The sequence below is a fragment of the uncultured Microbulbifer sp. genome, assembly GCF_947489355.1.
GTDB lineage: Bacteria > Pseudomonadota > Gammaproteobacteria > Pseudomonadales > Cellvibrionaceae > Microbulbifer.
The window spans coordinates 1-57,671 of the sequence record NZ_CANLDD010000019.1 but is presented as its reverse complement, the minus strand read 5'-3'; the positions used below and the strand labels follow the sequence as shown (position 1 = coordinate 57,671).

Here is a 57,671-nt window from a genome sequence, read left to right as displayed (position 1 = left end):
ATGAGTGTGGAGCTTTAATTTTATGCGTTCACTTATTACCGTACAGCGAGGCCTTTCGCTAATTGAATTGATGATTGGACTTTTACTGAGTTCCTTACTACTGCTCGGCGTATTACAAATTTTCCAAAGTAACAGCGATACCCTAAAAGCGCAAAACGAGTTTTCTCGAGTGCAGGAGAGTGGGCGCTTTGCCATAGATATGCTCAGCCGGGAGATTCGCCAGGCAGATTACTGGGGGTGTGCCACCGGTGCGTCGGAAAAATTTTTAGAAATTCTGTTGGATACCACAGACAGGTTCCTGAATAACATTGGTAGTAACGGTATATTGGGTAGTGATAACGTCGCCAGCGGTTTCAAGGTGGGCGATCGGGAGGTTGTAGCGGGGACAGATACACTGATCCTTAGTGGCGCCATGGATATCTGTGGTGGTGCTGGTAGAGCGTTTGATGGTCAAAATAGCGGTGATGTAGTGGTAAGTGGGAACTGCCCGGTTGCAGCCGGCGCTATTGTGCTGGCAACCAATTGCCTGTCGGGAAGTGTTTTTACTGTCACTGGCACAAATGAGCTAGCGACGGGCGGACGCAGGTTACAATATGAATCAGGGGAAAAGGGAGAAGGCTGGGTTCAAAATAAAAGCGACAGCCTCAAAGCGGAATATGGAGCAGATGCCAGTATTTTAAGTCCCTATCAAAAAACCTACTTTATTTCTGAGGGAGGGGTTCCGGGAAGTCACTCGCTGTTTGTAAAGGGGTGGAACAACCCGGTTCAAGAGCTTGTTCCCGGTATTGAAGATATGCAGTTGTCTTATGGTCTGGATACGACGGGTAACGGGGTAATTAACCAATGGCAGCCGGCAAGCGCGCAAGAGGCCACAATGGCGCAGGTGATCGCTGTTAAACTACGCCTGAGGGTAACCAGTGGCGATTTACGCAAGTTATATATTTCCACTGTCAAAGTGCGTAACAGGGGGAGTATGTAATGAGACCAATAAGTGGGCAGCGGGGCGCGGTGCTGATGGTCAGCTTGATTATTCTTTTGGTTTTGACCCTGATCGGCATTTCCGGAGCGCGTGGGGTGCTGATGAGCGAGCGGATGACCTCGGCCTCCCGCGATGCAAAGATTGCTTTGGAGGTGGCCGAATCCATGACCAGTCTGGCAGAGGAGGAAATAGAAAAACTCACCCAGATTACCCAGTTTGGTACTGTTTCCTGGCAGCATATGCAAGGCGAAGGGCCAGGCGATGTATTTTCTGATCAAATCTGGGAAAATAACAGTTCTATCTCTACAGCTAAAAAGGTACCCATGCTGGATGCCGATGGAAAAAAAATGTCCGGACGGATGTATATCGAGCGGTTTGGGCTGGCGGCGAATGATGATCCTGCGGACAATGTTGATCAGAGTGCCGGAAAACCTCAAGGTAAAACACCAAAAACGGTAGTCTTTAAAATTGTCAGCCACGGCGTGGGAACTGGCGGCACTGAACGCATTATTGTCACGCTGTATGGAAAAGAATTTTAAGGGGTGAGACGATGAAGTTATCAAGTTCAATCCAAAAGTATTTTGCATTGCGCCCTTTAGGTGCCGCTTTTTTTTTCACACTTGCAGCCAGCGTCTCTGCAGCTCCCGGTGAATTGTCTGATGTGCCCTTGTACTCCCGCGGTTCTGCACAGCCCAATATTATGTTTGTACTGGATTCATCCGGTTCCATGAATACACTGCTATTGCCAGCAGAGGGGTATAATAGTCGTGATCCGGTCAGTTTTGATTGTAGATATCCTGTAAACAAAACATATATTTGGTATAGGCAGGGAAGAAGGCAGAGGGGAAATTACGATGAGGTTGAATATCGGGTTAAAGTAAGCGATGGCAGTGTAGAGTTTAGGCAGGTGGATAATGATTGGCCGTACACTGAAGGCATCTGGCGTACCTGGAATAATAATGACAGTTGTTTTAATGATACAAAGAAATATACAGCTTGGCTGTTTGCCGGATCAGGGGGTGAGAGCGATACTTTTTATGACGTGGGGTCACGGTCTAATGACTTCAAGAAGACTGAGCAAACAGGGCACTTCCTAAACTGGTTCTTTTCACAGAAAAAGGAGCGTGGTGGGTACGAGGCGGCGAAATTCCTCGACAAGCAGGGCAAAGCACGCAGGTCCAAAGTGGACATTCGCCGTACAGATGCTATGAAAACGGCGGCAAAGGACCTTGTCTCACAGCTGGAAGGTGTGCGTATAGGATTAATGCAGTTTGAAGATGCTGATGCCCATGGTGGTAAGTTACTGTTGGGCCTGACAAGCCTCTCAAGTGACAATAAATCCCAGATTTTAAATAAAATTGATCAAATTGGTGCCTCAGGTAGTACTCCACTGGCGGAAACCTTTGCGGGGGTTGGGCGCTACTTTATAGCGGGGCATGAAACAAATTCTCTCACCTATAAGAACGAGAATGGTGAAGAGGCGCAGGCCGGCGGAAGCACTATTTTTACCGGTTCCTCATCTGACCATCCCGTGCTGGATTGGAATGGAGTAACCGCCCCGGACGCTTCTGTGAAACATGGTGCGATTCAATATTATTGCCAAAAGAGTTTTATGGTGGCTTTAACTGACGGTTCTCCACACAACGATAATGAAGTGAGCCCCATTTTGCGGGGTTTCGACAGCAGTGCAAAAGGGTGTAGATCAAATCCTGGCGGCTGTACGCCTGCCAAAATGGATGACGTGATAAGGGCTCTGTACGATATCGACCTGCGCCCAGATTTGATCAAGCCTAACGGAGAGGCGGAGATCAATAATATCACCAGCTATCTGATTGGTTTTGCCAACCGTGAACTGTCTAATACTGATGTGATGACCAACTCCGGAGCACTGGGCAAGGGCGGAACAGGCGAGGTCTACTCGGCAGATAATGCGGAAGAGCTGCAGCTCACCTTTAACCAGATTTTTAAGGATGTGCAATCCATTACCGGAAGCTCTGGGTCTATTGCGTTTAGCTCCACTGTTCTGGATACGGGCTCTGCACTTTTTGCTGCCCAGTTTCACAGTGGAAATTGGAGTGGAAAACTTTCAGCATTTTCTCTTGATGCTTCCGGCAATATCGCGACCGAGGCCTCATGGGAAGCGGGTTCTATTCTGGATGCTTCCACGAGCCCAGGCTCCAGGGTCATGCTCACTTATACGGGAGGAAAGGGCGTACCTTTCACGGCTGCGGGAGCGGGAGCCTCTGAAAATGGCCACACAAAGGATCTATCGCTGAACAGCTATATTGCCAGATCAGAAAATGATGGCAGGATTTCCGAACGGATTGCTTTTTTGCGTGGAGATCGCACCGGTGAAGGAAAAGGGGAGGGTGATTTCAGGGAGCGAGACAGCCGCCTTGGGGATATTGTAAACTCCACCCCGGTTTACGTGGGGGCGCCGAATGCGAGCTGGTCAAGTGCAATTTTTGATGAAGCAAAGCAGTACGCAAAGTTCAAAAAGGATTACAAGACGCGGACACCGGTTGTATATGTGGGGGCAAATGATGGCTTCCTGCACGGGTTTAATGCCAATTTAGATATTGCCAATTCCTCACATGCAGGGAAAGAGGTGATTGCCTATTCACCCTCAATGTTGTTGAGCACCATCAATGACGAGGGGCTGCATGTTTTGACCTCACAATATTACAACCATAAATTTTATGTGGATGGTACCCCAACAGTTTCCGATGTCTATATTAATAGCCAATGGCAAACAGTTTTGGTGGGGGGGTTGCGTTCCGGTGGTAAAGGATATTTTGCATTGAATGTTACCAATCCCTTGACCTTTACTCAGGAAAACGCCGAAAACATTGTTCTTTGGGAATTTTCAGATTCAGATAATGAAAATCTGGGTTATTCCTTCAGTCGGCCTCAGATAGGCCGAATGCCGAATGGTGAGTGGGCGGCAATTTTTGGTAACGGCTATAACAGCACAACCGGGGATGCCGGTATATTCATTGTCTATCTGGATGGATCTGACTCTCTGAATAATAAATATGTCTACCTTTCCACAGGAAGAGGGAGTGCTGATAATAAGAACGGCATGTCTACCCCGGCGATCATTGATGCTGATCTGGATGGTACTATTGACCGTATTTATGCCGGCGACCTGCAGGGCAATATGTGGGCGTTTGACGTCTCTGCTGAGAGTTCGGGTTCTTGGTCGGTGGTAGGGGGGAGAAAAAGCCCCAAACCTCTGTTTACTGTCACTGGAGAGGCCATCACAGCCGCGCCGCTGGTGGCACGAAACCAGAACAAAACGGCCTCCCCCGGGTTACTGGTCACTTTCGGCACTGGTCAGTATCTGGTGGCTGCCGATACCGCCGACACTGATGCGGGGGGCTTTTATGCAGTGGCAGATAACGGCGTCTATGGGTTGACCAGAAATAGTCTGGCTGAGCGGGCCCTTTCTCCGGAGACTCTGTCCACAGGTGAACGCCGTCGCAAGCTTGATGGTGAGGAGGTTGACTGGGAGGATCAGTCCGGCTGGTATATATCCCTTCAGGACGGTAATAATGACATTGGTGATGGTGGCGAGCGTGTAATTACCCGGCCGTCCTTGCTGGGGCATGTCCTGTTCTTCAACACCATGATTCCCAGTGGCCAGGTTTGCTCGGCTGGTGGCAGTGGCTGGTTGATGTCGGTCGATGTATGGGGTGGTCTGGCGCCCAAACGCCCTGTTTTTGACGGAGACAATGATGGCGAAATCAATAAGAGCGACACTGGATATGTGGGGGAATATATTGACACCGGCATCCCGAACGGCTCGGGGTTTATTGGCGATAAGCAGATCACTCCTTTAAGTACTGCAGATACCAATAATCGGGACGTAAAACCTTTTGGTGGGGGGCGTATAGGCAGGTTATCCTGGGAGGAAATTACCCCCTTTTGAGCGTTGTCGATACAAGTAGGGGCCCGATACTGCCGGGCTGGAATAACTGGATACAATCAATACCCAAAACGATGAAAAAACAACTTGGTTTTAGCCTAATAGAGTTGATGATTGTAATCGCAATTATCGGAATACTGGTGGGCATTGCCTGGCCCTCATACCAAGATCAGGTGCGTACGGCCAACAGGGCGGATGCTCAGGGAGCGTTGATGGGGCTGGCTCAGGCTATGGAGCGGCACTTTACCCAAAATGGAACCTATCAGGGCACTGCGGACAATAATGATGTACCGAAAATATTTCCATCTCAGGCCCCCTTGGATGCAGGTAGTAAAAAATATAATCTGCGTATTATCAATCTCACTCAAAGCAGCTACAGCCTCCGAGCCATCCCCATCAATAGCCAGGTTGGAGACGGTATACTGGAACTGCGATCCAATGGGGCAAAAGCCTGGGATAGGGATAATGACAAGAAGTTTGCCCCAGAGGATATGTGTTGGAGTAGCGCTTGTTGATCAGGTCTGCGGGCAAATCAGTTTTTTTCCACTGCCATTTTCAACAATACCATCCCCGTCCTTGTCTTTTGCGAAGTAAGGCCGGCCAATGGCATTGAGAATAATAATCCAGCCGTACTTTGCCTCGCCACTGGCGGGGCAATAAGAAAAGTTACCACTCTGGGATGGTGTGGTGCCACCGGGATTGAAGATCAGGTAGCCTTTATTGTTAAAGGCATTCCAGCTCAGTGTGGCACCATCTTCCAAAGGGGCGAATAGCCGTTCAACCTTTTCACCCGTATCTAGCGTTCCGTCTCTGTCATCATCGGTAAATAATAGCGCGCCACCAGACCAGTTATTGGCGCAACTGGTCTCTTGGCTCGGGCATAGGGAATAGCTGCGGTTTTCGCTGTAAGCCTTGGACCGCATTAATATCAGGATTTCAAACAGTTCGAATTGTTTTGCCTTATTTTTGTAACGTTTTACAAAATCCGTAAAGGAGGGTAAGGCCAGTATCGTGACGATTGTCAGTATTGTTAGGCCGAGCATTAGTTCTATAAGGGTAAATCCCGCAATTCTTTTCATGAGGTCAACGCCTCTTGCTGGGGTTGATCCCAGCATAACGCTGGAAAAGCAAATGCCAATCACAGACAATTACGCTACACGCGTTTCTATCATCTTTTGTATGCAATTTTTCACTGCGAGGGAGTGGTTTGGCGCCTTATCTTTTTAATTTGGCGCAACGGAACTCAAGAAAATGTCTTTAAGTCTTTTTTAATTATTGTGCTCAGCGCCATTCTGGCAGGTTGTGAATCCAATAATAATCAGACCTTCAGCCTGGTATCCATCCAAATAGTTCCCGCAGAAAACGCTGCGCGCAGTCTGTCTCTGGTGCCGGGTAATACACAGCAATATATTGCCCGAGGCAGTTTCAGCGATGGCACTACCACCAATATTACCAATAGTGTAAGTGAGGATGCCGCGGTTGTGGCCGTCAATGACAGCGGTGAGGTTACGGCCGTGGCCCCAGGTAGTACCCGTATCTTCGCCAGCTTGAATGGCTTTGTCAGCAATCGAGCGTCGATCACCGTGAGCGGTGTTGTCCTAACCAGTATTGAGTTGCCCCCATAGGTGGTAAGCCTGTCCAAGGGCAACAGCCAGCAGCTCACCGCCCTGGGTAATTTTAGCGATGGCAGCTACTGCCAGTGTGGCCTGGAGCAGCGACAACACCGTAATCGCCACGGTGGATAACCTGGGTGAGGTTGTGGCGGTGGAAGTGGACAGCACCAGCGTTTTTGCCAGCCAGGGTGGCATTGTCAGTAACACGGTGCCAGTTACAGTGACCAGTGCCGTTGTCCTGTGTAATATTGCCTCTTACCAGGGAACGCAAGAGGATGTGGAAGGCAATCTCGTGAAGAAGACTTTTTATTGTGCACCGACACGTGCCCAGGTCGAGGCTACGGGAACCTATGCCTCCCTGGAAACCTCTATTGAAGGCGGTGTCGAGTTTGTCAAACTCGATTTTGATGACATGCTGGACTATTGTTTCGCCGCCTTTGGTGGCCTTCCCCCTTCTTTGACTCGGCCTCTTTTGTCAATGCCAATTTGTTGGTGGGGTTCGGCGCGCCGCCCTTCTCCTGGTTTGTCTCGGAACCCTACTTTACCCTTAATGCTGCATTCGAGTATGTACCCATTACCTTGACTGGCGCTGGGGGGGCAATTGAAGGCTCGCCCGAACCGATAACACCGGCAATCCGGGCTGTGCCCATCTGCACCACCCCCCTTAGCCCGGATTGGCCTCAGCCGCCGATTTCTGTATGGGGCATGACGATAATACGGCGCCTGTTAAGGGCGCTTTTGTACTCTGCTGATAGTTGCCCGGTTGCCCGGTTGCCCGGTTGCCCGGCGCTTTCCCGCGTGCCGGGCCTACTGTACCGGGAACAACCTCTCTGCAAGCTGCAGTGTTACCAATGGGATGCGCGCGTGGGCCGGTTTGCCCGGTCTGGCTGCTGTTGGCAACAGGAAAACGCGCGCTGTAAAGCCATAGCCGGCAGGCCAGCGGCGTTCGACAGCTATTGAGTTCCAGCGGACAGACGTAGTATTTTCCTAGCGGCGGCCTGCATAATGGCCCCATTCAAGTTATCCCTATTGCTGCGGTTTGCTACCGGGCGCGCGTGCAATAACAATAAGGAAACGCCCGTGCTGATTATTCCCATTCAAAACAAACCGGACTGGCGCCGCCCTCCGCTGGTGTGTTTTGTGTTGATTCTCCTCAACCTGCTGGTGTTCGCCATCTATCAAAGCGGGGATGAGGCTCGCTGGCGTCAGGCCGAGGAATACTACTTCAGCAGTGACCTGCCCGGCCTGGAGGAGCAGCGTTTCCTGGTGTACGTGGATGAGGTGCACCCCGAGTGGCGCCTGCAGGTGGGTGCCGAGGGCGAGGAGTTCGTCTATCGCGAACTGTTGTGGAACCCGGAATTCCACCGGTGGTTGTTGCCCAGGCTGGAGGAGGCGGACCAGACCCTGTGGCTGCAGCAACGCCAGCATTTTGCCGGGCTGCGTGGCCGCATAAGCAGCCTGGCCCTTGGCCTGACACCGGCGGAGCCCAGCCCTGCCGGGCTATTTGGCCATATGTTCCTGCACGGCAGTTGGGATCACCTGATCGGCAATATGGTATTCTTGCTGTTGTTCGGCCTGGCGGTGGAACTGGCACTGGGAGGGGGCTGGTTTTTCGCCCTCTATCTGCTTGGTGGTCTGGCCGCGGCGGGTTTGCATATGCTGGTGGAATCGGGCAGCCATGTGCCGATGGTGGGCGCCTCCGGGGCCGTGTCGGCGATTATGGGGATGTTTGTAGCCATCTATGGCGTGCGGCGCCTGCGCTTTTTCTACACGCTCGGCTTTGTGTTCGGAGAGTTCAGTGCACCGGCGCTGCTGGTGCTGCCCCTGTGGCTGGGCAAGGAAATGTTCGGCTACTTCTACGGCGATGCCGGTATTGCCTACTGGGCCCATACCGGGGGCCTGCTGGCGGGGTTTGCCCTGGCCCTGCTGCTGCTCTACTGGCGTCCGCCGGTACAGGCCCTGCCGGAAGAGGGGACGGATGCACTGCCCTCGCCGCAGAGAAGCGCCCTGGCGCGGATTGACCGCTTCCAGGAGGAGGGCAAACTGGTTGAGGCAGCCGCGGCAGCCGCGGCTGCCGTGCGCCAGTACCCGCACAGCCTGGTGCTGATTGAGCGCACTATTGAATTGACCGCGATGACCCCGGACAGCGAGGCGTTCCACCGCGCCAACCTCGCCCTTTTCGCCCTGGCAGCCAATCCGGAAATTGAAGTATCTATGCTTGCCGCGGGTTACCGCCGCTACTTGCAGGCAACCGCAAATCCCCGCGCACTCACCGCCAAAGCCTGCCTGCTGCTGGCGCGCCGCGCCGCTGAAGCCGGGGACTGGCCCTGGCTGGAAGCGCTCCTGTGTCGCCTGGCCTCGCAGAATGTAAAGCATCCGCTGATACCCAAGCTGGGTATGCGCCTGGTGAATTATTACCGGCGCATGGGGGAGGAGGGGCGCGCCCGCGAGATAAAGAGATTAACCGACAATATGCAGGTGTCCGGAACGGCCTGATTGGGACTAGTAACTCTGCGGTGCGCAAGAGGTTGGATTGATGACACAGTCTCAATGCCGTGTGGCTTTGCCGGCATGGGTAAACAAGAGGAAAATATGCACAAGCCGATTTTGAAGAAGCAGGAAATCCTGGAAATGGCCGCGGAGCGCAAGGTGCATTTCCTCAACCCCAATGCGGTGCGCCGCAATCAGTCCCTTGGCGACCGCACCGGTATCACCGGTTTCGGTTTTCATAGGATTGAAATAGAGCCGGGGTGCGAATCCACCGAATTTCACCGCCACAAATTTGACGACGAATGTGTGTATATTTTGCAGGGGGTAGCCGAGGTTCAAATTGGCGAGGAAAAATATTCCGTTGCGGAAGGGGATTTTATCGGTTATCCGGCGGGTGGTCTGCCGCACACCATGAAAAACACCGGCGACGGAGTCCAGAGATGCATTGTTGCCGGTCAGCGCCTGGACCATGATGTTTGCGATTATCCCAATAAAGGGAAGCGGCTTTACCGTAACCGGGGTCTGCCCTGGGAACTGGTGAATCTGGGGGATATCGCCGATCCCCTTTAAATGACGGCATCGTTGCTGTGAATAACCACCCCCTGCTGTGAGCTGCTATGGCTGCCAAAATTCGTGTGCTCTACAACTCCGCTTGCCCGGTGTGCAACGCGGGCATCACTGCGCAAAAAAGGAAATCCACAGTGTGCGCCGTGGTTTGGGAGGATGTGCATCTGGATAACGACAGAGCAAAAGTGATGAATCTGGATCTGGAATTTGTGCGCGAGCGACTGCACCTGGTGGATGCCGATGGCAAGCTGCGGGTGGGTTATGAGGCATTTATTGCCATCTGGGAAAATTCGCCCGATGAGCAGTGGAAGGCACTGGTATCCAAGACACCCGGCCTGCGCTGGTGCCTCAACAAAGCCTACAACGGTTTTGCCCGCTGCCTGTATCTTTGCAACCGGGCTCTGAAGCATTGGTAATGGCGAACCCAAATCGCAGGCGTGCGGTGTAGCAGTCAGTCAGCCGCTGGCTCGGACGCTGTTCAACACCTTCCACAAGGTCTCTGCCTGTGCGCGCAGCGGGCTGTGGGGGAATTTCTCTCGCACAAACTGCAACAGCTTTCTGGCCAGGTCCTCGCGGTTGAGGCCGTCCATGTATATCTGCGCCAGCAGCAGATAGGCGGCGTCCAGATGCGCATAGTTTTCCCTGTGCAGATTATTCAGCAAGCGGGCTGCCAACGGATACTGGTGCCGCTGGTAAAGCTCCTGAGCCAGGGCATGACGCAGTGCCGGCTTTTGAATCGGGGGGGCGGGCTCGGTGGCCAGAAACAGCTCTGCGGCTTTATGGGCCCGGTTGAGGTGCACAAAGGTGTCCAGCAGGTGTGGGCCCAGTTCCCGCAGGGCTTTTTTGTCCCCGGCTGCCAACAGCAAACGATAGTAGCGTTCGTTGAGGGCCTCGTCATTGGGATAGCGGCGCAACCCCTCCACCAGGGCTTGGCGCGCGGATTTGAAATCGGATTCGCGCATCAGTATCTGCGCTTCCGCGAGGATGCGCGCGCGCTTGAATGCCGCCTCCTCTAAATAGGTGCTGTCCTCATCGGGGTCGGCGTGGATACCCAGCTGTTGCTGCCGAGACAGACAGATGTACCCCATCATGGCACTGGTCACGATGGTGAAGTAAGTGGTACTGGCAGCGATTACCGGCCCTATGGCCCAGGGGGGTAATTTGGCTGCGGTGGCTGCCACGAGAAAGCCGGGTGCTGCTGAAATGGCGGTGATAGTGAGCCACAGCAGCCAGTAGGGCCAGCCGATAATCAGGGTAAACTGCAGTAGTTTGAGCGGGTTGATGGCGGCGCGCAGGCTGTGTTCCAGGGCCAGTACAATCATCGCCGCCGGGGTCAGGAGAGAAAGCGCGAGCGCATAAATCTGCACTGCTGCGGAGCCTAAGGCCACCAGTTTATAGCCGACAAAACCGGCTATCAGGATCATGCCGATCACTTTTAAAAGCAGCGCAGCGCTGTTGCCGTCCAGGGTGTCCTCAAACGGGGGCGCCGCCAGTTGTCCGCCGGCCAGTCGCTCAATCACCAGCAGGCTATAGCGGGTTACCAGTGCGATCGTGGCCACCAGTACCACAATCGCCACCAGCCCCGGACCGGTGATCAACAGGCTGGCGCCGGCCGCCAGCGCCAGCACGGTCAAAGGGCCCGCTTTCAGCGCATAGATTAGATAAAAAAGTCCCATCTGCCAGAATGGCCTGGCGCTGTTGCTGGCTCCGATAAAGGTCAGGGGCTTGTGACACAGCGGACACTCCGGACCCTGTCCGCGATAATTGGCGCTGGAGCCTGGGATACACGCACTGCAATATTGTCGTTGACAGGGCTGGCACTGCCAGGATGCGTCGACACGGGTATGGTAGTGGCAGGTTTCATTCATACATTTTTCCTGCGGATTTTCTTTTCCTGACGGTGTCTGTTTTTTCGTACAACAGTTTATCTGTCGCCCCGGTGACGGCGCAATCGTCGAGTATTTTTGATGTGCTGTTAGAATACGGACTGGGTTCCCAAAAAAATTGGTACATGAGTTTCAAAAAAAGGGGTTGTATGTCAAAGGTAATGCGTGTTCAGTTGGTCGAAGGTACGGCGGCGGCGCCCTGGGGAGCCTCTGCACTGCTCAGTTTTGACGGCAGTGTGGCGCAAATCCATATCGGCGCGGCCAAGGGCGATGCGTTAATTGCAGCGCAGCGCGCGGCGCGACGCCTGGATGGCCTGGGGGTGAGCGCGGTTGTTCTGAGTGGTGAGGGCTGGGATATCGAGCGGCGCTGGGCGTTCTGGATGGGGTATTTCAGCCCGAAGGCCGCCAACAGGATTGACTGGGGCAGCGAAGATGCTGGAGAGCGGAAAGAACTGGCCGCCCGTGAAAGCGCCGCGCGCTGGGTGCGGGAAATCACCAATGGCACACCGGATGGGGTTTCCCCCAGGGTTCTGGCGGAGAGCGCCGCGGAGATGCTGCAGAAGCTGGCGCCCGATGCTGTGCGCTATCGCATGATCGCCGGTGAGGATCTGCTCCGCGAAGGTTTTGTGGGTATCCACAATGTGGGCCGTGGCAGTGTGCGCGAGCCGGTGATGTTGCAGCTGGATTACAACCCCAGCGGCGAGTCCGATGCGCCGGTGGATACCTGCCTGGTGGGCAAGGGGATTACCTTCGACTCCGGTGGTTACAGTCTCAAGCCCTCGGCCAATATGACCACCATGAAATCCGATATGGGCGGTGCGGCCATGGTTAGCGGTGGTCTGGCCCTGGCCATTGCCCGTGGCTTGAATAAGCGGGTGAAGCTGTATCTGTGCTGCGCCGAAAATCTGGTTTCCGGCCACGCCTTTAAACTGGGCGATATTATCCAGTATAAAAATGGGGTTGCTGTTGAGGTGCTCAATACCGATGCGGAAGGGCGTTTGGTGCTGGCCGACGGCCTGATTGCGGCCTCCGAGGCAGAGCCGCGCTGGCTGCTGGATGCCGCCACCCTGACCGGTGCTGCGAAGGTGGCGGTGGGGCGCGATTTCAACGCGGTATTCAGTTTCGAAGCGGGCATGGCGCAGCGGGTTCTGGATGCCGCCACGCAGGAAAACGAAAAAGCCTGGCGCCTGCCGCTGGAACGCGCTCACCTCGAGCAGATGCCCTCCGGCTTTGCCGATATTGCCAATATCGGCGCAGACGGCAGCCCCGGCGCTTCCACCGCGGCCGCTTTCCTCGCACGCTTTGTGCAGGGTGAGGGGCGCAATTGGGTGCATATGGATTTGTCCGGTTCCTACCAGCCCAGCGCCAATGACCTCTGGGCAACCGGTGCCAAGGGCCACGGCCTGCGCACCATTGCACGATTCCTGTTGGAGAGCTGACAGCGGGGAGTAACCCGGGAATAAACAGGCATTCCAAAAACCCCTTAACAGTCGCGCAGGCACTGTCTGCCTGCCTGTTTGCTCCAGGCATGCTGCCGCTTTTCAAGAACTGCCCCAGGGGTTGCTTTAAGACGGAAGCTCTTTTCTTGCCTGGGTAAATTCGGCAAACAGGCAGCGGGTTGCCATGGGCAACCCGCTAAATTGCCTTCGCCAGTGAACAGGGTTATCAAGCAGAAAATCCCATCCAATCTCTTGCTTTCAGTGACAGCAAAGACGGCGCAAAAATCTGAGGCAGCTTTTTAAAAGATCGGCTGTATCGACTCCAACTTATACGAGTGGAGGAGGATCAGTAGTTGTCCGTGCAGCTCAGTGGGTAGAACTATTACTTTACTATCTGTTCACTCTGCCAACAAATCACTAATCGATGACTGCAAACGGGTGTGGTAATAAAATAAGCCCACACCAGACACCACAACGATCGTCGCCAGTGTGACAGAGGCTATCCACACTGGATCTGGTCGATAAACTAAGGAAAATTGAGACTGGTAAATAAGCACACCTGCCGCCCAGCTGCCGCCAATGGCGCCGGCGGCGGCGATTGAGGCAGTGATAATCCATTCATATATATTAAGTTTCAGGCAATCGAATTTATCTAATCCCATACTCAATACCAGTCCATTCTTTTTGCGCTCCTCTTCTTCAAACCCTTTTACCGAGGCCGCCACTACAACGAGCGCCAAAGCTACGATCATAACGTTGAAACCCAACACCAGCTTTGTGAACATTGCCAGAGTTTGATCAAACCGCTCGGTAAGCGCCTTTAACGGTACCAATATCAGTGTTGGGTGATGCTGCCACAACGAAGATAGTTTCCCCCAGGCGTCTTCCGGTAATTCCATGCTGCCCATAAAAGCAACTTCAGGCTGGAGGTGGTCAACCGCTACTTGGGGAATCTGGAACCAAAACGTAACCGAACCTTTTCCCGGCTTAAATGCATGTGTCGCTACCAGGCTAAAGTCGAAAATCTTATCCCCCACCATGAAAGACAGCTTATCGCCCAGCTTTAACCCCAAATCGCTGGCGACTTCGGATTCCACTGAGATCTGCTTCCAGCTTTCACTCTCCGGAGGCCACCAGCGGCCGCTGACAACTCGGTTGTTGTCTGGCAGTTGGTCAGACCAGCTGAGTCGAATAGGTTTTCTCAAGTTCAGCATGCTTTCACTGGGTCCGGGGGAAAATTTCAGCAATGGATAACCATTGACCTTTAACAACTGGGCACTTGTATAGGGTCTAATTTGGCGAATTCGACTGCCGCTCACTTTGCTCCAGTGGTGGATAGCCGACAGTTGATCTGGCTCGGCCCTGGCAATGACCAAGTTGCCGTCGTTAACGCGCCTGTTGGCCTCAAGTGTTACACCAATATCCTTCATCAGCATCAGTGTGAAGAGCAGCAAGGTGCAACAGAAGCCGAACCCTATCACCTGAGTAGACTTGCTCAGCAGCCTTTTACGCATGATAAAGAAGGTGAACGGGAGTAATCCCGACCAGTAACGTGTCAGCTTTTCTCCGCAAATCAATAACAACCATGTGGTCAACATCATTATTATCAAAGCGCACAACATGGCACCCAGGGTCATCGCTGTCAGTGTGCCGTTATCCGAGTAAAAGACCGTCAACACCGCTAGACAGGCAAAATTCCAACTGGTGCGCGCTAATACATCCGCCGATTCGTTGTGGGCTTGCAGCAGTGACACAATGGAGGTTTTTTTCAGTTTGATCAATCCCGGCAATTGAAAGCCAAACAACAGAATAAAAACCAGCAGTATGACACGTGTTAACTCGGCCCAGTACCAGTCTGGCCTTATATCCGGGAATTGAGTTTGAAGTAACAGTAAACTTGAGTACGAAGCAGCGTAGGCAAACACAATTCCTGCTGCAAGTGACAGGAGAAACCCTAAAAACCACTGCCCTATTGCTATAGAGGCACCCTGTTTCATCTCCATCCCCATACTCATGTACAAGGCAAGTTTTCTCTGTTGACGACTCAATTGTCGGCGTCCAGCCAAATCGATGGCAATCGCTGCCATAAAAAACAGTATTATTGAAGAAAGACCGATAAAATTTTCAACTCTCTTCCAAAGATTTGATAACGGATGACGACTGTTTTCTTTGGTTATAATCTGCCCGTGCGGAATTTTATCGAGAAACCACGAGCTGATTTGTTGTTGTTGAGAAGGGTGGGCATCAACCAAATAGCGATAGCGTTTTTTGCCGGCATTGAGAGGCATACCTTGCAGTGATTCCCGGTTGACCATGGCTCGCAACGCAACAGCGGAGTGTCCTTCGAGGATTCGATCCGGTTCGTGAAATAGTATCCGGTTTACAGTAAACTCCCTTTTCCCCACTGTTACGGATTGCCCTAACTCAAGCCCGAGCTTGGTAAATAATCTGGGGCCTACCCAAAGTTCTCCGGCTTTTGGCCCATGCTCGACAGAGTGGTGCTGAGCTGTCGGAGTCAGGCCAATCTCTAACTGCCCTTGCACTGGGTAGCGATTATCCACTGCTTTCAACTGTACCCTTTCCCAGCGCTGGCCATGGGTGAGAGTAATATCGAACAACTGCGTTTCTGAGACTTTTCGGGCCTGATGTTCAAGCCAGTGTTTGTCTGTTTTCGAAAGAGGCTGATAGCGGCTGATTACCATATCCGACCCGAGTAGATTCTGAAGATTGTCGTGAAGATAATGCTGCACGGAAGCACTGGTCAGCGTCAGAGTCAGAAGGAAAAATATCAGCAAAAATTGGGTGGTTAGGATAAGACGGCTATCACTGTTGGAGTTTTCGCGCCAAAAGGAGTTCCAGGCGAGTTCGAAGCTGATCATTACAGTTGCTCCAAACCGCCGGCAGCCATCCGAAAACGATAGTCCGCTTTTGCCGCTAGCGCTCTGCTGTGAGTGACCAAAACCAGGGCTTTTTTGTCCATTCGGCCGAAATTGAACATTAACTCTGCAATGGATGCTGAAGTTTTCTCATCCAGATTGCCCGTGGGTTCATCGGCGAATATGAAAACCGGGTCGGAGATAAAGGCGCGAGCGATGGCAATACGCTGTTGTTCCCCTCCACTCAGTTGCGTTGGTTTATGCGCAGCCCTGTTTTCCATTCCTATCTTCTTCAGCCAAACATGGGCTTTGTCACAAGCCTCCCGGTCACCCTTTAAACGCAGAGGCAAAGCCAGATTGCTCAATGCATCGAGTTCGGGCAGTAGGTGGAATTGTTGGAAAATAAAACCGGAGTGCTTGCGTAAAGCGATTTGAGTTACCGTTCGGTTATCGAGGGTAAAATCAACCTGTCCTTCTTTCGGCGTCTCCAGTCCGGCGATGAGAGTCAGCAAGCTGGACTTGCCGGCTCCAGAAGGCCCTTCTATCGAGTAGCTTCTTCCCGCTTGAATATCGAGTGACAAGTTCCTAAATAATACGATTCGCTCTGTTGATGACTGGAAATAGTGACTAACTGACTTCAGATGAATAGCATGCATAATTACCCCTCCATTTTATTACCAACCAACGATAAAAGGGAGGAGGTGAAAATGGCGTGAAACGGAGATATTTAAGGGCCGTAGTTTGGGGTTTTGTCGGAACTTCTTAAGGATCTTGCATTGCCAGGCTGTTGAAAATCCTGCTCAAGGGTTTGGCGCTTATAGTTTGATCTATGGTGCTAAGTAAGGGACATGCGCACTCGCACAGGTTGATTTACCGGCGCTAATAAAGCTGGCACGCCAATGCCCTTAACGCTGAAATTTTTCCGTGCCGGGCATTCATGGCCCTGTCACCCGAAGCCATCGCAGGGCCGTATTGCTGAAGGAATTACGCTACCGAACAATCAGCGATTTCGTGGAAATTGTTGATAACAGGGCTTTACTGAACGCACACAATAGGCTAATAATAGAGCCAGCTGATCAGCTTTTTCCATTTTCGGTACTCTGGATACCGGTTTCGCACCCTAACAATAATAGGAGAGGTGTTATGGATAGAGCATACCCACCAATTGCCAGCACTGTATTTTTCCCCCCTCAGTTACTTGCCGGTTATGCGAAAGGATTTGCGTTTGCGGCCTTGATGACCCTTGGGCTGATTTTTCTGATGAGTCGCTTGATTGCCAGTGATTTCGAAGCGCCGGTGGTGGATGATTTACCGTCAATCCAGCCGGTACATATTGAAGACAAAAAAGTCGTCACGGAAAAAACGGAACCGCCGGTAAAACCGCAAACCCCACCGCTGCAATCAACCACAACCCCTGTAGAAATAACGCCTACAGAGGTGGGTACGGCGATTACGATAAGGGCTCCTGTCCCGAGCAGTGACACGACGCTGACCGTAACGCGGGATCCCGTGCCTGTGTACAAACCGTTACCGCGCTATCCCAATGCGGCAGCGCGCAGGGGCATCGAAGGTTACGTTGTGGTGGAATTCACCGTGACCAAAACAGGCGCGGTGCGCGATGCCCGGGTGGTGGGGGGGTTCGACAGTGCCGGCAACCCCACCAGGGTGTTTAACCGCTCGGCACTGGCCGCGGCGGAGCGTTTTAAATACCAGCCCCAGATGGCGGATGGCGAGCCAGTGGAGCGCTATGGTGTGCGCAATCGGATCACCTACAAAATGGCAGACTAAAAGGGAAAACCGGCCCCGCTGGCGGGGCCTTTTTCTGTATTTTGCCTTTCATTATTCAATTTCCCGCACAGCACCGCGATCGGCGCTGGTCGCCAGCATGGCGTAGGCACGTAGAGCCTTGCTGACTTTTCTCGGTCTTTCCTCCACGGGCTGCCAGGCCCGTTTGCCCAGGTGCGCCATTTCCTGCCGGCGCCTCGCCAGCTCCGTATCCGCAATACCGATTGTAATAGTCCGCGCGGGGATGTCGATGCGAATTGGATCGCCGTCGCGCACCAGGGCGATATTGCCCCCGGCGGCGGCCTCCGGCGATACGTGCCCGATAGAGAGACCGGAGGTACCGCCGGAAAACCGCCCGTCTGTAATCAGGGCACAGTGTTCTCCCAGCCCACGGGATTTCAGGTAGCTGGTGGGGTACAGCATTTCCTGCATACCCGGACCGCCTTTGGGGCCCTCATAGCGCAGGATAAGGGCCTCGCCCTTGCGCACCCGCCCGCCCAGAATCCGCGATACCGCCGCCTCCTGGCTTTCGACCACATGGGCAGGTCCCTCGAACCGCCAGAGGGATTCATCCACCCCGGACGTTTTTACCACACAGCCGTGGGGGGCCAGATTGCCGAATAGCACCGCCAGGCCGCCCTCGGCGGAATAGGCGTGCTCTGCGGAGCGAATACAGCCACCGACACGGTCGCTATCCAGAGTCTGCCAGCGGCAGTCCTGGCTGAAGGCGATTTGGGTGGCAATACCCGCGGGGCCTGCGCGGTAGAAGTCATGCACGGCCCTGTCGTTGGTGCGAGCGATGTCCCACTGCTCTAGGGCTTGTTGTAAAGAGCTGCCGTAGACGGTGGGTTGGGCGGTATCAATGAGTCCGGCCGAAGCCAGCTGGCCGAGAATGGCCATCACACCGCCGGCGCGGTGGACATCCTCAACATGGTATTTCGGCGTGTTGGGGGCCACCTTGCACAATTGTGGCACCTTGCGGGAAAGGCGGTCGACCTCTGCCAGGGTAAAGTCAATCTCGCCTTCTTGGGCGGCGGCGAGCAGGTGCAGGATGGTATTGGTGGAGCCTCCCATGGCGATGTCCAGTGCCATGGCATTGGCAAACGCACTGCGATTGGCAATCGCACGGGGCAGAGCGCGCTCGTCGTCCTGTTCATAGTAGCGCTGGGTCAGGGTAACAATTTCACGCCCCGCACGCAGAAACAGCTCCCTGCGATCCGCGTGGGTGGCCAGCAGGGTGCCGTTGCCGGGCAGGGACAGGCCCAAAGCTTCGGTGAGGCAGTTCATGGAGTTGGCGGTAAACATGCCGGAACAGGAGCCGCAGGTGGGGCAGGCGGAGCGCTCATAGGCCTCAACCTCGGCATCGGTGGCCGTCTCGGTCGCGGCAATCACCATGGCATCGACCAGGTCGAGCTTGTGCTCGGCCAGTTTGGTTTTGCCGGCTTCCATGGGGCCGCCGGAAACAAAAATCGCCGGGATATTCAGGCGCAGGGCGGCCATCAGCATGCCCGGTGTAATCTTGTCGCAGTTGGAGATGCACACCAGGGCATCGGCACAATGGGCATTGACCATGTATTCCACCGAGTCGGCGATGATCTCGCGGCTGGGTAGGCTGTACAGCATACCGTCGTGGCCCATGGCGATGCCGTCGTCCACGGCGATGGTGTTGAACTCCTTGGCCACGCCCCCGGCCCGCGCGATTTCCTCCGCCACCAGTTGCCCCATATCTTTCAGATGCACATGTCCAGGCACAAACTGGGTGAAGGAGTTGGCAATGGCGATGATGGGCTTGTGAAAGTCTTCGTCTTTCATCCCGGTGGCGCGCCACAGGGCACGGGCGCCGGCCATATTGCGGCCGGCGGTGGAAGTGCGGGATCGGTACTCGGGCATGATGCAGATTCCAGCTGGGCAAAACAGAGCGACAGTTTAGCAAAAACCGGCCTTTGTCGGGATGTTTTTGCAATATCTGGAGTTTATCCACTTTTTATAGGATGAATATTTCGTATTCTGTTGCTCAGCCGGGATCGCCCGCCGCCAGGTGCTTGCGCAAAATGCGCGAGTTGCGCTGGAGGTTGTACAGGGATTTGCGCGCAGCGGGCAGCGCGCCAACGTCGGCCTGGGCAAAGCCCTGCTCGATAAACCAGTGTTCGGTCTGGGTGGTGAGCACATAGAGTTCACGGATATTGACCGCGCGTGCCTGGCGCTCCAGATGGCGCATCAGCTTGGCGCCGCGTCCACCACCACGAAATGCCGGGTGTATGGCGACACAGGCAATTTCTGCGGCGCCCGTGTTATTGCCGTTGTCCCTGATGGGATAGAGCGCAGCGCAGGCCACCGGGGTGCCGTCCACCTCCACCAGGGTAAAGTGCACGATTTCGGCTTCGAGTTTCTCCCGCGAGCGGCGCACCAGAATGCCCTGTTTTTCCAGGGGGCGGATCAGACCGAGAATGCCACCCACATCGGTGATGCGCGCGCGGCGAACCACTTCGTAGCTGTCCCGGTAGATCATGGTGCCGGCGCCCTCGCGGCGGAACAGCTCCTGGATCAGGGCGCCGTTCTGGCAGTAGCTGAGCAGGTGGGTGCGGGCAGTGCCGGCATTACAGGCGCGAATGGCGCAGCGCAGGGTATCGCTGTGTACCCGCGCGGCCATCTGCTCCGCCTGCACAAGACTCAGTTCGTGCACCACTTCGCCCTCTACCGCAAGCTGGGTCGGGGCGCGAAACAGAACCAGTTTCTCGGCGCGCAGTACCCGTGCGGCCTCTGCGGCAAGGTCCAGGTAATTGAGATTAAATACTTCGCCGGTCAGGGAAGTACCCAGGGGGGAAAGCAGGACCAGGGCGCCCTGGTGCAGGGCCTGCTCCACAGTGTTGACCTCCATGCGCCGCACTGTACCGGTCCAGCGCAGGTCAACGCCATCCAGCACTCCCCTTGGGCGCGCGGTGACAAAATTGCCCGAGACCACTTTCAGGGCGGAACGGGCCATGGGCGAGTCGGGTAATCCCTGGGAAAATGCCGCCTCAATATCGAAGCGCAGCCGGCCTACCGCCGCTTTGATCACCTCCAGGCTGTCCCGGTCGGTGATGCGATTGCCACTGTGAAAGCGGCTCTCGATACCCTGTTCACTGAGGGCGCGATTGATCTGCGCACGGGCACCGTGGACCACGGTCAGACGCACCCCGAGGCTGGCGAGCAGTGCCAGGTCGTGTACCAGATTGCGAAAATTGGCGTGTTCAAGGGCATCGCCGGGTAACCCGATCACCAGGGTGCGCCCGCGCAGGTCGTTGATATAGGGTGCCGCGTGGCGGAACCAGTTGAGGGAACCGTTATTGTCACTCACCGGGTTACTCTACTGTCTGTTGGCGTGTTAAGCGATTTGCAGGCAGATCTGTTGGCGTTCTGCCGCCGCTGTCTTCATGGTATGCGATCAGAGACAGAAGCGGGCAATCAGGCCGCGCAGTATCTCCGTCATCGGCCCTATGCGTTCCAGCCCGAGGTATTCATCCGGCTGGTGTGCCTGATCGATATCACCGGGGCCCAGTACGATGGTGTCGATATTCAGGCGCTTGAGGTAGGGCGCTTCGGTGCCAAAGGCAACACTGTCGGCGCTGTGGCCGCAGAGTGTTTCCGCGGCCTTCACCAAGTCCGAGTAGGCATCCTGCTCAAAGGGCTCTGTGCCGGGAAACAGAGACGTCATCTCGATGTGGATGCCGCTATGCGCGCCGCAGGCCTGTATGCGCTTTCCCAGCTCTGCGCGCAATTCGGCCAGATGCATGCCCGGTAGCGGACGGACATCAAATTGCAGCTCGGTGGCCGCGCAAATCCGGTTTGGATTGTCGCCGCCGTGGATGCACCCCAGGTTCAAGGTGGGTACGGGCACGGCAAAGCCGGGATGATTGTATTTTTGCTGCCATTCCCTGCGCAGGGCCAGCAACGCGCCGATCACTGTGTGCATGGCCTCCAGCGCATTGGCGCCGAGGGCCGGATCGGACGAGTGACCGGAGCGGCCGGTAATGCGCACGGCCTCCATCATTACCCCCTTGTGCATGCGCACCGGGCGCAACCCGGTGGGTTCGCCGATTACGGCATAGCCCGCGCGCGGGCGGCCTGCGGCAACCAGCGCGCGGGCGCCGGCCATGGAGGTCTCTTCGTCGGCGGTGGCGAGTATGGTCAAGGGCTGGCGCAGGGGTTGATCTACAAAGGATTTGGCCGCCTCAATGGCCAGGGGGAAAAACCCTTTCATATCGCTGCTGCCGAGCCCATAGAAGCGGTTCTCGCGCTCCTGCAATGTGAACGGGTCCGAATGCCAGCGCCCCTGGTCAAAAGGCACTGTGTCGGTGTGCCCGGACAATACCAGGCCGCTGTGGCTGTCCGCGCAGCCACCCAGGGTGGCAATCATATTGACTTTGTGCGGGCTGTCCTCAAGGGGCATCAGCGCCACGTTGAAACCCAGGCTTTCCAGCCAGGCGCCCAGCAGCTCTACCAGGGGGCGGTTGCTCATATCCAGCGCCGGATCTGTGCAGCTGATGCTGGGGCAGGCAATCAGCTGGCGCAGTTGCTCTTTTAGCTCGGGTACCCTGACAGTCGCCATCACGATCATCCTCATCTTATCGCACCGGCCGCAGGCCGGTACGGGTCCGTGAAAACCCGGCAACCTCGTTTGGTTGCGCCAGGGCGGAATTATCGGGTGAATATCAAGGGGAGGGGAAGGGGAAAGTGCTGATGCGGTTTGCGGCGACAAAGGGGAGCCTGGGTGCTCCCCCCCGTGCGCCAGGGCAAAAGGCGGCAGGATCAGCCGAACAGGCCCTTGAAGAAATAGAAAAACAGAATGGCGATCCCGGCACCCGCCGGCAGGGTCACAACCCAGGAGGCGGCGATGGTGGTGATCATCCGCAGGTTGAGTGCGCCAATTCCCCGTGCCAGGCCCACTCCGAGCACCGCCCCCACCAGGGTGTGGGTGGTGGAAACGGGCAGGCCGGTGCCGGAGGCGAGCACCACGGTGGCGGCGGCACCCAGTTCGGCAGCAAAGCCGCGGCTGGGGGTCAGCTCGGTAATCTTTCTGCCGATGGTGGCCATCACCTTGAAACCGTAAGTGGCGAGGCCCACTACGATACCCAGGCCCCCCAGTAACAGAATCCACGAAGGCATAGTGGCTTTGGCGGTGACCGAGCCGGACTGGATAGTGTTGATCACCGCGGCCAGCGGTCCCACCGCGTTGGCGACATCGTTGGAACCGTGGGCGAAGGCCATGGCGCAGGCGGTGAATATCATCAGGATGGCGAAGACCCGCTCCACACTGGCAAAGCGGTTTCCCACCTCACTGGCGGGGTCGCGGTGGATGCGCTTGAGCATGGCGATGCCGATGCCCATCACCACCAGCCCCGCGAGGGCCGCGATACCCGCATCCTGGATGAAACTCAACTGGATGTTGGCGTCTTTCAACACATGTTTGAGGCCCTTGGTCAGGGTGACCATGGCGATCATCCAGCCCACGGCAAACATGTAGATGGGGATATAGCGCTTGGCATTGGCGAAGGGATCCTCGGTATCCAGGATCAGGCGCTGCACGCTGCGAAACAGCAGGAAGGCGATGGTGCCGGCCAGCAGTGGGGAGACCACCCAGCTCGCCACGATACTGCCCACCTTGCCCCAGGCAACCGCCTCTGAAGAGATGCCCACCGCGGAGAAGCCGACAATGGCGCCGACAATGGAGTGGGTGGTGGAGACCGGCCAGCCGAGGACACTGGCGATCAGCAGCCAGGTACCGGCGGAGAGCAGGGAGGCCAGCATACCGTACACCAGCAACTGGGGCTGCGCGGCAAAGACCTCCGAGTCGATAATCCCTTTGCGGATGGTGGCGGTAACCTCCCCGCCGGCCAGGTAGGCCCCGGCAAACTCGAACACCATGGCGATCAGGATCGCCTGTTTGATCGTCAGTGCGCGCGAGCCCACGGAGGTACCCATGGCGTTGGCAACATCGTTCGCGCCCACACCCCAGGCCATAAAGAAGCCCGACACACAGGCCAGAATCAGCAGAATATGACCGTATTGATTGAGAATTTCCACGCATAACCCCCTAACGTGCCAACAACAACTGCAAACGGTTGCCAACGCTGTGGGCGCGATCGGCCAGGTCGCCGGTCCATTCAATGATCCGATAGAGAAACATCACATCCACCGGCGGCAAGTCTTTTTCTATGGCAAACAGCGCTGCGCGAATTTCAACTTCGAGTTTGTCGGATTGGCGTTCCAGTTCGTCCAGCTCTTCGATCATGCGCCGGGCAATGGTGATCTCGCGCCCGGCAAAGCCGCTCTCCAGCAGCTCGTCCAGTTCGTTGATGGCGCGCAGTGCCTGGGCGGAAGCGGCCACGGCACTCTCGACGAAGGTCGTCATCAAAGGCTGCAGACTTGCCGGGATCTGCATCTTTCTGCCCACGGCGAGGCCGGCGATATCCTGGGCGGTATTCGCCACCTCGTCCTGGGCGTGCAGCAGTTCCAGCAGGTCGGATCGGGATACCGGCATAAACAGGCTGTCCGGCAGGTGCAGACGCAGGTCTCTCTTAATGTCATCGGCGCGGTTCTCTGTGGCGGAGATGCGCAATTGGATCTGTTCCGCCTCGGCCAGATCGCCACGAATCAGGGCCTCGAAGAAGGGAATCAGGTCGGCCGAAGCCTCGTGGGCCGCAGCCATATGCTGCTCGATCGGCTTGATCGGAGAGCGGCCAAACAGGTTGGCTATATTCGACAGGACCATGGTTAGCTCCATTGCGCAAGGTGCGAAACCGCGGCATGGTACCCCAATAGGGCCATTTTCGGTAACAGTGCGTTAATGGCGCACTGTTGCGGCGTGGCGATGGGGCTACAATGCGTCGTCATAGGAAAATACAGGAGGTTGACAATGACAGAGAGCAAAGCGGCGGACAGATTGCTGGATTTACGCGGGCTGCTGGAAGACCTTGTGACCCAGGGCTATGTGAGCCGGCAGGATGCCAACCGTATTGCGGGCACCCCGCGCACGGCGGAGCAGGCCCAGATGCATCCCCTCAGCTATATCGCCAGCTGTGACCTGGCCAACCGGAAGGCCCCGGGTACCCTGTTGAATCGCGATACACTCAGTGCCTGGCTGGCCGAGAGTTCCACCCACCCCCTCTACCATATCGATCCGCTCAAGGTGAACGTGAGTGCGGTGACCGAGGTGATGAGCTTCCAGTTTGCCAAGCGCCACCAGATCCTGTGCGTGGAGGCAGGCGCTGATGAGCTGTTGGTCGCAACGGCACAGCCCTTCAGTCACGGCTGGGAGGAGCAGCTGGCGCACACCAGTGGCCGCAGGGTGCAGCGCGTGGTGGCAGACCCGGCGGATATCAAGCGCTGCTGTATCGAGTTTTACTCTCTGGCCAATTCCATTTCCGGTGCCAGCGGCCTGCAAGGTACCTCGGCGGCGCAGAATTTCGAGCAGTTGCTCGAACTGGGTAACCTCAAGGACCCGGAAGCCAACGATCAGCATATCGTCAATATTGTCGATTGGCTGTTGCAGCACGCCTTCGACCAGCGTGCCAGTGATATCCATATCGAGCCCCGGCGGCAGGTTGGACGCATCCGTTTCCGCATCGATGGGGTACTGCACCCGATTCACGAGCTGCCGGACCAGGTGAATGCAGCGGTCACCAGCCGCCTGAAGATTCTCGGCCGCATGAATGTGGCGGAGAAGCGCAAGCCCCAGGACGGCCGCATCAAAACCAAGCGCCCCGATGGCAGTGAGGTGGAGTTGCGTCTCTCCACCCTGCCCACCGCGTTTGGGGAAAAACTGGTGATGCGGATTTTCGATCCCGAGGTGCTGGCACGTTCCTACAGTGATCTGGGCCTCGGCGGCGAGGACCTCGCCCGCTGGCAGACAATGCTGTCGAATTCCAGCGGCATTGTCCTGGTGACCGGCCCCACCGGCTCGGGCAAAACCACCACCCTGTACACCGGCCTCAAGCAGCTCGCCACCGCTGCGGTCAATGTCTCCACGGTGGAGGACCCGATCGAAATGGTGGAGGAGAGTTTTAACCAGACCCAGGTACACCATGCCATCGGCTTCGATTTTGCCGCCGGTATTCGCACGCTTATGCGCCAGGACCCGGACATTATTATGGTGGGTGAGATCCGCGACCTGGAAACCGCGCAGATGGCAGTACAGGCCGCCCTCACCGGCCATCTGGTGATCTCCACCCTGCACACCAACGATGCGCCCACCGCTGTCACACGCCTGCTGGACCTGGGTCTGCCCCACTACCTACTCAAGTCCACCGTGCTCGGGGTTATGGCACAGCGCCTGGTGCGCACGCTCTGTCCCTCGTGCAAGCGCGAGGACAGGATTGAAGAGGCCGACTGGCACGCCCTGGTGCGGCCCTGGAAGGCGCCGAGGCCCGAGCGTGTCTATCGCCCCGAGGGCTGCCTGGAGTGCCGCAACACCGGTTACCTGGGACGACAGGGCATATACGAGATACTGCCGTTTAGCGAATCGCTCCAGGCCCAGATCACCTCCGACTGCGACCTGCAACAGTTGCGCCGCCGGGCCATGCGCGAGGGCATGAACAGCCTGCGCCTTTCCGGCGCGATCAAGGTGGCGGCTGGTTTGACCACGGTCGCGGAAGTGCTGCGTGTGGCACCGCCGCCGGAGATTATCTCTTAATGGTCAATGGCCATTGAATTGCCCCGGGGTAATGAAAATGGCGTACTGGCTGACAATCCGGCCGCCGTTTTCCTTATCCAGGGGCGCTTGGTAAGGGAGAGAAAGCGCCTTCTACTCCTTTACCCGCACTATGGATCAATGCCGCCATGTTTGATTGCGCCAACTGCCCCGAAGCCCTGAAACCCCAGTTGGAGGCGCACTGGCGCGATTGGTGCGCACAGGCGGGTAAAGAGCGCGCCAGCCAGGCCGAGGACCTGTTGGGGGATCAGGCTCTGCAACTGGGTTTGGCGCGGAGCTGGATAGGTTCCGAATTCTTTTACCGGCAATGCTGCCGTCAGCCACAGCTGTTGTCGGCATTGTTGCAAAACCCTGATCTCGGGTTGACCCTCCCCGATTTTGATAGCGACGCTTCCCTTGACCGCACACTGCGACTGCTGCGCAACCGTGTCACAGCGGAGGTGATCTTTCGGGATTTTGCCGCTCAATGGGATATCCCCCGGATCTGCCTGCGTCTCAGTGCGCTGGCAGAGCTCTGCATCGCTGCGGCGCTGCAGTGGCACCACAGGCAATTGGTACAGCGCTATGGCACGCCCCGTGACAGCCGCGGGCGGGCGCAGTCCATGGTGGTGCTCGGTATGGGTAAGCTGGGCGCGCGGGAGCTGAATCTGTCTTCGGATATCGACCTGATCTTTGCCTACCCCGAGCCGGGCCACACCGACGGCCACCGGTGTGTGGAAAACCAGACGTTCTTCCAGCGCCTGGGCCAGCGCCTGATCAAATCCCTGCATACCGTCAATGCCGATGGCTTTGTGTTTCGTGTGGATATGCGTTTGCGCCCTTATGGGGACAGCGGACCCCTGGTGAGTCATTTCAGCGCGCTGGAGGATTATTATCAAACTCAGGGGCGCGAATGGGAGCGCTATGCCATGGTCAAGGCGCGCCCGGTGGCCGGTGACGAACGCTTTGCAACGGAGCTGATGGCACTGCTGCGCCCGTTCACCTACCGCCGCTATATCGATTTCAGTGCGATCGAAGCGCTGCGCGAGATGAAAGCGCTGATCCAGCGCCAGGTGCGCGCCCGGGGGCTCAGCGACAATATCAAGTTGGGCCGTGGGGGTATCCGCGAAGTGGAATTTATCGCCCAGGCTTTCCAGTTAATTCGCGGCGGCCGTGTTCCGGCCCTGCGCGAGCGCAACTTGCTGAAATTGTTACCCCTGCTGGAAAGTGACGGGCATGTGAAGGCGGGCGTGGCCAGGGAACTTGCGGACTGCTACCTGCTGTTGCGGCGGGTGGAACACGCGCTGCAGGCGCAGAGAGACCAGCAGACGCAGGCGCTGCCGCAGGACGACAGTGAGCGCGCGCGACTGGCCTACGCCCTTGGGCGCGATAGCCCGGCGCAGTTGTTCGTAGAACTGGCGGCGGTGCGCAACGTGGTCGAGCGCGAATTCGATACCGTTATCGCGCCGCCGGAGGACATTGCCGAGCCCCGCGTGGCCGAGGAGTGGCAGGGGCTATGGGGTAGTGTCAGCGAGGCTGACAGTGAAGAGATCAACCTGCAGGCTCTGGATAACGCCGGCTTTACACCGGCGCGGGAGGCGCTGAACCTGCTGCGGGACCTGAACGCCGCTCCTATGGTAGCCGCACTGCCGGCCTCAGCGCGCGCGCGCCTGGATCGGTTTATGCCATTGCTGTTGGCGGTTGCCGGTTTACAGGAACAGCCCCTGCTGGTACTCAACAGGGTGCTCCCCCTGGTGCGCTCGGTGCTGCGCCGCAGCGCCTATCTTGTCCTGGTCAATGAAAACCCACCGGTGCTCAGCCAGTTGGTGCGCCTGTGCAGTGCCAGCCCGAGAATCGCTGAGCAGTTGACGCGCCACCCGATCCTGTTGGATGAGTTGCTGGACGCTCGCCGGCTGCTGGCGCCGGCTGCGGCGGCGGATATCTCTGACGAGTTGCGCCGGGAGCTGCTGCGTGTCGATTCCGCTGATCTGGAATGGCAGATGGAGGCCCTGCGTTACTTCAAGCAGAGCCAGAGTTTGCGTATTGCCGCCCAGGAGGTGAGTGGCACCCTGCCGCTGATGAAAGTCAGTGATGCCCTCACCTGGCTGGCTGAGGCGATACTGCAGCATTCCCTGTATCTGGCCTGGACGCAAATGGTGGAAAAGTATGGGCTGCCCGCCGGGGCGTCGGAGACGGATATGCGCTTTACTATTATCGCCTACGGCAAGCTGGGTGGTCTGGAGCTGTCCCACGGCTCGGACCTGGACATTGTCTTTGTGCAGGATGCAGACCCCCAGGGCGACACCGACGGGAGCACCCGCATCGACAACTTGCGCTTCTATACCCGGCTGGCGCAACGATTGATCCATATCCTGCAAACCCGCACCTTGAGTGGCCCGCTCTATGCAGTGGATACCCGCCTGCGCCCCTCGGGCAACTCCGGATTGTTGGTCACTACCATGGCCGCTTTTGAAAAATACCAGCGCGAGAGTGCCTGGACCTGGGAGCACCAGGCGCTGGTGCGCGCCCGCCCGGTGGCAGGCAGTACCCGGCTGAGTGACGACTTTCAAAAGCTGCGCTTGAGATTGCTTTGCGAGGCGAGAAATGCGCAGAAATTACGCAATGATGTGCTTGCAATGCGCAATAAAATGCGTGCCCACCTGGATCAGAGCAATGATAAAGATTTCGACCTCAAGCACGGTGTTGGCGGTATTGTCGATATTGAATTTTTGGTTCAATATGCCGCTCTGGCCTGGGCGTCGACTGCGCCTTCGATCGTGCGTTACACGGATACGGTTCGCATTCTCGACAGTCTTGTTGACGCGGGCCTGATGCCGGCCAAACAGGCCGGGTATCTGATCGATGCCTACAAAGCCTACCGATCTGAAGGTCATCGCCTGGCACTACAACAATCGCCGGGACTTGTGCGCGATGACCACTTCACGGCGGAAAGAAAGACCGTTCAAGCAAGCTGGCAGCAATTGCTCGGTTAATTGCCTGGCGACATGCTGTTGCCCGATTACACTGTTTTTCAGGATTTGTAGGAGTTGTTCCCCATGTCTTTTGCCGATCGCGACGGCGTTATCTGGTTTGATGGTGCGCTGGTGCCCTGGCGCGATGCGCGCGTGCATGTGCTGACCCATACCCTCCACTACGGCATGGGGGTATTTGAAGGTGTGCGCGCCTACGGCACAGAGTCCGGTGCCAGCATTTTTCGCCTGCAGGAACACACCCGGCGGTTATTCCGCTCCGCCAAAATCATGAATATGCCCATGCCTTACAGTGCCGAAGTGCTGAATGCAGCCCAGTGCCTGGTGGTGAGGGAGAACAATCTGCAACAGGCCTATTTGCGCCCGATGGTGTTCTACGGATGCGAGGGGATGGGGTTGCGTGCGGAGGGATTGAGCACCCATGTGATAGTCGCTTCCTGGGAGTGGCCCAGCTATATGAGCCCGGAGGCACTCGAGCGGGGTATCAAGGTCAATACGTCTTCCTATACCCGCCATCACGTCAATATCAGCATGTGTAAGGCCAAGGCCAATGGCAACTACATCAACTCGATGCTGGCTTTGCAGGAGGCGGTGCGTAACGGTTGCGAAGAGGCGCTGCTGCTCGATCCCGAGGGCTATGTGGCCGAGGGCAGCGGAGAGAATGTGTTTATTGTCAGAGACGGTACCCTCTACACTCCGGAACTCACTTCCTGCCTGGAGGGTATAACCCGCGATACGGTGATTGAATTGGCCAGGGAATGTGGCTACCGCGTGGTGGAAAAGCGCATCACCAGGGATGAGGTCTATATTGCCGACGAGGCATTCTTTACCGGTACGGCCGCTGAAGTATTGCCCATCAGCACCCTCGACGGGCGCTCGATCGGCCGCGGTAGGCGCGGGCCAATCACGGGACGGCTGCAGAACCTCTACTTTGAGGTGGTGCATGGGCGCAGTGCGGCACACCGGGGCTGGTTGAGTGATGTCACCGATAGTGCTGAGACACAGTTTCGTATCGCCTGAGGAGATGTGCCTGAAAAGGTAAAAAAACCGGTGGATGCTGGCTTTTTTATAGGGGCAAAGTGTGCGCGCTGACTGGTTTATTGAGCCGTGGTGATATCCGGCCGACCCACGCAATAATACTCGAAGCCAGCTTCACGCATTTCATCGGGCTCATACTGGTTGCGCCCGTCGAAAATCACCGGTGCCTTGAGTGCCGCTTTGAGTTCGTCGGTATTCAGGGCCTTAAACTGTTGCCATTCGGTCGCGATGATCAGGGCATCCGCACCCTGAAGGGCGTCATTCTTTGAATCACACAGCTCGAGGTTATCCCGTGCTCCATAGATCCGCAGGCACTCATCCATGGCTTCCGGGTCGAAGGCGCGCACTGTAGCGCCCTGTGCCCACAGTCGATCCATGAGTACGCGACTGGGGGCTTCGCGCATATCATCGGTATTGGGTTTGAATGAGAGCCCCCAGAGCGCGAAGACCTTGCCATTCAGCCTGCCATTGAAATGCGCCAGGATTTTGTCGGCCAGGTAGTGTTTTTGTCGCTCGTTGCGAGATTCCACAGCAGTGAGAATATCTGCGCTAAGCCCCTGTTGTCGGGCGGAGGAGATCAGGGCTTTAACGTCTTTTGGAAAACAGGAGCCGCCGTAGCCGATGCCGGCATAAATAAACTGGTAGCCCACCCTGGGGTCCGAACCAATCCCTTTGCGCACCGCCTCAATATCTGCACCAACTGTATCGGCGATATTGGCGATCTCGTTCATAAAGCTGATTTTTGTTGCCAGCATGCAGTTTGCGGCATACTTGGTCAGCTCAGCGCTTTTCACATCCATCACCAAAATTTTTTCATGGTTGCGGTTGAAAGGCGCATACAGGTGGCGGAGTTTCTGTTCGGAGTCGGCTTCCGAGGTGCCGACCACGATGCGGTCCGGGCGCATGCAGTCGGCAACCGCAGAGCCCTCCTTGAGAAACTCGGGGTTGGAAATTACATCAAATGGCAGGCCGGATTCGCCACGCTCGGCCAGTTGTTCCCCGATCGCCGCACGCACCTTGTCCGCTGTCCCCACGGGCACCGTAGATTTGTTGATAATGTATTTCTTGCAACGCATGTGCGCGGCGATGGTCCTGGCTACGGTCAGTACATGGCGCAGGTCGGCAGAGCCGTCCTCGTCCGGCGGGGTTCCAACGGCAATAAAGATCAGCTCCCCGTGTTCGACGCCGTAGGCGGCATCTGTCGAGAACGCGAGATTACCTGTGGCGATACCGTTTTTTACCATTGGCCCAAGGCCGGGTTCAAAGATGGGGATCTCCCCCCGTTTTAGGCCAGCGATTTTATCGGTATCGATATCAATACAAACAACGCGGTTACTGGCTTCTGCCAGAACGGCTGCCTGCACCAGGCCCACATAGCCGGTGCCAAAAACAGTGACATTCATTATGGTGACTCAATGGTTGAATAATGGCGGTGTTGCAATGCCTGGAAGCTGGGCGTTTGTGCCGGTCCGGGTTGATTGCGTTCCCGGTAGCTGCGCGCCAATAGAATGGCAAGTGGCGCCCAATAGAAGAACCAGATATAGCTGGGTTTAACCAGGGGCTGTTGTGCATAAACCAGCATGGCCAGGACACCGAACAAAAACCAGGCTGCAACTAAACCCGGAATCCAGCTCAACAGCTTTTTCTTGTCCAATACCGTCGATAGGGCGCCAAGGCCCTGCCACGCGCAGGCAAGGAGGCCCAGCAGCCCGGAAAAACGCGCCACATCCAGTAGGTAGTTGTGGGGGTGTGGCAGTAACTGACCCACCTCGATAAATTGCTTGTGAACCAGGCCCGACCCCATGATGGGGGAGCGCAGAAATTCATCGTAGACCTTGCCCCAAAGCTCCAGGCGAACGGTGTAGGCCCTGCCCCGGTGCAGCAGGGGGAGATCGCCAAACAGAATCAGATAGGTCACAGGGATAACGACGAGTAGTATCAATAATACCCCTGCCTTTAACAGGCGTGATGGTGTAATCAGTGCCGCGAGCAGCACGGCCACCCCTGCCATTGCAATGGGGATTTTGGTTTGTGACAGGAGTATGTAGACGCAGGAAACCAACAGGCCGCTCCACGACAGTATGCGCCACAGTCGCGAGGACCGGGCAATGCCGTAACAACAAAACAGACAGTGGAATCCAAACAGCATCGCGGTCTTATCGATATTGCCCTGCAGGGAAATCCCACCGATACGATGAAAACGCTGGAAGCCATCGGCAAATCCATAGGCCGCCAATGACGCGAGGCCGGAGAGTAGTCCCACTGCAATCAGAGCCAGCAACAGCTGGTGCAATACCGCATCGCCATAGCGCTCCAGTAGACAATAAATGGCGGCGTAAAAAAGGGCCAGATAGAGCACCAGCTTCCAGTAGTAGAGGGCTTCCCGCTGCACATCGGCACTGTCCCCGCTGGCCCAGAGCGTCGATAGGGCAAGGATCACCGGCAGGCTTAGGAAGGCGCTGAATTGCCATGAGCACATAAAGCGGTAGTCCTTTCGCCAGAGCATCAGGAGCAGGGCGGCCGGCAGTAGGGTCAAATAGAAACTGGTTTGCACTCCCGAGACTTTCGGTGCCAGATAAAACCCACATAGCAGCAGGAGCAGTCCCAGGCGGGCCAGTTGCAGTAAGCCGGCAATCCACTTGGACCCCTGCTGCCGGTAGTGCGTTGGCAAAGGGAGGGGTGGTGTACTTCCAAGGTCAAGCATCATGGTAATTGCGGTCGATACGTTGAGCAGATCAGGAGTAGGGCATTCGCTATTGAAGCCACTCCGCTAGGATGGATTCCGTGAAAGTTTACGACAGACGGCGGTTTACGGTACAGGTAATAGGTCTAACATCTGATCATATCTGGCCCGCGCGGATATTTAGAATCGGGCGCGGCGCTTTGCGGGAGCCAACAGGGGCGCGAGACTATCTGGAATGGCACCGGGGTTCAATAGCCGGGAGGCTTGCGGTAGCATTGCGCTTTTTCGGTCCCTCAGGACGCGGCTGGTGTCCGGCTGCCCTCTTCTCTGTTTGTATTCTGGGATAGTCTCTTGCAGCTGACAGTTTGGCGTTTTCTCGACGGTAATCGCGCGCACGAAAAACAGAGTGCGGCGCTGGTCCGTGGTCTCGGCAGCAGTTATGACGGGCAGCTGAACTGCGTGGATATTCCCCTTTCGGTGACAGCCGGTGGTATTTTAATGGGACTCACCAAAGGGCTCCCCAATCTGCCCAGGCCGGATTTCCTTATCGGCACTGGCCGCCGAACCCGACTACCGATGCTGGCGGCACGCTACCGCTACGGCGGTCGCGCGGTTGCCATCAACCGGCCCCAGCTCCCCTTCCACTGGTTTGACTTTGCGATTGTCCCGGAACATGATCGTCCGCCGCCCCTGGAGAATATTATTCTCAGCCAGGGAGCCCTGACAGGCCCCTTGCCCGCTGAAGCCGTGCAGCCGGGGCGCGGTCTGATATTGCTCGGCGGCCCGAGCAGGCACTTTTGTTGGGAGGGCGGGTCTGTGCGCCGCCAGGTAGAGCAGTTGTTGTCACAGCCGCTCGACTGGCGCCTGTCGAACAGCCGGCGCACGCCTGCAGGGTTGCTGGAAAGCATTGCCGGGGGAGGGGTGCAAGTGGTTAACTGGCGGTCCTGTTCCCTGGATTGGGTGCATACGCAAATGGCTGCGGCGGAACAGATCTGGGTGAGTGAAGACAGCATTTCAATGCTGTTCGAGTCATTGCAGAGCCGTGCGCAGGTGGGGGTCATCCGCGTTCCCTGTCGGTCGCGGGCCAATAAGGTTCGGGCAGCGGTGCAGAGGCTGGTGGATCAGGGGGTGGTGGGCGAACGTTGGGAGGAGGTGATCGCACAATCGGGGCGAGCGCCTCTGGATCAGTATCTCGTCTGTGCGCGGGCGCTGCTTCGCCGTTGCGGGCTTTCAATCCGTTAGCGCTTTATGCCGTGCGACTCAAATTTTCTCCAGGGCACTTTCTTATCGGAGATCTCCCACTCCGCTCTCAGCCACATACGCTGGATACGCCGACGGATATAGCGTCGGGCAAAGAAGCCGGAGATTTTTGCAAGTGGCAATAAGGAGGCGCAGCCCAAGCCATCAATAACATAGACCTGCAGTTGCCCCCTATGCCGGCAAAGTACCAGATTGTGCGCAATCAGGTTTTTGGTCAATACACCGTATTCCAACAGCCAGTGGGCGAAGCGCTGTAGCGCTGCGCGTATCTCGCGGTCAAAACCCTGTTTATTCAGGTATTGACGCAGAGTGGGCGCGGGAGCGCCGCTCGCATCCAGAATCATATCGGTCACTGCGGCCGGGCCGAGACTGGTCTCCTGTATACCGTACCAGCGTGGCAGATGTTGCCAGAGGCCCTCTGGATTTCGTTGTATCGCCCTTTGCGCATAACCCTGCTGTTCACGCAGGTTGTCATCAAATCTGCCCTCACCACGCCAGCGTTTGTACCAGGGTGCGCGGCCCAGCAGCTCGGCCGCGCGTCCGGGGCGCATTACTTTTACACATAACTGCGGATCCTGGGGGTGGCGGTAGCACAGGCGGTTGCCGCCGCTGGCAAAAGGCTTGCTGTGGCTCAGGTCAATCACCGGAGTGGTCTCCGGGGGATGCTTTGAGCAGGGTTCGGTAGAGCGCGAGTGTGCGCTCGGCCTGTCTATCAAGTGTGAATTCGGCCGCAAGACGGGCCCTTTGTCGGGGACCGTCGAGTAACTCCTGAGTGCGCGCAAAAAGAACTTCTGTATCATTCGGATCTACCAGCCCCTGAGGGAAACAAGCCCTAAGTGACTCAGCGGGGCCACCGATATTGTAGCCAATAATGGGCGTTCCTATAGCGGCGGACTCAATCACAGTACGGCCGAAGGGTTCCGGCTGTTTGGACAGGTTATACACCAAAGTGGATTCGCTGTACCAGTAGCGGATATCGCTGCGGTGTCCGACGAACGTGAGATGTTGGCCCAAGTGCAGCTTATTGACCGCCTGCTTGAGCTCTTTTGCGTAATGCTGTTTATTGGGCTCGGCGCCACCGAGAATAATGCCATGGATATCGTTGCGGGTGCGGCTTAAGCGCAGGATCAGTTGGATAAAGTCTTCCTGACCTTTCCATCTGCTCAGTCGGCCAGGTAATAACAGCCAGCGCTTGCCGCGTAAGTTCGGAAACGTTTTTTCAATGTTGTTGCGCCAACCTGTGGGGGCCTGTACACCGGGATTGAACTCATCGGTGTCCACCCCGCGGTAGATAATTTCCGGGCGGTGCTGCAGATACTCTGCATAGTTGTTCAGTAAATAGGCGCTCACACATTCGGAGATGGCGATGACCCGCTCTGTTCTGGCCATAATGGCACTGTAGCGATTGATAGAGTACAGGCCGTGGGCGGTACTGATCAGGCGCGGACGGCCTTTTGCATCGAGTTTGCGCCAGGCTAAGTACGTAAGCCAGGCGGGAACCCGCGAGCGGACATGGAGAATATCCGGCTGCTCTTTCGCGATGAGTTGTCTAAGCGGACGAACCTGTAATAAGCTGCTAAAGGATTTTTTATGGATGGGGCGTGTAAAGTGCTGCGACCCTTCGGACTCCAGTTGTGTCACCATGGTGCCGCCACTGGATACGACTGTCGATTGGTGTCCTGCCCGAACCAGTGCGCGAGCCAGATCGAGCGTACCGCGCTCGACGCCGCCGGAATTGAGTGCGGGCAGCAATTGCATAATTTTCATGGATGGATTGACCGGGAATAGGGTGCGGGGGCTACCAGTACTTGAGCCTCTCTTGGCCAAGTCCGCCTGGGCGCTTGGCAATCTCGCAAGCACGGTATTATAGACAGGCAATCCCGACGGGTATAGGCTGCCCGCCTATTGCCGAACCCACAGTCAATTCTCCGTTGTCTTATGGAGTTTACATTGCCATCACTGTTGGATATCTGTATTTGCACCTGCAAACGACCGAACCAGCTGCGCGGTGCGTTGCAGAGTCTCGCCGTACTCCAGCTGCCACCAGATGCCGCGGTGACTGTGACGGTAGTGGACAATGATCCCGATGGCAGGGAAGGGGCGCAGCTGGTTGAATCCCTTGCGGATGGGTTTCCACTGCCGATCCTCTGTGTTCTGGAAGAGCGCAGGGGCATTCCCTATGCGCGCAACCGCTGCATCCGCGAGGCACAGCGCAAAGGTGCGGATTACCTGGTCTTTATTGATGATGACGAATGGGTGGCGCGGGACTGGTTAATTCGATTGTTTGGCTATGCACAGGCCATTGGCGGGCACTCGGTGGTCAGCGGCAGCGTGGTGAGGCAGTTGCCAGACTCGGTGCCCGAGTTCTATTCCGGATTTTTTTCCCGCAAGCGGCGCGAAACCGGCGACCGGCTTAACTATTGTGCCACCAACAATGTCCTTGTCCCTATGCAGGCGATCCGTGCCCTTGGCCTGCGCTTTGATGAACGGGATCCATTCGGGGGTGGGGAGGATGTGTTGTTCTTTACCGAATACAGTGCCAGAGGGGGAGAGATTGTCCACTGTGTGGAGGCCAGGGTGTATGAGGCTGTGCCTGAGTGCCGCGCCAATATGCGCTGGCTGTCCCGACGCAAATATTCAGCGGGGATCACCCTGGCCAAGCAGAAGCGCGCCTCCGGTCGCAGTCACTTCAGCATTTTGATGTCGGCGGTTTTTCAGTTCCTGATGGCCGGTGTGAGCTGCATACTGGGACTGGTCCTGGGGGGGCGGCGCCTGGGCTCGCGGCCCTGGTTGCGCTTGTGCCGCTCTGTCGGTATGGCGTGCGGTGTGTTTGGGGCGCGTTCGGATTTTTACCGTATCGTCGATTGCTGAGCACGCATGACCTAAGAATCCCTGGTGATTTCTGCGTGTAAAATGGGGGCCTGGATGCCTGCACCGGGCTGCGGATACTGATTGTTTGATAACACCTGTTCATGTTGACGCTCTACTCCTGGTTTTTCCGCATCGCGCTACCGTTTGTTTTTTTTCGTCTCTGGTGGCGGGGCCGCCGTCAGCCGGCGTACCGCCAGCGGTTGCGGGAGCGTTTGGGGCAGGTGCCCAGGCGCCTCAGCCACGCGCCCCTGATATGGGTGCATGCCGTTTCCGTGGGGGAAACCCTCGCGGCAATGCCGGTGATAGACAGGCTCGCCGCGCGCCACCCCGAATGGCAGTGGCTGGTGACGACGAGTACACCCACGGGTTCTGAGCGGGTGCGCGAGGCACTGCGCCCTGTGCTGGGCGGACGCCTGCTGCACTATTATCTCCCCTACGACCTGCCCGAATACCTTTCCCGGTTTTTGAAAGCCCTGCGCCCCAGTCTGTTGGTGATTGTTGAAACCGAGCTGTGGCCCAACCTGTTGCACCTTTGCCGGAAACAGAAGATTCCCACCCTGCTCGCCAATGCCCGCTTGAGTGAAAAATCTGCACGCGGTTATGGGAGACTTCCCGGATTTGCCCGCGCCATGCTTTGTGATATTGAACGGGTAGTGGCTCAGTACCCTGCGGATGCGGAGCGCTTTCTCTCATTGGGTTTGCCTGCAGAACGGATTGTAGCCGGCGGAAATATTAAGTTTGACCTGGATATTGATCTGGGCCTGATGAGTGAGGCCCAGGTGTTATCGCACCAGTGGCGCGGCTTTTCCAATCGCAAGGTGTGGCTCGCGGCCAGCACCCACGACGGCGAGGATGGCATTATCCTGGATGCCTTCTCAATACTGAAACGGGCATTTGCGGATTTGCTGCTGGTCCTGGTGCCCCGCCACCCGCAGCGTTTTAGCAGCGTCGCACAGCTGTGCCGGGCGCGCGGTTTGCGCGTTGTCAGGCGCAGTGAAGGCAGTGCACCGGTGGCGCGGGATCAGGTTTTGCTGGGCGATACGATGGGGGAGTTGCTGCGTTTTTATGGCGCCTGTGACGTGGCCTTTGTCGGCGGGAGTCTGGTGCCTGTGGGCGGGCACAATATGATCGAACCCGCGGCCTGGGGTGTGCCTGTGGTCTGTGGTCCGTTTTTGCACAATTTTACCACGGTCGCCCAACTGCTGGTGGACGCCGGCGGCATGGCGATCGCCGGGGATGCGGAATCCCTGGCGCGGCAGTTGCGCGCCTGGCTGGAAAGCGATACCCGCCGCAAAGGGGCCGGTCAACGGGCCAGGGGGGTGGCGGAGGCCAACAAAGGCGCTTTACAGCGCTTGTTGGATGAGATCGAGGGCTTGGCCGCTGGTGTGGAAGACCGGTGAGCGGGTTTGGGTCCGCTCACCGGTGGGGGATTATCTGGTGGAGGCCGGCGGTCGGGTGGGGTTGGGTTCGGCAACCCGAGGCACAGTGCGCGCGGGGTTCAGCATGGCGTCCAGATCCTGCAGGTCCTTGGGGGACAGCAGTCCGGCAACCTGCTTGAGGTTCAGGGTGTTGAGAATATAATCGTAAAGTGCATTGGCATAGTCGGTCTGGGACTGGAACAGGGTGCGCTGGGCCAGCAGGACATCGACGATATTGCGGGTGCCCACCTCGTAGCCGGCCTGGGTGGCGTCCAGGGCGCTCTTGGCGGACACCACCGCCTGCTCGCGGGCCGAAACCCGGGAAACGTCGGTGACTACCGCGCGGTGCAGGGTGCGGGTGGTCTGGATGGTATTGCGCTCGGTCAGGTTGCGCAGATCCTGGGCCTGGAAGGACAGGTTGCGGGCCTGGCGGCGATTGGCGCTGAGTCGCCCGCCGGTATAGATCGGGATATCCAGGGTGATCGCTGCAGTGGAGTCACGATTGTCCAAATCCCGAGGGAAGTTTATGACCGCCTCTCCTCTGATCTCTCGATATAATTCACGCCTCTCGCCATTTGAGGTGAACTTGTTATAGGCCAGCGATCCGGTGAGTGTGGGTAGGTGTTCACTGGCTGCGGAGCGGGCATTGTAGCGGGCCGCCTCGGCATTGAGTCGCGCCGCCTTGAGATCGAAGTTGTTGGCCAGGGCAAAGTCCACCCAGTCGGCGCGCGCCGCCGGTACCGGCGGTGCCACCTGGAATCCGGCACTCAGTGGCGCCACCGCGTCGTGGTAGCCGCCGGTCAGCACCGACAGGGCATCAAAATCACTGAGCAGGTCGTCCTGGGCGGTGAGACGGCGTGCGACCGAGCTGTCATAGGCGGCCTGGGAGTCGTAGACATCCGTAATCGCGGTCAGGCCCACCTCAAAGCGCTGCTGGGTCTGCTCCAGCTGCTTGGCCAGGGCCTGCTCCTCGGCGATGGCCGCTTCCAGCACATCGTAGGCGCGCAGCACATCGAAATAGGCCGTGGCCACGCGGATCATCATGCCCTGCTGGTTGGCGCTGAACTCTGCGGTGGCTTGCTCAGTCTGCTTTTTGCCCTGTTGGTAATCGAACCAGGCGGGGGCATTGAAGATTGCCTGAGTCAATGTCGCATTATAGGTTCTGTCTTGAGTGGTTCCGGTTGCCCTTAGAAAGAAGTCCAAGAGTTGTGGAGGGGAAGCAAGACGATCTCCCACAACGGTTGAAGCATTCTGGGAGTTATCCGAGTGAACCCGTGACGCCTGAACACGGGCATTGACCTGTGGCAACAATGCCGCACGGGTTTGGTTCTTGGCCTCAATCCCCGCATGGTAGCCGGCGCGGTCCGCGGCGAGCTGCTGGTCATTGTCCAGGGCCTGGGTATAGATATCCCACAGAGTATCGGCCTGGGCCTGGAGGGCGCCGAGGCCCAGCAGGGCGGCGGCGAGCAGTGTTTTTAGCGGTCGCAATGGACGCCCCTGTGGGGTTGGGCGGTGACTTCTTTTCATGTGTTTCAACTTCCTGTGGCGGGTGCGGTCTTCAAGCGTCTACAGGGTCTTCCAGGTCTTCTGGGCGGCAGCCGAGTTTTGGGTCCCCGGTAGGTCCCTTTGGCTCGGCGGTGCTGCCAGTCCCCCATCTACTGTCGCGAGAGTTTACCCGCGGCCAGCCCGACCGTCGAGGCGGTGCTTTCGGCTTTTGTCAATATCCTCGTTAAACCGACAAGACTGTGCGTTTACCGGTCAGGGCGTAGCAATAGCGCGGCAGTATGGAACGGGTCCGAGGGCCTATATTTCAATAGACGTGCCATCCAAGTTTTTGGATGCGGCGAAGATGTACTGAATTAGGCAGAGGTCCTCGCACATGGAACCGGTGCGCAGCGTAGAGCCGATATTCTGGCAGCGTGCCTGCCACGAATGTGATCTGTTGTTGAGCGGGCATCTGGCACCGCCCGGCCGGGCGCTGATTTGCCCGCGCTGCCACTGCACCTTGCAACGGGGTACCATTCGGGGGATTTACCCCACCATCGCGCTCAGCCTGACCGGGCTGCTGCTGTTTGTACCCTCTGCCAGTTTGCCGCTGCTGACATTCTCTTTATTCTCCCTTGGGGCCGAAAACACATTGCTGAACGGGGTTCAGGCCCTGTACCAGGGCGGGTTTATATGGCTCGCGGCACTGGTGCTGTTTTGCAGTGTACTGGCGCCGGTGGGGAAATTTTTGCTGCTGTTGTTTCTCTGTTGCGGCAGTGCCTGGGGGCTTTTGGACCGCCCGGTTGCCCATACGGTGCGCTGGTATCAGCTGATCAAAGACTGGGGCATGCTCGACGTCTATATGCTGGGCCTGTTGGTGGCGCTGGTGAAACTGCAGGATCTGGGCAAGCTGGAGGTGGAGCCGGGACTCTATTGCTTTGGTGCCATGATGCTGGTGGCCAATCTGGCTTCCCTCAGTTTTGACCAGAACGCCATCTGGCAGCGCCTGGCACAGCGCCGCGCGGCCCGGAGTGCAAGAAGATGAGCGCGCCGTACAAGGCGTTCAAGCAGGGGCTGACCAGTTGCCTGTGCTGTCACCAACTGATTATTTTACCGACCACCGGCCGCTGTCGCTGCCCCCGCTGCGGCGCGCGGGTCTATGCCCGCATTGACGGCAGCCGGATGCTCACCTGGGCATTGACGATCACCGGGGCACTGCTGTTGCTGCCGGCAAATATACTGCCGGTGATGACCGTGACCTATCTCGGTGCCGGCGAGCCCAACACCATTATCAGCGGCGTCACGCAGCTGTATAACACGGGCATGTGGGGTATTGCGCTGGTTGTATTTGCCGCCAGTATCGCGGTGCCGGTGATGAAATTACTGGGTCTGGCCCTGCTCCTGGTGCAAATACAGTTGCGTATCCCCTTTGACCCGCTGCAGGCCATGAAAATCTACCGGGTGGTATCGGGCATAGGGCGCTGGTCTCTGCTGGACCTGTTTATCCTCTCGATATTGGTGGCCCTGGTGGATATGGGGTTTGTTGCCCAGGTAGACGCCGGTCCTGGCAGTACCGCGTTTGCCGCAGTGGTGGTCATCACCATGACCGCGGCGCGGACTTTTGACCCCCGCCTGATCTGGGATGCCTGCGATGGGGACCAGGGTCACACGACGGTAGTGCCCGAAACGGCGCACAGGAGTGGCGCTGAAAATGGCTGATAAGCTGCCCCCGCCCAATAGTGCTGCAGGCGCGCGCCAAAATGGCGGCGCCCAGCAGGGACTTGTGCGCAGCGACAGGGGGTTGCCTCTGGTCTGGATCTTACCGCTGATAGCCGGGCTGATTGCGGTCTGGCTGCTCTACCAGGATGTGGCCGAGGGGGATGTGCGGGCCACTATTCTTTTTCTCTCCGGCGATGGCCTGGTGAAAGGTAAAACGGTGGTGAAATACTCCGGCGTGGATATTGGTATTGTGCAGGAGGTACGCCTGGTGCCGAATGCCGAGGCGCTCAATGGGGCCGACGGTGTTATGGCGGAAGTCAGTCTCAACCGCAGTGCGGAATATCTGCTCGTGGAAGGGACGGAATTCTGGGTGGTCAAGCCGGAGCTGTCTATTACCGGCATCAGCGGCCTGGAGACCCTGCTCTCGGGTAACTACATTGCGGTCGAATCCGGAAGTGGCAAGCGCAAGCGCAGCTTTGTGGCACTGGATCGACCGCCGGCCTTTATCCGTGGCAATGGCCTGCGCGTAGTGCTCAAATCCCGTCGCCTGGGGTCGCTCAGCCGAGGCTCGCCGGTGTATTTTCGCCAGTTGCGGGTTGGACAGGTGGCGGATTACCGCCTGGACCGGGACGGCTCGGAAGTCAGTATAGAATTGTTTATCCGGCGCGAATACGCCGATCTGGTACACCGGGGCAGCCGGTTCTGGAACAGCTCCGGTATTTCCATCGAGGGGGGCATCAGCGGTATCAATGTCACCCTCGAATCCCTCGCCGCCCTGTTTGCCGGAGGGGTCAGTTTTTATACCCCGGAGTCCCAGCGCCAGTCTCCCCTGGCGGTGAACGGTACAGAATTCAAGCTGTATAAAAATTTTACCGCGGCGGATGCGGGGATTGCGGTCACTCTGAACTTTAATCGCGGTGTCGGTGTGACGCCCGGCAATACCAAAGTCTATTACCAGGGCATCCGAGTTGGTGAGGTCAGCAATGCAAAAGCCAATAAGCGCATGAACGGGATGGAGGTCAAGGTGCTGATGGACCCGGCGACGGATGATTTGCTGAGCGAAAATACCCGCTTCTGGCTGGCACCGCCCACATTCGACCTCAGCGGCGGCTTGAATAGCCTGATCAAGGGCAATCGCATCGAGGTGGACTTGCGCCGTGGGCAGCGTTCCCAGCGTATTTTTTCCGCCCGGGCCTCGGCACCACCCAGGGATCTCCGCACTCCCGGGCTGCATTTGCGCCTCACTGCGCGAAATCCCGGCTCTCTACAACGCGGTGCCCCGGTCTATTTTCGCCGCATTGAAGTCGGCAAGGTCCAGGGCATGGAGTTGCGCGGGAATGGGGAGGGGGTCGAGGTTTATGTGGTGATTGCGCCGCGCTACGCGCACCTGGTGAAACAGGGGACGCGCTTTTGGAATATCAGTGGCCTGCGCGCCAGTGCCAGCTTGAGTAAAGGGGTTGAACTGGAGGCGGACTCTCTGATGTCGATGTTGCGCGGCGGTGTGGCCTTCGGCATCCGGCGCGAGGATCATAAAAAGGGCGTGCCGGCGCAAAATGGCGATCAGTTTCCCCTGTACCGCAGTCGTGAGGCGGCACTGGAAGAGGGGATTGAAATTGATATCACGCTGCCCAGCGCGGAGGGGTTAAAGACGGGGGCGCCACTGCGTTATAAAGGGGTTCAGGTGGGAGAAATCACCCGCTTGTATCTGGGGGGAAACCTGGAAGAAGTGCGCGTGCGTGCCAAACTGTACCACCGTGGTGAACATCTTGCCCGTGCCGGTACGCGCTTCTGGGTGGTGTCGCCGCAGATTGAACTCGGCAAAGTCGCGCATCTGGAAACGCTGGTTACCGGTCGCTACCTGGCCCTGGAGCCGGGTACGGGGCCGCCACAGACACAATTTTACGCGCAACTGGAAGCACCGCGCGCCGATCTCGCCGATACTATGCGCCGACCGGGGCTCACCGTCATACTGGATGCCGCCAGGCGCGGTTCCCTTGTGGCAGGCAGCCCCGTGTATTACCGTCAGGTCCCGGTGGGGGAGGTCACGGGTTTTGCCCTGGGCGAGCAGGCGGATCGGGTTTATATCTATGTGTATATTGAATCGCACTACCGTCCCCTGGTGCGCGAGCACACAGTATTTTGGAACGCCAGTGGCGTTGAAGTAAATTTTGGCCTCAGAAGTGGCCTCAATGTTGACACCGAATCCGCCCAGGCCCTATGGCAGGGTGGGATTGCCTTCGCCACACCGGAGCCGCCCTTTATGGGGTTTGAGGTGGAGTCCGGCAGCCATTACCCACTGTACCCGCGGGCCGAGCCAGAGTGGCACCTCTGGAGCCCCAAGATAACCTTGTACGATACCGCCGAGCCGGAAAAATAACTAGGAACGCTAAGGAGTATTTATGCGCCATATAATCACAGGTTTATTTTCGCTGTTCTTACTGCTCGGGTGCCAGGAAATGCAGGTGGAGCACGCCAATACAGGAGCGCAGCCAGTGGCTTTCTCCACGTATAAATGGGGCGTGTCACCACTGAGTGAGGTGCCTGACGTCTCGGCGCAGTTGGTGGAGCTGGACGAGGAGATGCGCGATACGGTGGCGGCGCAAATGGAGCAGCGCGGTTACCGCCGGGTGGATGGGGAGCAGGATGCGGATATGGTGGTGGATTATCAGGTTGCCCTGGTGGACGAGTTTTTTTCCGGGGATACCAGAGATCCCAGTTGGGACAAGCAATTCGACAGCAATGCACCCCAGGACGTTGTGGAGTTGCCGCCGCTCACGGATGCACCGCTGGTGGTGATGAGCGTGGGCATTGGCCCCCCGGGCGGCGTCGTGATCTGGGGGGGGCGTGCCAGCGAAATATTGACGCGCCCGGATAGCGTTGAGCAACGCCAGCGTTTGATCAGCAAGGGGGTGAGCGAGCTGCTGCGGGACCTGCCGCCAGCTTATCAGTAACCCACGGCCCTGCCTCTCTTGCAAAAAGTTGATGCGCGTCGCGAATGCTTCTAAAACAGGCGTGTGAACTCAACGCCGTGGATGGGCCGATTGTGATGACGGAAAACAAGCGCCGCCGTACCCAGCGGTAACTTTTTAGCGTTGCCCATGCCCCCGCCGCATCAGTTTGTCGTAGAGTTCGATATAGGCTGCCACGATAGACTGCTTGGAATAGCCCTTTGCATACACTGCCGAGGCGTTCTCAATCAGGCTTTGACGCAGATCCGGGTTATCCAGTATGGATTTGATCGCCCTGGCGAGGGCATCGGCATTGTCGATGGGGGTGAGCAGTCCGCTTTTGCCATCGGTGATGACTTCGCCGGGCCCCTGGGACCGGGTGGCCACGATCGGGCAGCGGTGTGCCCAGGACTCCATAACGATAGAGCCTAAGCCTTCATGTCGCGACGGACACACAAACAGATCGGCGGTGCGCATTAAACGGGTGACATCCGTGCGCCAGCCCAGGAAGCGTACCCGCGCTTCCAGGCCGAGCTTGTGGCACAGGGCTTTGAGTTTTTTTTCCTCGGGACCGATGCCGGCGAGCCACAGGGTGGCAGTGGGGGTTTGTGTGAGCGCATGCAGCAGGACATCAAAGCCCTTGTTGATATGCAGGCGCCCTGCGGCGAGGATCAGGGGTTTGTCTACCGGTGTGTTGAAACTGTTGCGGGGCAGCGGTTTGACCGGGGTTTCATCGGCGAAATTGGGGATATGAAAAATACGATCTTCGGGAATGCCGCCGTTGATCATATGCTGGCAGATGCCCTTGCTGATCCCGATCCAGTAATCCGCATGGCGATAGTACTTCAGGTTGTAGTAGTGGCCGAGCCGGCTGACCAACAGGTAGCTTTTTGCGGGGGGTGTAATGATGGTGGCCCGCCCCATCCAGGTCATAACAATATCCGGCTGCCAGTGCGCAAGTGCCTCGCGATAAATCCGCCTGCCGAGAAAATCCAGCTTGCCGCCAAATTTAAACCCCTCGGTTTTAACGCCGTTATTGCGCAGTGCCTGTACGCGGTGGTCATGGTTGCGAATAAAGGCCTTTTGCGTAATTTCATCGCGCAGATTGAGCCCGCTTGCCAGGCGTACAAAAAAATTTTCTGCACCACCGTGCTCGGCACCGGCGAGGACCTGTGCCACTCGAATTGGCTTTTTACTCATAATTCCAACGTAATCTGTGTGTTTGGTCTAACGGCCCGCTATTTCAGCGCGCCGTCGAGGGTGATATCGCGGGCCCAGACATAATTATGGCTAAAGGGCTGCAGGCTTGTGGCTTCGACGATATATTGCGCGTAGAGCCTGGAGTTCATCTCGCTGTGGAAAAAGGCTCTGGCGCGCGCCGCCCAGGCCCGGCGCCTGGCGTCGTCATTGTGGAACCTGCGAATCTTCTCCAGCAGGTCCTGTTCCGCGGAGAAATAGACCACGCTCTCCGGCGGCAACAGTTCGTCAAAGTGCAATTTGTCACTGGTGAATGGCAGTATGCCGTTGCCCGCCAACTGTGCCATGCGCGCGGACGAATACCAGTAGTGGGTATCCTGGCGGTTAAGGTTCAGCCCCATTTTTGTTTGCGACAGTGCGCGATCATACGCCCGGCCCCAAACCGGCGGCTCGCCAAAGCTGCCGTAGGTTTTAAAATTCAGGGAATCCCCCAGGGCATCCCTGAGCTTTTTTACCAACTGCAGGCGCTGGGTGAACTGGTTGCTGTTACTGCAAAACAGCAGGTCGATGGGCAGGTCTGTGCGCTCGGCATTATTCAGGGTTTCGATCGAAGCCTCGACCGGGTTGGGCATATGATAGATACGCGCGCCAATACCCTCGAATATGTTCAGTGCCCGGCGCCCGGTGGAGACAAAAACCGCATCGGCCACCTCGGCGCGATACTTGATGCGCTCCACATTGCTGGGCACAAATAACGGATCGTTGTTACAGTGCGCAATCAGGCACCCGGGCTGTTGTTTCTTGATGGCCTTCAGGGTGTCGTTGTCAATCATATCGCAATGGCCGGCGATCACCAGGTCGGGCTCAAATGCCTCAACGGTTTCCAACAGGCGTCGCCTGGCTCTGCGCACACCCAGGTCGCGGATGCCGAGGGGCGCTTCGAACGCGGCCACATCCCGGTCGCTGAATACCTGCGTATTGTGGTCGTTTTTGATCAGGCCTAAAGTCAGCTTCTGTGCCCAGCTGACCCGGGTCCTGCCGTAGCGTCGCAGCTGCTGGTAGGCAATATTGAGCACTCTCATGGCGGTGCACTCTCTAACAACTCGGGGAGACAGTGAATAAGGCCGCTACATTTAGGGGTTTCGCGGTGGGCGCAGAGTATAGCAGCTCGTTCGGGACTATATAGCCCAGCGCCGCTGCGGCGTATAGCATCGGGATCGCATAAAAGGAAGGCCGGTAATGCAAAGAAAAATCAGTCAAGACCCGTTGGCTCCGGAATTTTCTTCGGAGTCCGTGCAAGTGGTTTCCAGGAAAACCGTTTTCAAAGGCTTTTTTACCATGTTGCGCCTGCGACTGCGCCACCGCCTGTTCCGCGGTGGCTGGAGCCACATCTTTGAGCGGGAGCTGTTTGTTCGCGGCCCCGCTGTGGGTGTGTTGCTCTATGACCCCGAGCGGGACCAGGTGGCACTGACCGAGCAATTTCGCATTGGTGCACTAGTGCGCGCGGCGGGGCCCTGGTGCCTGGAAGTGGTGGCCGGCATGGTGGAGGAGGGTGAGGATCTTCAGGAAGTGGCACGGCGCGAGGTACAGGAAGAGGCGGGATTGCAGGTACAGGAGTTGCACTTTATCCACAGTTATATGCCCAGCCCAGGCGGCAGCTCGGAACGCTTGCATCTTTATTGCGCCCTGGTGGGTTTGAGCGGGGCAGAGGGGTACTTTGGCCTGGAGCAAGAAAATGAGGATATCCGTTTGCGGGTGTTTCAGGCGGATCGCTTATACAAGGCCATGGCGGGAGACTTCGGTCCCGGGGAGAATCCCGTGGACAATGCGGCCACAATCATTTGCCTGCAGTGGCTGGCATTACATCGGGACCAACTGACGGGGCGATGACGTCTGCCTGATCGGTCATGCCGGATTGCGCCCCTTTTACCAGTGCAAAGGGTAAACTGAGATCTGAATCACGGCGGCGATAGAATCGGAGTGTTGATAATGACTCTATTGGGCAAGGCAGAGGCGCGGCAGCGCAAACAGGCAGGATTGTCATCAAAAGGCAACGGAAGGGCAGTGTATAAGGTTGACCTGCCGTCTTATCATGCGGATTGTGATGCTAACTACCTGCGCCTGATCAGGTTGCTGCCTGGGCTACCAGAGCGGGTGCTTTGGCGCTATCAGTTGCCCGCCGGCACCCTGATATTGAGCATCGCGGCGCACTCCAGGTACACAACGGAAGTGTCTCTTGGCGCGGAGGTAAGCCCCGGAGCGTGCCGCTGGCTGGAATCGCCGGATTTAACCGTGCGTCTCTACCACGATGCGCGCATGGCGGAGGTGATAACAGCCAATGGCTGCGGGCCGCTGGGTGGTAAAGGCACTGATGCCATTTATCCAAATCCCCGTATGCAGCGGGCAGATGAGAGGCCGCAAACCAACCGTTTTCTCGCTGAGTGGTTGGACTACTGTCTCGCAAATGCCAGCGCAGAATTTGACTTGGTGCTGGATGGCCGAAGATTTTGATTCTGCAGTAGAACACACGGATGTGTATACAAGGTGAGTAAGTGATTCGCGAGCATAATAAGCCGCCCCCCCAGGGGGTGGCATCACACCGTCTGATCCAGATTACAGATCCACATATCGGCAGCAGGCCGGATTACCAGTTGCTGGGTCTGGATACCAGCCATTCACTCAATGAGGTATTGTCCGCCGTGATGGCCACACAGTCATGCGCGGAGGCCCTGGTTGTCACTGGAGATATCAGCGCCAACGGTTCCGAGGCGTCCTACTGTCGGTTTTTGCAAAAAATCCGTGCTGTTCCCATGCCCTGGTACTGGCTTCCCGGCAACCACGACGCTGGCAAACGCATGAAGCGGTTGGCGCCAAGCCGCAGCACTGAGCAGATCGTGTTGGGCAACTGGCGGCTGTTGTTTCTGGATACCAGTGTGGAGGGCCAGATTTGCGGTGGCCTGAGCGAAGTGCAATTGGAGCGCCTGCAATTTTTATTGTGGAAGAATCGCGGTTATCCGGTTGTGATCTTGATGCATCACCAACCGGTCCCCGTGGGCAGTAACTGGATCGATGGCCATATGCTGAGGGAGGGATGTGAACAATTTTGGCGCGTGGTGGATGAGGCTGCCCAGGTAAAAGCCATCGCCTGGGGCCATGTACATCAGCAGTTCGACGGTAGCCGCGGACAGATCGGCCTGCACGCAACGCCTTCCACTTCGGTGCAGTTCACACCCGGTAGTGGACCCTTCGCAGTGGATGACCAATTGCCGGGCTATCGCTGGTTTGAGCTGCGCGACGATGGCACTTACACCACGGGGGTGGAGCGCGTGGCCATCTCCAAATATTTTGTGGATCTCGCTTCTTCTGGTTATTGATTGGAATCAACCTGGCGGGACAAACCAGTGGCCTGGTTTTTACCTTCCCCCTTGCCAGGGCTGAAAGAAAAAACCCTTCTTAACTTGCTTGCCTCTATCTTTCCACGCCGGCCATCGTACAATGGAATTGCCCTGTTGAAAGCTTGGCTCTGTGAGAAATGGTACAGGGAGTGATCGTGAAAGCCTGTACCTGTATGTGCCGGCAGAGCGGGTTAAAAACCGGTACTGGCGTTTTTCTTTCAGTGACTGCAGGTTTTGTGCAAGGGCGCTCATCTCCGGATAGATTCCATCGTAAAGATAGGAGTGTAAGCATGTACAGAGTATTTTTATGGTTACTGCTGAGCACCGCATGGCTGCTCTCGGCCTGCACCCAGCAATCCACTCCGCAAAGTGACACCGTCGCATCGGCAGGTGAATCGGCTCAGGCGGGTAGCGACGGCCTGGAACCGCGCACCAGCCACTTAGATGCCGTGTCAGCAGCTTTTGCCCTGGATCTCAGTGGTGCCAGGGTTTATGTCGCGCCAGTACAAATTGACTACACGAAACGGTTTTCCACACTGCCGCGCCGCCCATACCGCGAAAAGGACTACGAACTTGATACAAGCGACCTACAGCGCTTGAACGAGCTGCTGGCGCAGACCTTTGCCGACAAATTCCTCAGTGCGCGCAATGGCGAACTGGTATCGGACCCGACCGGGGCCGACTATACCCTGGCCTTGTCAATGGAAAGGTTTTCCCTGGCTGCACCGCTGGAGCCGTCTCCCTGGACGTGGCGGGTCTATACGGAACAGAGCGCCTACGGGGTATTGGTGGGCACCTTGTTTGACCGCGAGGGCAATGTGGTGATGCGCTTTCGCGACCGCCGGGATATCGGTGAAAACTTCGGCTCCCTGAGGCCCGGCGGGCGCCTGGAGCGCTTTACCAGTATCACCTTCTGGTCCGATATGCGTGTGGATATGCGCCGTGCCTTCGCCAGCCTGGATAAATCCCTGCTGTAGCCGGCTCAGTATTGACACGGGGTGGAGAGGTGCGCGGGCTTTGCCTCCACCGATCCCCTGGGACGCTATAATCGCCGTCTATGCAAACACAAGATTCCCGCGCAAGGCCCCTGCTTATTTATCTGCACGGCTTTCTGTCGTCACCCCAGTCTTTCAAGTGTCAATTGATGCGCGAATGGCTCACAGCGAATAATCCGCGCATCGTCTTCTGTGCGCCGCAAGTCCTCCCCTATCCGGCGATCGCCCAGCAGTCACTGGTCGGTTTGCTGGAGGGCTTTTTGCAGTCTGCCAACTGTGGCCCCGTTGGGCTGCTGGGCAGTTCCATGGGGGGGTTCTGGTGCACCTACCTTGGTGAGCGCTTACACTTGCCTGCAGTGCTTATCAATCCGGCGGTGCGGCCCTCCCGCCTTATGCCAGCCTATGTGGGGCGGGTATTGCGCCCGTACAGCGGCGGGCCGCAGGAGTATCGCCTGACCGAGGCAGATGTTGATACTATGGGCCGATTGGAAGCTGAGCTTGCCCAGCCACTGCACAGCCGCTATTGGCTGTTGTCCCAGCGTGGCGATGAGACACTGGATTACCGCGATGCCGAGAATTTTTATCGGAACCAGCGCCAGACGGTCGAGGAGGGTGGTGACCACGATTTTCAGGGCTTCGCACGTTATTGCGCTCCCATCGTCGAATTTCTATTTAACCAGCAGTAAAAAATCAAACAGTTATGGCCAATTATTCCGCCGAAGATATCGAGGTACTCACGGGGCTGGACCCGGTGCGCAAACGACCGGGCATGTACACCGACACGGCACGCCCCAACCACCTGGCCCAGGAAGTCATCGACAACAGTGTCGATGAGGCCCTCGCCGGGCACGCAAAAAAAATCGAAGTGGTATTGCACAAGGACCAGTCGCTGACAGTGAGTGATAACGGTCGTGGCATGCCTGTGGATATCCACCCGGAACAGGGCCGCCCTGGTGTGGAGGTAATCCTTTCCACGCTGCACGCCGGGGGCAAGTTTTCCAATAAAAACTACCAGTTCTCCGGTGGCCTGCACGGCGTCGGCGTGTCGGTGGTCAACGCGCTGTCGAAAGTACTGGAAGTCACCATTCAGCGCGGTGGCAAGGTACACCGTATTGGCTTTAAAGACGGGGAAAAGGCCTCCGATCTGGAAGTGATAGGCAGCTGCCCCAAACGTACCACGGGCACCAGCGTACGCTTTTTGCCAGACCCAAAATACTTTGATTCCGCCAAATTCTCGGTACCGCGCCTGCGCCACCTGTTGCGCGCCAAAGCGGTACTCTGCCCCGGCCTTACAGTAACGTTTAACAACGAACAGCACGGTGAGTCTGACGAATGGTGCTATGAGGATGGCCTTAAGGATTATCTCGCCGCAGCCAACCAGGGTTGGGAATTGTTGCCGGCAGAGCCCTTTGTGGGCAGCTTTGTTGCCACCGCGGAGGCTGTGGACTGGGCGGTGCAATGGTTGCCGGAAGGTGGCGAGATCACTGCCGAATCCTATGTCAACCTGATTCCCACCGCCCAGGGCGGAACGCATGTCAATGGCCTGCGCGCGGGGTTGCTGGATGCCATGCGTGAATACTGTGAAATCCGCAACCTGTTGCCCCGTGGTATTAAACTGGGGCCGGAGGATATCTGGGGCCAGTGTTCCTACGTACTCTCCGCCAAACTCGCCGACCCGCAGTTTACCGGTCAGACCAAGGAGCGCCTGTCCTCCCGCGAGGCCACGGCCTTTATTTCCGGTGTGGCCAAGGATGCCTTTAGCCTGTGGCTGAACCAGCACACGGAAGAGGGGGACAAACTCGCCGAACTGTGTATCGGCAATGCGCAAAAACGCATGCGTTCGGCAAAAAAGGTTGCGCGCAAAAAAGTGACCCAGGGCCCTGCGCTACCTGGCAAACTGGCAGACTGCGCCAGCGCGGATACCTCCCGCTCCGAACTCTTTCTGGTGGAGGGGGACTCCGCTGGCGGCTCCGCCAAGCAGGCGCGGGATCGGGAATTCCAGGCCATCATGCCTTTGCGCGGCAAAATTCTCAATACCTGGGAAGTGGATTCCAGCGAGATCCTCGCCAGCCAGGAAGTGCACGATATTGCCGTGGCCCTGGGTGTTGATCCCGGCAGCGGTAACATGGAAGGTTTGCGTTACAATAAAATCTGCATCCTCGCCGACGCCGATTCAGACGGGCTGCATATTGCCACTTTGCTGTGCGCACTGTTCCTGCGGCACTTTCGACCACTGGTAGCCAATGGCCACGTCTATGTGGCCATGCCGCCCCTGTTTCGTATCGATATTGGCAAAGATGTCTACTATGCCCTGGATGAATCGGAAAAGCAGGGCATCCTCGATCGTATCAGCGCGGAAAAGAAAAAAGGCAAGATCCAGGTTACCCGCTTTAAAGGCCTGGGGGAAATGAACCCCCTGCAACTGCGTGAGACCACCATGGACCCCAATACCCGCCGCCTGGTGCAGCTGTATATCGATGCCGGTGATGACAGTAATCAACTGCTGGATATGCTCCTGGCCAAAAAACGGGCGGGAGATCGCAAGCAGTGGTTGGAGAGTAAAGGGAATCTTGCAGAGGTTGGTTGATTTTGTAAATTGCATAAAGTTGACCCATTTGCATTGCAAACGCTGCGTTTATAAATCCGCGACGCTTACCGCATAACAGGGACGGTGTATAACCCTGTTGCAAACGCTATTCCCGGCATGGCGGTATCGTCACGGATTCTACCGGGTCGGAAGGAAAGCATACCCCTCTCCCAGGACACGCTGTGAATACCTCCTTGTACGCTCGTAATCGGCATTCCTAGCTTATATGATCCTGGGAGACGGGTATTCTCCCCTCCTGCCGTACGGGTACCGATTAAGTGAAACGAGATCTAAAACATGCACATAGAAGTTCGGCATAGTAACAAAGAAGACATTGCAAAAATTAGGGATATTTACGCACAGTCTTCATGCTATGCAGGAATGCTACAGCTTCCCTATCCATCCATTGATAAATGGGAAAAGTTTCTTGGAGATCTTCCGCAAAACTTCTATAGCTTGGTAGCTGTCAATGATGGAGAGGTCATAGGGCAGATTGGCATGGAAGTGTTTTCAAATCCAAGGCGAAAACATGTTTCAAATATGGGCATGGCTGTGAGTGAGAAGTATCAAAAATGTGGTGTGGGCTCAAAATTGTTGGAGGCTATGCTCAACCTTGCTATCAACTGGTTGGCAGTTCGTCGTGTAGAGCTGGAGGTTTATACCGACAATCAGCAAGCTATAGAACTATACAAAAAAAAGGGTTTCAAAATTGAAGGAACCGCACACCAATACGCGTTTAGAAATGGGGAGTACGCGGATGTGCATCTCATGGCCAAGGTGGTCTAAGGTAATCTGTCTTAACAATCGCAGGCAGAATACTTCAGCCCTTCGGGCCTGCGTGGGGCGTCTTGCTTTGTGCGCAGTTGGCGTCATTTACTAACAAGGCGGAAGGGAAGAATACCCTTATCTCGGGACCGTAGAGGCATGGACGCCGATTGCGAGCGTACAGGGAGGTATTCACAGCGTGCCCCGAGAGGAGGGCTTCTTTACTTCCGACCCGGTAGTATACCCAAGGTAAGCCACCCTGCTGTGGGAGTTAGTGCATTTGCTATCACGGCAGCTTTAATAAAGGAAGGCGTATAAATTGGAACGTAGAAAAATAAATTTCAAGGAAAAGTTTTGTAAGTTCCATGAGCTTTGGTCTCCAAAAATTATTGCTGAAATGAATGATTATCAATTCAAGCTGGTCAAAGTTCTGGGTGAATTTGTATGGCATGATCATCCTGAAACAGATGAAGTTTTTATCGTCATTGACGGTTCATTGAAAATCCTGTTTTCTGATGATTCTGTGCAACTCAATGCTGGTGAAATGTACGTAATACCAAAAGGGGTTCGGCACAAACCCGTTGCTGATACTGAATGCAAAATCATGATTGTTGAGCCGAGAGGGGTTGTAAATACGGGAGATTCTTCTGGTGATCTTACAGCGGAAAATGATATCTGGATTTAATAAATTTATTTGTACCTAAAGAAACGACGCAGCCAATCGGGTAAAGGCGGCATTCCAGCTTGCCCGCTCACCACCGCACAGGTTGGTGGTTTATTAAGCACGCCGTTCGGAGGGTGAAATTTTACCCAGGTATCCCTTGCCGAACAAAGCCTGAATTCCAGGAAACGGATTGTCGATGCCTTGATGCACTGCAAATATCATCGCCAGCTGGTGAAGAACACAACTTGGTGTCGCATAAAGCTTCAGCTTGATTGTATTCCTTTCAAAAAGGGATTACGGTAGGTCTGCTCCTCTGGCACTCAGCCGCTTCACCGGCGCAGTCAAAGAATAATAAATAGTTAACCAATACAGCAACGATCATGATTGAACCCGCGAGGCGCCCGATAACGGCAGTGCTCGCGGGTAATCCCTAAACAAACAAGCCAACAATGAAGGACCGCATCATGACCGCGTAAATGAGAGAAAAACGCCACCTCCCAGTGCTGGAACACCGAGAGATGGCTAACCCCAATAGATAATTGATCTATCTAGCGAGGCTGTCTTGAATGATACGCCATACACTCGTTCGTCTTCAATCAACGTCTCCCTGAAGGCGAGCTTTTCGAGTCACTTCCGCCCCCGGCGACGGAGTGTGCTGTGGCGTTGCGCGAGGATTGGTGTGGTGCTTTACTTCAGCCGCGCACCGCCTCCTTGGCTGCACACTCCTTTTGCATGTTTCCCCTTTTTTCACAAGGATCACGCCTGCGGCGAGAGAAACCGCGCAAAGCGATGCGCTTTTTTTGCACCTTTCCGCCATAGGTGAGTCAAGGAGCCTTTAAAGATGCCTATATTACCCTGTCGATTGTTTCAGCCGATGAACCTGGGTGGGTATTTTATTATCACGCTGGTCGCTATCAGAGAGAACGCTGTGGATCTGCACATTGCGCCCGGCAAGGGTAACCGCGTGATGCGGGCCGTGCGTTTACTGCAACTGTTGGAAGAGGCCTGGGCGCTGGAGGAGGGCTCAACCAATCAGCCCCCAGCCATCCTCAGGCCACCCAAGCCCCCCAATAAAAAGACGTAGCGCTGAGCAGCATCGCAAACGCTTGCCTTCTTGTATGGTCATGATGGGGAGGTGAGCGTAGTCAAGATGGCAAGCCAGTGCTCTTCTGCTCTGCACGGGTGCCGCTGTAGGTGCGCAAGGCTCGATTACTGCAGACGGTGCTGCCATGGCTGTACCGAAAAGGTGGGTTAACGGGTGAGAGGGAGAACGCTCTGGCGATACGCCTATCTGGAGTGTGGCACCGTTTTGCAGGCAATATGACCAGATGCGAGCTGGTATGTCGATCACCGTGACTTTTATTTTGACAGGGTGGGTGGTTTTTCTTAAAAAACGAATAGATACAGAATCTTACAATTTTTAGTGATTTTTGGGATACTGGTCGAGATGATCATTTTTCTATGTGGGACTTTAGTGCTAACATCCTGTATCTGATTGATTTGCAGTGATTTTTTGAGAGGTTGGCGCGAAATTAATTCTGAAATACTGGTCGTGGTGATTTGTATATAAATGTTAGATAGTAACCATGACCAGGAAGCAGTTCTTAATAACATGTGTTTTTACGCTAATGGCCGCAGGCATTCTGCTCGCTAGCGTCCCATTTGTGGCAAGCTGGTCACCGAACCCAAAAAGTGTGACAATTACTATTGTCGATGTTGCTAAAATTCCAGCGGGTGGTTCCAAGTTAATTGTGTCTCGCGGCATGCCGATTATGATTTATAAGCCAGATCAAGAAACTGCTAACTATCTAGTTTCATTAAATACTGTTGCTAATGGACCCAATTACACATTAGAGAATATGCCTGAGTATTTTATTTATGTAGCATTGAGTACGCATCTGAGCTGTATGCTCAAACCGGCTGAAGCTTATGGCTACAATGGGCTTATAGACCCTTGTCATCGTGGGTTTTGGGATGTTTCAGGTCGGCTTATCCCCTCAGCGCATGCGGGTGAAGGGCTTGAAGATTTGACTAAATATAATGGCTTCAGAAAAAATACTGACACGGAGCTATGGTTTCAGCAGTAAGTTATCTAACAAATTGGGCAAGCGGGACAAAATAAACGTTGCTTCGCCAAAATTTGCTCCTTCCAAAGGCGTTATGCTTTCCAGGAAAAAGAGAAGTATTAAAAATGAAAATTATAAGTTTTGTTATTCTTTCTGTTCTTGCGTCTCATGTGTTTGCACAGGTAAGTAATATTGAATCTAACTTCGGTGATTCGTACTACTATGTGGATCATTTTGAAATTATCATTGATAAGCCTGCGAATGAAGTCTGGCCTCACGTACTTGAAATGGGAAAATGGATGCCATGGATGAATCAAGGAAACTCAAAAGATAGCCAAATATCTGAAAATGATCGTGTTCATTTGTATGGCGAGTTTTACATTGAGGTGGTAAAAATAATACCTCAAAAGATGATCCTTTTGGCAAACCTTCCTGCTGTAGAAGAAGGTGAAGAATCTCAAGGCGTAGCTATGGTTTCCATCAGTGAATCCAATGGTGTGACGCAAGTATCAATGTTCATGAGTAGAATTTACAATTGGTTTGAACCAGAAATTAATTACAAGCGTGCAACCAGAGAGTCTGTAGAATTTTCCAATCAGAGAAAAAGTACATTTAGAGATAATTTTCTCGGAAAGCTAAAGCAGCTATCTGAGGCCTAGCGGTACAAAATCATAACAAACGCAAGTAAAGGAACACCCAGTGTTATGCACCTTTTGTGCTGGTTGCTGCGCTTCTATTTTCACGCAAAAGGTGCATAGCATTGGTCGCCCCTGTTGCGGACGTTATCACTACTCAAATCATGAAATCTAAAGGGCTTAAAAGAGCAGAATATCTCATCTACGGGTATGCACATGATTGGTACATCCAACTGCGATTATTAGCAGCAGAGAATCTAGAGGAAGCTATAAATCTGCCATCACATGGCCTAAGCGATGCTGAGTTAGAACAACTGCTAGCAAGAATGTTTCGTGAAAAATGCTTAGTTGCGACAAGTAGAGATAGGGGGCTCTTTTCGCCCTCCCGAAAAGAACTAAGATCGGCCCTAACAGAACCACCATCGCAGGATGAATTATTTTACGGTTACACTAGCGCTGCAGTTGAAAAGTATGAGGTATTATCACAGGAGTTTGGTGATGAGTTATAACAAGTGCCGGCATGATCGCAAATGCTCTGCATTTTCTGGACCTTAGGTGCTTTGCACTTCCGGCCTATGCGGCAGGCGTTAGTGCGACAAGCGAAGCTTGTTGCATCTTGCAGGGTGAAAGTCCCTGCCTAGTAAGAGCTAGTCCAAAAGGGAGACCCCCCGGCTTTGCCGGGGAGGCACGCATAGTTTGACAGATCCGGAAGTCCCATAGTAAC

The 57,671-nt window shown here is 56.2% G+C and carries 50 protein-coding genes (1 of these 50 running past the window's edge); 34 read left to right on the top strand and 16 right to left on the bottom strand.

Translation table 11 applies throughout. The features are described 5' to 3' along the window. The 5 genes from pilV to Q1A48_RS10095 form a co-directional block, all read left to right on the top strand. Positions 1–18, top strand: partial view of a type IV pilus modification protein PilV gene (gene pilV / locus Q1A48_RS10115; protein WP_299944323.1) — the final stretch only. It extends 507 nt beyond the left edge of the window; only the last 18 of its 525 coding nucleotides appear in the window; its start codon lies off the left edge, out of view; it ends in the stop codon at positions 16–18. 4 nt (positions 19–22) lie between these two features. Further along, on the top strand, positions 23–979 hold the full coding sequence (locus Q1A48_RS10110) for a PilW family protein (RefSeq protein ID WP_299944321.1): 957 nt from the start codon (positions 23–25) through the stop codon (positions 977–979). Further along, a complete protein-coding gene (locus Q1A48_RS10105) occupies positions 979–1,518 on the top strand; it encodes a PilX N-terminal domain-containing pilus assembly protein (protein WP_299944319.1) in 540 nt (179 codons plus the stop codon). The genes Q1A48_RS10110 and Q1A48_RS10105 overlap by 1 nt, the downstream gene beginning before the upstream one ends. 11 nt (positions 1,519–1,529) lie before the next feature. Then, entirely contained in the window at positions 1,530–4,910 is a 3,381-nt protein-coding gene (locus tag Q1A48_RS10100; protein ID WP_299944317.1) for a PilC/PilY family type IV pilus protein, read from the top strand. 71 nt (positions 4,911–4,981) lie between these two features. Then, a complete protein-coding gene (locus Q1A48_RS10095) occupies positions 4,982–5,422 on the top strand; it encodes a type IV pilin protein (protein ID WP_299944315.1) in 441 nt (146 codons plus the stop codon). On the opposite strand, the gene Q1A48_RS10090 is transcribed toward Q1A48_RS10095, so the two are convergent. Beyond that, positions 5,423–5,986 carry a GspH/FimT family pseudopilin gene (locus tag Q1A48_RS10090; RefSeq protein WP_299944313.1) on the bottom strand — a complete coding sequence of 188 codons (564 nt, stop codon included), beginning with the start codon at positions 5,984–5,986 and terminating at the stop codon, positions 5,423–5,425. A gap of 198 nt (positions 5,987–6,184) precedes the next feature. On the opposite strand from Q1A48_RS10090, the gene Q1A48_RS10085 reads away from it, so the two are divergent. The 5 genes from Q1A48_RS10085 (at position 6,185) to Q1A48_RS10065 (ending at position 9,993) form a co-directional block, all read left to right on the top strand. Next, a complete protein-coding gene (locus Q1A48_RS10085) occupies positions 6,185–6,532 on the top strand; it encodes an Ig-like domain-containing protein (RefSeq protein WP_299944311.1) in 348 nt (115 codons plus the stop codon). 58 nt (positions 6,533–6,590) lie between these two features. Further along, on the top strand, positions 6,591–7,103 hold the full coding sequence (locus tag Q1A48_RS10080) for a hypothetical protein (protein ID WP_299944309.1): 513 nt from the start codon (positions 6,591–6,593) through the stop codon (positions 7,101–7,103). 497 nt (positions 7,104–7,600) lie between these two features. Beyond that, complete coding sequence (locus Q1A48_RS10075) at positions 7,601–9,016, top strand: rhomboid family intramembrane serine protease (RefSeq protein ID WP_299944308.1); 1,416 nt, start codon at positions 7,601–7,603, stop codon at positions 9,014–9,016. 96 nt (positions 9,017–9,112) lie between these two features. After that, entirely contained in the window at positions 9,113–9,580 is a 468-nt protein-coding gene (locus tag Q1A48_RS10070; RefSeq protein WP_299944306.1) for a cupin domain-containing protein, read from the top strand. A 47-nt stretch (positions 9,581–9,627) separates the two neighbouring features. Then, on the top strand, positions 9,628–9,993 hold the full coding sequence (locus Q1A48_RS10065; RefSeq protein ID WP_299944304.1) for a DUF393 domain-containing protein: 366 nt from the start codon (positions 9,628–9,630) through the stop codon (positions 9,991–9,993). Positions 9,994–10,032: 39 nt separating this feature from the next. Here the strand turns inward: Q1A48_RS10065 and Q1A48_RS10060 are convergent, their stop codons facing one another. Then, on the bottom strand, positions 10,033–11,445 hold the full coding sequence (locus Q1A48_RS10060) for a hypothetical protein (RefSeq protein ID WP_299944302.1): 1,413 nt from the start codon (positions 11,443–11,445) through the stop codon (positions 10,033–10,035). A 167-nt stretch (positions 11,446–11,612) separates the two neighbouring features. On the opposite strand from Q1A48_RS10060, the gene pepB reads away from it, so the two are divergent. Further along, positions 11,613–12,902, top strand: coding sequence for an aminopeptidase PepB (gene pepB / locus Q1A48_RS10055; protein WP_299944300.1), 1,290 nt, complete (start codon positions 11,613–11,615; stop codon positions 12,900–12,902). A 398-nt stretch (positions 12,903–13,300) separates the two neighbouring features. On the opposite strand, the gene Q1A48_RS10050 is transcribed toward pepB, so the two are convergent. Beyond that, positions 13,301–15,781 carry an FtsX-like permease family protein gene (locus Q1A48_RS10050; RefSeq protein ID WP_299944298.1) on the bottom strand — a complete coding sequence of 827 codons (2,481 nt, stop codon included), beginning with the start codon at positions 15,779–15,781 and terminating at the stop codon, positions 13,301–13,303. Further along, positions 15,781–16,434, bottom strand: coding sequence for an ABC transporter ATP-binding protein (locus Q1A48_RS10045; RefSeq protein WP_299944296.1), 654 nt, complete (start codon positions 16,432–16,434; stop codon positions 15,781–15,783). The genes Q1A48_RS10050 and Q1A48_RS10045 overlap by 1 nt, the downstream gene beginning before the upstream one ends. Positions 16,435–16,921: 487 nt before the next feature. Between Q1A48_RS10045 and Q1A48_RS10040 the strand changes: the two genes are divergently transcribed. Next, positions 16,922–17,566: an energy transducer TonB gene (locus Q1A48_RS10040; protein ID WP_299944294.1), complete on the top strand. Its 645-nt coding sequence runs from the start codon at positions 16,922–16,924 to the stop codon at positions 17,564–17,566. A gap of 51 nt (positions 17,567–17,617) precedes the next feature. On the opposite strand, the gene ilvD is transcribed toward Q1A48_RS10040, so the two are convergent. The 5 genes from ilvD to Q1A48_RS10015 all read right to left on the bottom strand — a co-directional run bounded on the left by ilvD (position 17,618) and on the right by Q1A48_RS10015 (position 24,314). Then, positions 17,618–19,453 carry a dihydroxy-acid dehydratase gene (gene ilvD, locus Q1A48_RS10035; RefSeq protein WP_299944292.1) on the bottom strand — a complete coding sequence of 612 codons (1,836 nt, stop codon included), beginning with the start codon at positions 19,451–19,453 and terminating at the stop codon, positions 17,618–17,620. 124 nt (positions 19,454–19,577) lie between these two features. Further along, entirely contained in the window at positions 19,578–20,900 is a 1,323-nt protein-coding gene (argA, locus tag Q1A48_RS10030; RefSeq protein WP_299944290.1) for an amino-acid N-acetyltransferase, read from the bottom strand. Between the two features lie 87 nt (positions 20,901–20,987). Continuing rightward, positions 20,988–22,151: an acetylornithine deacetylase gene (gene argE, locus Q1A48_RS10025; RefSeq protein ID WP_299944288.1), complete on the bottom strand. Its 1,164-nt coding sequence runs from the start codon at positions 22,149–22,151 to the stop codon at positions 20,988–20,990. 200 nt (positions 22,152–22,351) lie between these two features. Beyond that, positions 22,352–23,626 (bottom strand): inorganic phosphate transporter, encoded by a 1,275-nt coding sequence (locus tag Q1A48_RS10020; protein ID WP_299944286.1) that lies wholly within the window; start codon positions 23,624–23,626, stop codon positions 22,352–22,354. A 10-nt stretch (positions 23,627–23,636) separates the two neighbouring features. Further along, on the bottom strand, positions 23,637–24,314 hold the full coding sequence (locus tag Q1A48_RS10015; RefSeq protein ID WP_299944284.1) for a TIGR00153 family protein: 678 nt from the start codon (positions 24,312–24,314) through the stop codon (positions 23,637–23,639). A gap of 144 nt (positions 24,315–24,458) precedes the next feature. Between Q1A48_RS10015 and Q1A48_RS10010 the strand changes: the two genes are divergently transcribed. From Q1A48_RS10010 to Q1A48_RS10000, 3 genes are all read left to right on the top strand, one after another. Next, entirely contained in the window at positions 24,459–26,234 is a 1,776-nt protein-coding gene (locus Q1A48_RS10010; RefSeq protein WP_299944281.1) for a GspE/PulE family protein, read from the top strand. A gap of 146 nt (positions 26,235–26,380) precedes the next feature. Continuing rightward, positions 26,381–29,224 carry a bifunctional [glutamate--ammonia ligase]-adenylyl-L-tyrosine phosphorylase/[glutamate--ammonia-ligase] adenylyltransferase gene (glnE, locus tag Q1A48_RS10005; protein ID WP_299944279.1) on the top strand — a complete coding sequence of 948 codons (2,844 nt, stop codon included), beginning with the start codon at positions 26,381–26,383 and terminating at the stop codon, positions 29,222–29,224. 63 nt (positions 29,225–29,287) lie between these two features. Further along, positions 29,288–30,241 carry a branched-chain amino acid transaminase gene (locus Q1A48_RS10000; protein ID WP_299944277.1) on the top strand — a complete coding sequence of 318 codons (954 nt, stop codon included), beginning with the start codon at positions 29,288–29,290 and terminating at the stop codon, positions 30,239–30,241. Between the two features lie 77 nt (positions 30,242–30,318). On the opposite strand, the gene Q1A48_RS09995 is transcribed toward Q1A48_RS10000, so the two are convergent. Together Q1A48_RS09995 and Q1A48_RS09990 are read right to left on the bottom strand one after the other, a co-directional pair. Beyond that, a complete protein-coding gene (locus Q1A48_RS09995; protein ID WP_299944275.1) occupies positions 30,319–31,662 on the bottom strand; it encodes a UDP-glucose/GDP-mannose dehydrogenase family protein in 1,344 nt (447 codons plus the stop codon). Next, positions 31,662–32,966, bottom strand: coding sequence for an O-antigen ligase family protein (locus Q1A48_RS09990; protein ID WP_299944273.1), 1,305 nt, complete (start codon positions 32,964–32,966; stop codon positions 31,662–31,664). Before Q1A48_RS09990 ends, Q1A48_RS09995 begins: the two co-directional genes overlap by 1 nt. A gap of 327 nt (positions 32,967–33,293) precedes the next feature. Here Q1A48_RS09990 and Q1A48_RS09985 point away from each other — a divergent pair, with 327 nt between their 5' ends. Then, positions 33,294–34,184: an ELM1/GtrOC1 family putative glycosyltransferase gene (locus Q1A48_RS09985; protein ID WP_299944271.1), complete on the top strand. Its 891-nt coding sequence runs from the start codon at positions 33,294–33,296 to the stop codon at positions 34,182–34,184. On the opposite strand, the gene Q1A48_RS09980 is transcribed toward Q1A48_RS09985, so the two are convergent. Both Q1A48_RS09980 and Q1A48_RS09975 read right to left on the bottom strand, forming a co-directional pair. Then, on the bottom strand, positions 34,181–34,846 hold the full coding sequence (locus Q1A48_RS09980; RefSeq protein WP_299944270.1) for a YrbL family protein: 666 nt from the start codon (positions 34,844–34,846) through the stop codon (positions 34,181–34,183). The two genes, Q1A48_RS09985 and Q1A48_RS09980, sit on opposite strands and share 4 nt — an antisense overlap. Next, positions 34,839–35,969 carry a glycosyltransferase family 4 protein gene (locus tag Q1A48_RS09975; protein WP_299944268.1) on the bottom strand — a complete coding sequence of 377 codons (1,131 nt, stop codon included), beginning with the start codon at positions 35,967–35,969 and terminating at the stop codon, positions 34,839–34,841. Before Q1A48_RS09975 ends, Q1A48_RS09980 begins: the two co-directional genes overlap by 8 nt. 183 nt (positions 35,970–36,152) lie before the next feature. On the opposite strand from Q1A48_RS09975, the gene Q1A48_RS09970 reads away from it, so the two are divergent. Continuing rightward, positions 36,153–37,073: a glycosyltransferase family 2 protein gene (locus tag Q1A48_RS09970; protein WP_299944266.1), complete on the top strand. Its 921-nt coding sequence runs from the start codon at positions 36,153–36,155 to the stop codon at positions 37,071–37,073. Positions 37,074–37,174: 101 nt separating this feature from the next. Then, positions 37,175–38,473, top strand: a complete 1,299-nt coding sequence (gene waaA, locus Q1A48_RS09965) for a lipid IV(A) 3-deoxy-D-manno-octulosonic acid transferase (protein ID WP_299944264.1) — start codon at positions 37,175–37,177, stop codon at positions 38,471–38,473. Positions 38,474–38,503: 30 nt separating this feature from the next. Here waaA and Q1A48_RS09960 read toward each other — a convergent pair whose 3' ends face one another. Then, a complete protein-coding gene (locus Q1A48_RS09960) occupies positions 38,504–40,018 on the bottom strand; it encodes a TolC family outer membrane protein (RefSeq protein WP_299944262.1) in 1,515 nt (504 codons plus the stop codon). A 352-nt stretch (positions 40,019–40,370) separates the two neighbouring features. Between Q1A48_RS09960 and Q1A48_RS09955 the strand changes: the two genes are divergently transcribed. From Q1A48_RS09955 to Q1A48_RS09940, 4 genes are read left to right on the top strand one after another with little or no spacing between them, the layout of a single operon-like run. After that, the gene (locus Q1A48_RS09955; protein WP_299944260.1) at positions 40,371–41,021 is read left to right on the top strand and encodes a paraquat-inducible protein A; all 651 of its coding nucleotides are present in this window, start codon (positions 40,371–40,373) and stop codon (positions 41,019–41,021) included. Further along, entirely contained in the window at positions 41,018–41,695 is a 678-nt protein-coding gene (locus Q1A48_RS09950; protein ID WP_299944258.1) for a paraquat-inducible protein A, read from the top strand. Before Q1A48_RS09955 ends, Q1A48_RS09950 begins: the two co-directional genes overlap by 4 nt. Continuing rightward, complete coding sequence (locus tag Q1A48_RS09945) at positions 41,688–44,072, top strand: MlaD family protein (protein WP_299944256.1); 2,385 nt, start codon at positions 41,688–41,690, stop codon at positions 44,070–44,072. Before Q1A48_RS09950 ends, Q1A48_RS09945 begins: the two co-directional genes overlap by 8 nt. A 22-nt stretch (positions 44,073–44,094) precedes the next feature. Beyond that, the gene (locus tag Q1A48_RS09940) at positions 44,095–44,646 is read left to right on the top strand and encodes a DUF4136 domain-containing protein (RefSeq protein WP_299944253.1); all 552 of its coding nucleotides are present in this window, start codon (positions 44,095–44,097) and stop codon (positions 44,644–44,646) included. Positions 44,647–44,781: 135 nt separating this feature from the next. Here Q1A48_RS09940 and Q1A48_RS09935 read toward each other — a convergent pair whose 3' ends face one another. After that, on the bottom strand, positions 44,782–45,843 hold the full coding sequence (locus tag Q1A48_RS09935) for a glycosyltransferase (protein ID WP_299944250.1): 1,062 nt from the start codon (positions 45,841–45,843) through the stop codon (positions 44,782–44,784). 38 nt (positions 45,844–45,881) lie between these two features. Continuing rightward, positions 45,882–46,922 carry a glycosyltransferase gene (locus Q1A48_RS09930; RefSeq protein ID WP_299944246.1) on the bottom strand — a complete coding sequence of 347 codons (1,041 nt, stop codon included), beginning with the start codon at positions 46,920–46,922 and terminating at the stop codon, positions 45,882–45,884. Between the two features lie 157 nt (positions 46,923–47,079). On the opposite strand from Q1A48_RS09930, the gene Q1A48_RS09925 reads away from it, so the two are divergent. The 12 genes from Q1A48_RS09925 to Q1A48_RS09870 all read left to right on the top strand — a co-directional run bounded on the left by Q1A48_RS09925 (position 47,080) and on the right by Q1A48_RS09870 (position 57,456). Beyond that, positions 47,080–47,730, top strand: a complete 651-nt coding sequence (locus tag Q1A48_RS09925) for an NUDIX domain-containing protein (protein WP_299944244.1) — start codon at positions 47,080–47,082, stop codon at positions 47,728–47,730. 99 nt (positions 47,731–47,829) lie between these two features. Beyond that, on the top strand, positions 47,830–48,351 hold the full coding sequence (locus Q1A48_RS09920; RefSeq protein ID WP_299944241.1) for a DUF1249 domain-containing protein: 522 nt from the start codon (positions 47,830–47,832) through the stop codon (positions 48,349–48,351). Positions 48,352–48,392: 41 nt separating this feature from the next. After that, positions 48,393–49,214, top strand: a complete 822-nt coding sequence (gene cpdA / locus Q1A48_RS09915) for a 3',5'-cyclic-AMP phosphodiesterase (RefSeq protein WP_299944238.1) — start codon at positions 48,393–48,395, stop codon at positions 49,212–49,214. A 311-nt stretch (positions 49,215–49,525) separates the two neighbouring features. Then, positions 49,526–50,212, top strand: coding sequence for a hypothetical protein (locus Q1A48_RS09910; protein ID WP_299944235.1), 687 nt, complete (start codon positions 49,526–49,528; stop codon positions 50,210–50,212). Positions 50,213–50,292: 80 nt separating this feature from the next. Continuing rightward, the gene (locus tag Q1A48_RS09905; RefSeq protein WP_299944232.1) at positions 50,293–50,916 is read left to right on the top strand and encodes a YqiA/YcfP family alpha/beta fold hydrolase; all 624 of its coding nucleotides are present in this window, start codon (positions 50,293–50,295) and stop codon (positions 50,914–50,916) included. Positions 50,917–50,930: 14 nt separating this feature from the next. Next, positions 50,931–52,817, top strand: coding sequence for a DNA topoisomerase IV subunit B (gene parE, locus Q1A48_RS09900; protein WP_299944229.1), 1,887 nt, complete (start codon positions 50,931–50,933; stop codon positions 52,815–52,817). 297 nt (positions 52,818–53,114) lie between these two features. Next, the gene (locus Q1A48_RS09895) at positions 53,115–53,603 is read left to right on the top strand and encodes a GNAT family N-acetyltransferase (RefSeq protein WP_299944226.1); all 489 of its coding nucleotides are present in this window, start codon (positions 53,115–53,117) and stop codon (positions 53,601–53,603) included. A 298-nt stretch (positions 53,604–53,901) separates the two neighbouring features. Next, positions 53,902–54,267 (top strand): cupin domain-containing protein, encoded by a 366-nt coding sequence (locus Q1A48_RS09890; protein ID WP_299944224.1) that lies wholly within the window; start codon positions 53,902–53,904, stop codon positions 54,265–54,267. 820 nt (positions 54,268–55,087) lie between these two features. Then, entirely contained in the window at positions 55,088–55,330 is a 243-nt protein-coding gene (locus Q1A48_RS09885) for a hypothetical protein (RefSeq protein WP_299944221.1), read from the top strand. Positions 55,331–55,832: 502 nt separating this feature from the next. Continuing rightward, the gene (locus Q1A48_RS09880) at positions 55,833–56,333 is read left to right on the top strand and encodes a hypothetical protein (RefSeq protein WP_299944218.1); all 501 of its coding nucleotides are present in this window, start codon (positions 55,833–55,835) and stop codon (positions 56,331–56,333) included. A 104-nt stretch (positions 56,334–56,437) separates the two neighbouring features. Next, the gene (locus Q1A48_RS09875; protein WP_299944215.1) at positions 56,438–56,971 is read left to right on the top strand and encodes a hypothetical protein; all 534 of its coding nucleotides are present in this window, start codon (positions 56,438–56,440) and stop codon (positions 56,969–56,971) included. Between the two features lie 101 nt (positions 56,972–57,072). Next, positions 57,073–57,456, top strand: a complete 384-nt coding sequence (locus tag Q1A48_RS09870) for a hypothetical protein (protein WP_299944212.1) — start codon at positions 57,073–57,075, stop codon at positions 57,454–57,456. Positions 57,457–57,671: the final 215 nt, after the last annotated feature.

Excerpts from the sequence above, each read along its gene's own strand:
- Q1A48_RS10070 (WP_299944306.1), top strand. The coding sequence starts at position 9,113 with ATGCACAAGCCGATTTTGAAGAAGCAGGAAATCCTGGAAATGGCCGCG.
- Q1A48_RS10060 (WP_299944302.1), bottom strand. The coding sequence starts at position 11,445 with ATGAATGAAACCTGCCACTACCATACCCGTGTCGACGCATCCTGGCAG.
- Q1A48_RS09925 (WP_299944244.1), top strand. The coding sequence starts at position 47,080 with ATGCAAAGAAAAATCAGTCAAGACCCGTTGGCTCCGGAATTTTCTTCG.
- ilvD (WP_299944292.1), bottom strand. The coding sequence starts at position 19,453 with ATGCCCGAGTACCGATCCCGCACTTCCACCGCCGGCCGCAATATGGCC.
- Q1A48_RS10015 (WP_299944284.1), bottom strand. The coding sequence starts at position 24,314 with ATGGTCCTGTCGAATATAGCCAACCTGTTTGGCCGCTCTCCGATCAAG.
- Q1A48_RS09945 (WP_299944256.1), top strand. The coding sequence starts at position 41,688 with ATGGCTGATAAGCTGCCCCCGCCCAATAGTGCTGCAGGCGCGCGCCAA.
- Q1A48_RS10080 (WP_299944309.1), top strand. The coding sequence starts at position 6,591 with ATGGCAGCTACTGCCAGTGTGGCCTGGAGCAGCGACAACACCGTAATC.
- Q1A48_RS09975 (WP_299944268.1), bottom strand. The coding sequence starts at position 35,969 with ATGAAAATTATGCAATTGCTGCCCGCACTCAATTCCGGCGGCGTCGAG.
- Q1A48_RS09930 (WP_299944246.1), bottom strand. The coding sequence starts at position 46,922 with ATGAGAGTGCTCAATATTGCCTACCAGCAGCTGCGACGCTACGGCAGG.
- Q1A48_RS09885 (WP_299944221.1), top strand. The coding sequence starts at position 55,088 with ATGCCTATATTACCCTGTCGATTGTTTCAGCCGATGAACCTGGGTGGG.
- pepB (WP_299944300.1), top strand. The coding sequence starts at position 11,613 with ATGTCAAAGGTAATGCGTGTTCAGTTGGTCGAAGGTACGGCGGCGGCG.
- Q1A48_RS09935 (WP_299944250.1), bottom strand. The coding sequence starts at position 45,843 with ATGAGTAAAAAGCCAATTCGAGTGGCACAGGTCCTCGCCGGTGCCGAG.
- Q1A48_RS09960 (WP_299944262.1), bottom strand. The coding sequence starts at position 40,018 with ATGAAAAGAAGTCACCGCCCAACCCCACAGGGGCGTCCATTGCGACCG.
- Q1A48_RS10090 (WP_299944313.1), bottom strand. The coding sequence starts at position 5,986 with ATGAAAAGAATTGCGGGATTTACCCTTATAGAACTAATGCTCGGCCTA.
- Q1A48_RS10100 (WP_299944317.1), top strand. The coding sequence starts at position 1,530 with ATGAAGTTATCAAGTTCAATCCAAAAGTATTTTGCATTGCGCCCTTTA.
- Q1A48_RS10040 (WP_299944294.1), top strand. The coding sequence starts at position 16,922 with ATGGATAGAGCATACCCACCAATTGCCAGCACTGTATTTTTCCCCCCT.
- Q1A48_RS09905 (WP_299944232.1), top strand. The coding sequence starts at position 50,293 with ATGCAAACACAAGATTCCCGCGCAAGGCCCCTGCTTATTTATCTGCAC.
- Q1A48_RS10105 (WP_299944319.1), top strand. The coding sequence starts at position 979 with ATGAGACCAATAAGTGGGCAGCGGGGCGCGGTGCTGATGGTCAGCTTG.
- Q1A48_RS09995 (WP_299944275.1), bottom strand. The coding sequence starts at position 31,662 with ATGAATGTCACTGTTTTTGGCACCGGCTATGTGGGCCTGGTGCAGGCA.
- Q1A48_RS10095 (WP_299944315.1), top strand. The coding sequence starts at position 4,982 with ATGAAAAAACAACTTGGTTTTAGCCTAATAGAGTTGATGATTGTAATC.
- Q1A48_RS09910 (WP_299944235.1), top strand. The coding sequence starts at position 49,526 with ATGTACAGAGTATTTTTATGGTTACTGCTGAGCACCGCATGGCTGCTC.
- Q1A48_RS09990 (WP_299944273.1), bottom strand. The coding sequence starts at position 32,966 with ATGATGCTTGACCTTGGAAGTACACCACCCCTCCCTTTGCCAACGCAC.
- Q1A48_RS10000 (WP_299944277.1), top strand. The coding sequence starts at position 29,288 with ATGTCTTTTGCCGATCGCGACGGCGTTATCTGGTTTGATGGTGCGCTG.
- Q1A48_RS09950 (WP_299944258.1), top strand. The coding sequence starts at position 41,018 with ATGAGCGCGCCGTACAAGGCGTTCAAGCAGGGGCTGACCAGTTGCCTG.
- Q1A48_RS09920 (WP_299944241.1), top strand. The coding sequence starts at position 47,830 with ATGACTCTATTGGGCAAGGCAGAGGCGCGGCAGCGCAAACAGGCAGGA.
- Q1A48_RS10010 (WP_299944281.1), top strand. The coding sequence starts at position 24,459 with ATGACAGAGAGCAAAGCGGCGGACAGATTGCTGGATTTACGCGGGCTG.
- Q1A48_RS09875 (WP_299944215.1), top strand. The coding sequence starts at position 56,438 with ATGAAAATTATAAGTTTTGTTATTCTTTCTGTTCTTGCGTCTCATGTG.
- parE (WP_299944229.1), top strand. The coding sequence starts at position 50,931 with ATGGCCAATTATTCCGCCGAAGATATCGAGGTACTCACGGGGCTGGAC.
- Q1A48_RS09880 (WP_299944218.1), top strand. The coding sequence starts at position 55,833 with ATGACCAGGAAGCAGTTCTTAATAACATGTGTTTTTACGCTAATGGCC.
- argE (WP_299944288.1), bottom strand. The coding sequence starts at position 22,151 with ATGGCGACTGTCAGGGTACCCGAGCTAAAAGAGCAACTGCGCCAGCTG.
- Q1A48_RS10045 (WP_299944296.1), bottom strand. The coding sequence starts at position 16,434 with ATGCATGCTATTCATCTGAAGTCAGTTAGTCACTATTTCCAGTCATCA.
- glnE (WP_299944279.1), top strand. The coding sequence starts at position 26,381 with ATGTTTGATTGCGCCAACTGCCCCGAAGCCCTGAAACCCCAGTTGGAG.
- Q1A48_RS10065 (WP_299944304.1), top strand. The coding sequence starts at position 9,628 with ATGGCTGCCAAAATTCGTGTGCTCTACAACTCCGCTTGCCCGGTGTGC.
- Q1A48_RS10110 (WP_299944321.1), top strand. The coding sequence starts at position 23 with ATGCGTTCACTTATTACCGTACAGCGAGGCCTTTCGCTAATTGAATTG.
- Q1A48_RS09895 (WP_299944226.1), top strand. The coding sequence starts at position 53,115 with ATGCACATAGAAGTTCGGCATAGTAACAAAGAAGACATTGCAAAAATT.
- waaA (WP_299944264.1), top strand. The coding sequence starts at position 37,175 with ATGTTGACGCTCTACTCCTGGTTTTTCCGCATCGCGCTACCGTTTGTT.
- Q1A48_RS09940 (WP_299944253.1), top strand. The coding sequence starts at position 44,095 with ATGCGCCATATAATCACAGGTTTATTTTCGCTGTTCTTACTGCTCGGG.
- Q1A48_RS09955 (WP_299944260.1), top strand. The coding sequence starts at position 40,371 with ATGGAACCGGTGCGCAGCGTAGAGCCGATATTCTGGCAGCGTGCCTGC.
- Q1A48_RS10050 (WP_299944298.1), bottom strand. The coding sequence starts at position 15,781 with ATGATCAGCTTCGAACTCGCCTGGAACTCCTTTTGGCGCGAAAACTCC.